Raw genomic sequence first — 50,374 nt, 5'->3', positions numbered from 1 at the left:
TCGACAGCAAAACATCTTCATTCAACCTGCCCTCTGCTGAAAATTTGCGGATTTTGATTGCCTGTGCATGACTTGGAGTGCAATCTTCCGATTCCATGGTATCGTACAATATCTCCTGTTCTTCTTTCGGCAAATAAGACAGCTCTACCGCCGGACGCATGGCAATTTTCTTGTTATCGACCATTTCAAGGATTTCCGGGATAAGTTCTGTAAGGCGGATATATCTTTGAATCTGACTTCTGCTTTCTCCTACCTGCTCTCCTAGAACTTCTACGGAATATTTTCCTGACTTCTGCCCCAATGGGGTAGAAGTTAAATCCGTTCTCTGTCCTTGTCGCTTCATGGCTTCCAATTTCATTTTATAAGCAAATGCTTTCTCTGACGGTAATATTTCTTCCCTTTGAAGGTTACTGTCAACCATGACAATAACTGCTTCGTCATCACTGAGATTCCTTACTATACAAGGCATATTCTCAAATCCTGCCAGTTCACTCGCCATTTTTCTACGGTGTCCAGAAATCATTTCATACCCGCCTGTTGGCTTCTCTCTGACAAGAGCAGGAACTAATACACCATGTTCTCGAACACTCTCGATAGTTTCCACCATTTTAGCGTCCATTTTTACTTTAAACGGGTGGTCCGGAAAATCACTGATGTCATACACCGAAATATTTTTTACATACTCCTGATTCTTCTGGTCTCTTTCTTCCTGCGTTGTAAAAAGGTCATCGGCTGAGGGAAGATTCATATTTATTTCTCTGCTTTTCGCCACACTGAATCACCTCCCTCGTAAATTCTTCATACGCCTTTGCAACAGTTCCATTCTTGTCATACTCATAAATGCTCTGTCCTGCTGCACTGCTTTCTGCTGCTGTGATAGCCACTGGAATAACAGTTTTGAAAATCCTAATATGCTTTCCATAATTCTCTCTAAGGCTATCCTCCGTTGTCTTTGCAAGTTTTGTCCGCATATCCGCAAGTGTCAGCAATACTCCATCAATCTTCAGGTTGGGATTTAGCTGTCTTTGTACCTTTCCGATTGTTTTCATTAACTGCGTCATGCCCTTTAGTGGAAGATAATGAGCCTGCACCGGAACAATTACGCTGTCTGCGGCAGCCAATGCATTGATGGTCAACATTCCCAAACTAGGCATACAATCAATTAAGATATAATCGTAATCTTTTTTCAAATCTGCCAGATACAGCTTTAGTGTCTGCTCTCTGCTCATGGCATTTACCAGTGATATTTCCATGCCCGATAATTCAATATTAGTTGGAATAATGTCTACCCCTTCTTCATGGTGCAAAATACCTTCATTATACACAAACGGTTCGTCTTGTAATATCTTCTTCATTTGTGTATCCAACGTAATCGGAAGATTATCTGCGTCAGTCCACCCTAATGCGGTTGTTAAATCCCCCTGCGGATCAGCATCGACCAATAATACTTTTCGCCCCTGATGTGCAAGACCAATTCCAAGATTTAATGTCGTTGTGGTCTTGGCTGTTCCTCCCTTCTGATTTGCAAGGGCGATTACTTTACACTTGGTCATATGGTTTCCTCCTTCCTCGAAAAATTTAATAGCCAATCCTTTTTACGGGACTGGCTATGTATAAAAATGGGTACGAAAAACCGATTGACTCTTAATGAACCAATCGGCTATGTAATAACCGACTGATTCTTAATTGAACCAATCGGTTTTTCATTATTTGAAATTTTTTTATAAACTAAATATCTTTTAAAAGTGCAAAAATTTCCTCTATATATTTTTTATGTGTTTCATACGTTTTATTATTTAACAATTTCTTCTTTTCTGTTAATACAGTAACTTTTGCAGAACATTTCATATCTTCTTCAAAATCATTATAATCCATTGTAGCCAAAATAACTTGTGGAAGCATATTCATTTCAAATATCAATTTCAATATTTCTTTACTACTCGTATGACTTGCTTCTTTTGCTCTTGGTGAATCTACTACAAACGGAAATCTTATTGTATTACTATTTAAAGCATCCATTGTTTGGAATAGTCCTGCAACTTGAGCCAAAATAATTTTATTTTCAAGTGTTCCTTGTGCTTTAATTGGATTAAGTAATTTTATTTTTCCATCATATGCCGCATTCCATGCATCTAATTTAATAATATCTAGTCTTACTTCTTCTATATATTTTTCTTCTATTTCTTTTTTGTTAGGAAGTTTTCTCAATTTCTTATCAATTTCCTTAACCTGCTTTTCGCATTGTTTCTGTTGATATACATTATCACCCAATTGTTCATTAAAATGATTTACAGAATCCTTCAGCCCTCTTTGCCTAATATATACTTCATACGAATCCTGTGATTCATCATATATCTTTTCTTGCTTTTCTAATTCTGCCATAGATTTAACGTATTTTTCTTTATATTTCTCCAGTTCTGAGGATATAGAATTAATAATTAACTGGATTTGCTGGCACATATATGTTTCATTATGCACATTATAATTTGAGCGAACAATATCATATATTTCTTCATCAAACATATATCCACATTTAGGACATGTATGTAACATCATTTGTTTATTTTCTATTTCTGTATTAATTTTAATTTTTTTATATTCCTGTATGATTTCCAATTGATGTTCATGTTGTGCCATTGTTGTTTCCAATGTTTGTATTTTATTACGCAAATTTCCAAGTTCTAATACCAATATAGAAATATTTTCTTTTGGAATTTGCAAATTTCTTTCCAATTCATCAAGATTATCTGCCGGTAACAAATTTTGTGTTTCTTCTAACAAAGCTTGTAATGTAATTCGGATTTTTTCTTCTTTTTCTTTAAGTTCCTCCTTTTTTTCTTTTATTCTATCTCTTTGTGCCATCAATTCTATTGTTTCACGATTATATATATTCAAGTGATAATATAATGATTTTATACGATCGTTCTTCTTATATTGATTAAGATTTGAAAAGCTATCATACAATCCACTCCATCCCTTATCTTGATCTATATAATACGGCAAAAAAGTAAATACCGGAGGTGCTAACTCTATTTTCTTAGTTTCTTTATTCGGTAAATAAACCGCAAAAGAAAACAATTCTTCATATTTCTTAGGCAGTTCATACGAAGCACTTTTAGTTAACAATATCAAATTATTTTCTTCAAATAATGCATACCCCTTTTGAAATCTTGCTATTGTATAATTTTTTTCGTTTATACATATATTTACAATATAAACTTTCGTATTTTTATCCCATATATTGTCATAATCAATTTCTGCTCCCATTGCATAATAAAGGGATTTCAGCATCGAAGACTTACCAACATGATTTTCTTGGCTAGTTATTACATTAAATCCCTTTTGAAACTTTTGAAAACGTGCCGTTTTTTCTTTTATGTCAGCTATTAATATGCTTTTAAAATACATCTCATTCATTACCATTTCCTCATTTCATTTATCACAATACATATAATTAATATTCTTATATAAAATTGATTGTAGATAATTTTAACTTTTGGATTTTCTATGTACAATTTATCACATATCTCTCCTGTATATTCCCAAGCAGTCATTCCTGACTCTATTTCATTTTCTTCAACTAATGTACGAACTTTTAGAAAAATACTTTTAAATGATTCTGATCTTCCTTGTGAATCAGTCATAATTCTAGTATATTCGTATGATGCCTTATATTTTTCCTCATCATTTAATCCTACTATCTGCTGCACTTCATCAAACGGTGGAATAGAAATAATCATTGCTTCATCAATTACTCTTGCAAAATCATTTTTAGAAATTCCTTTTTTACATCGTACATCATTATATTCAGCTTGTTCAGGCAACAACTCGTATTGTTGTCTTCTAGTTAAAAGATCTATCATGGTATTAAATATCGTTTTCACAGAATCCATTGTAATTTTAGGATATTTCTTATGTAAAAAAGTTCCCATTTCTTGTTCAACGATTTCTTTATGGCTAGGTATAGATAAAATTGTTCTCATATGAACAAACTTCGATAAATCTATATCTTCTTTCCTAATTCCCTTTTTATTCGCAATATCTTTTTTTATTTCTTCTATTGTAATCGGATTAAATTGATTAAAAGCTGTTTTTTCTGCTGTATATGATTTTGTCTCTCTCTTGTTTTTTCCATTTTCTCCTTTCATTGAGACCGATACTTTTAATGGACAATTTGTGATCAATCCCAATTCCTTTACAATCCATTCCGGTCTCTCCAATTGTGCATACAATTTTGTCAGCCAATCCTCTCTAATTGCCGTACTGATACTAATGGATTCTTCATTCGTTTTCATTTGATAATAACTTACTATTTCAGGATTACTTTCGTTCTCAAACAATGTTATATCATCATAATAATCCAAAACTAAAAGGTAATCTAAATTATCAAAAAACTCAATTGCCATATGAAGTGTCTGACTTACTTGCATTTCAAGGCGATTATAGGACATGCTTCCTGAACCGGTATCTACTGTAATATCATTTTTTATCAGAGCTGTGTTATTTGTAGGTTTTTTCTGACTATCTTTTCCATTTTTCATATGTTTCACTCCTACAATTATATATGTTTTATATTTTTATCTTATCATATATACTACTCATTTTCCATGAATTCAACGAATTTATTACATACCAGCATAGACTTACAAAAAGTTGAGAGTTCTCACGCTCCCACACGCCAAAAGTTGGGGAGTTACACTACTCCCCAACAAAATAAAACATGCAATCTTCGCTCACTTATTTCAGAAGAATGAGGCGAAGTTTCACACGCCAGTTGGGGAATTGAAATTCCCCAACTCACTCCCCAACTTTTACCCAATTCCATGCATAAATAGCGATAATTTACGATAAGTCAAAATTTATTCCCCAACACGCAAAAAAACCTTGAATCATCCCATTTTCATAGGAAATTCAAGGTTTTTCGTTGATTTACATGATAATAATACGGTTCAAATTCTTATGCGAACTGTAAGATTATGCGTTCATCTGAGCTGCAACTTCTGCTGCAAAGTCCTCATTCTTTTTCTCAAGACCTTCACCAGTCTCGAAACGAACGAATCTCTTAAGCTCTACAGGTGTTCCAACTTCTTTGGATACCATCTCAAGATACTTAGCAACTGTCTCTTTGTTCTCAGCTTTTACATACTCCTGCTCTAACAGGCAGATCTCTTTGAGCTCTTTTGCAAGACGTCCAGTAATCATCTTCTCGATGATGTTCTCTGGCTTGTTAGCATTCTTAGGATCATTCTTAGCCTGAGCGATAAGAATCTCTTTCTCGTGCTCTTTGTACTCTTCCGGTACATCATCAGTAGATACATACTTCGGATTCAGAGCTGCTACCTGCATAGCAACGTTCTTAAGAGCCTCTTTAACTCTCTCGTCATTGTTCTCTGTCTTAGCTTCTACTAAAACACCAATCTTTCCTGCTGCGTGGATGTAAGATACAACGATTCCATCCTCAGATACGATTTTCTCAAATCTTCTGATGTTCATGTTCTCACCAATCTTAGCGATCATAGCTGCAAGTTTCTCATCTACTGTCATAGATGTATCAAGTGCCCATTTCTCAGCCTTGAATGCATCGATATCAGCTGCATCTGTGTCTGCTGCCTGCTCAACAACTTCTTTAACAAATGTCTGGAATACTTCATTCTTTGCTACGAAGTCTGTCTCAGCATTAACTTCTACGATTGCTGCAACTTTATCACCATCTTTAATAGTTGTTGCTACAAGTCCTTCAGCGGCAATTCTTCCTGCTTTCTTCTCAGCAGTAGCAAGTCCCTTCTCACGAAGGAATTCAATAGCTTTGTCAAAATCACCATCTGTTGCAGAAAGTGCCTTTTTGCAGTCCATCATTCCTGCTCCGGTCATCTCTCTTAATTCTTTTACCATACTAGCTGTAACTGCCATCTTTTTTGTCCTCCAATTAATTAATGTAATTAATCAATATTATCTGGTTCTTACTCTTCTGTTGCCTCTGCTACTTCTTCAGCTGCTTCAGCTTCCTCGTATACGTCAGCACCAGCCTCGCCCTGATTAGCTTCGATAACAGCATCTGCCATCTTAGAAACGATCAGTTTTACTGCACGGATTGCATCGTCATTTCCTGGGATAACATAGTCAAGCTCTTCTGGATCACAGTTTGTATCAGCGATACCGATAAGTGGAATTCCAAGTGTGTGAGCCTCCTGAACACAGATTCTCTCTTTCTTAGGATCTACTACGAAGATAGCATCCGGGATTTTCTTCATCTCTTTGATTCCGCCAAGGTTCTTCTCAAGTTTCTCCCACTCTTTTTTGATCTGGATAACTTCTTTCTTAGGCAGTACATCAAATGTTCCATCCTCAGACATTCTCTCAATCTCTTTGAGACGGGCAATTCTGCTCTTGATTGTCTTGAAGTTTGTAAGCATTCCTCCAAGCCATCTCTCATTTACATAATACATTCCGCAGCGCTCTGCTTCTACTTTGATTGCATCCTGAGCCTGTTTCTTTGTTCCTACGAAAAGGATTGTTCCGCCCTGTGCTGCAATATCAGATACTGCATAGTAAGCCTCATCAACTTTTCCTACAGATTTCTGTAAGTCGATGATATAGATACCATTTCTCTCTGTGTAGATGTAAGGAGCCATCTTAGGGTTCCATCTTCTTGTCTGATGTCCAAAGTGAACACCTGCTTCTAAAAGCTGCTTCATTGAAATAACGCTCATGTTTCTTTCCTCCAATTGGTTTTTTTACTTCCGCACCGGTATACGTCCTTGAAACCAGTCTTTTTCTTTTGACTGGCACCGTCTCAGACAGCCATGTGCGTGCTTTTTTGCGACCTTAAAATGATATCATAAAACCCTTGCGAATGCAAGGGTTTTTCAAAAACATCATATCGGATTTTTGCATGTTTTATATTTTATATTTTTATATTTTTACATTTTTACAATATCCGTAATTTTTACTACCAGTAACGTCTTACAGCAACAATCGTTCTGTAATATGCGTTGGACGTTTTTATTCCACCTGCCGGATAAGGTTTACTGTTGGAAGCATGTACAATCTGTCCTCCACCAATATAAATTGCGACATGCCCCTCATAACAGACCACATCTCCCGGCATCATATCTGAAACAGCTACAGCTTTTCCGCCATAACGAAGTGATGTAGAATTTCTCGGTGTCGATATTCCAAATTTTGCATGAATCTGCTGCACAAACCCAGAACAGTCAATTCCATTCGTCAGACTGTTTCCTCCATATACATACGGATTCCCTATGTATTCACAGCCTTTGTTGGCAATCTTCTGTCCAGCAGATGCATTGCCCGGCTTGCTTGTATTAGAAGAGCTTCCTGTTGACGGCTTTGTCGTTGTCCCTGTATTTCCGGTCGTTGGTGTGGCCGTACCTGTATTTCCGGTTGACGGTGTTGTCGTACTTACATTTCCAGTCGATGGCGTCGTTGTATTCCCCGTTGACGGTGTTGTATTTCCTCCGGATGGCTTTGCCGTGCCTGTATTGGCTGCTGACCCCACCTGATTAGCCGATGAAATATTTCCCGTCTGATTTTCACTCTTACTCTGAGCTATTTGCTGCTCTTCCTGCATTCTTGCTACTTTTGCATCTCCCTCTGCCTGCGCACTTGCAAGCTGGCTGTCAAAATCTGCGATTTGGGCACGCATCTGGGTTAAAGTTGATTCCAAATTTGCCTGTTGTGAACTCATCTCCTGCGCCATGACTTCCATATCTGCCTGTTCGCCTTCAAGTTCTGTTTTCAAATTCGCAACTTCTTCTTTTGTCTGCACATATTCCATTAGTTTGTTTCGGTCATAACCATGAACTTTCTCGACATACTCAGACTTATTGACTAAATCCGAATAGGATGTTGCAGTCAGAATAGCCTCTGCAAATGATGCATCACCATTTTCATACATATATTTTATACGAAGCTTCATATCTTCATATTGCTTTTGCTCATTCTCTTGCGCAACTGCAAGGTCTTGTCCAACCTCACCAATTCTCACCTGCTGATTCTCAATGTCTTGTTGCAGCGCCTTATAGCTGACCAACAATGAAACCAACTGGGAATTGATACTATCTGCCTGTGCCTCAACCTCACTTTTCTGATTTTCCAGTGTTTCCACCTGATTCTCCGGTTCCGCAAATACTGGTGTTACAAACGCTGTCGTAACAAATAAAGTGCTCACTGCAGCAGAGGCAATAAGCGCCCGAACAACTCGTACTTTCATTTTCTCACCCTTCCTTATTAATTACCCTTTTACATTCAGGTTTCTCCCCCGCCCGAATGTTATACTCCTCATTTGCCTTATACGTTCAGAATACAATAATTTTACTGAATTATCAATAATGAGATTGTTTTTTTCAGACATTTTCAAATGTGACTCACCTATGGTTCAAATATGACTCAATTCAAGAATGCCTCGGAGTTTTTATATCATGGAAATTGTAATTTTCTAAAGATGTTGGGGGGGCAAAAGCCCCAACTATGATGCCTACGGATTGTTCCGTGCTTTGCACTCCCACTGGCATCATGATATTAAAAATGCCAGGATTCAAAAGAAATCCTGGCAAATAAATTCAATATTCTTTTATTAAGGACGTACGATTCTCATATTAGAAGGGACACTTGCTACTTTTACTACATCACCTGTATGTGGTGCATGGATCATCTGACCATTTCCAATGTAAATTCCACAGTGTCCGGATCTTACACACACATCTCCAGGCTGTGGGTTACTCACTGTCGGAAGGGCATTCAATGACGCTGATGTGCAGGAACGTGAATATCTACCTGTCAGGCAGAAACCTACAAGACCTGAACAGTCAAAGGAATTCGGTCCTGTCGCTCCCCATACATACGGTTTTCCAAGTGCAGAATACGCACGGGACACTGCGTCTCCTGATACATAACTTGGAGCATTGTTGCTTGTTCCTTTATTGGAACTATTTCCCTTATTGCTATTACTTGAGCTATTGCTTGATGAGCTGGGAGAATTATTCCTGTTCGATGCAGCCTGCTGTCTTGCTGCTTCTGCTGCCGCTGCCTGTCTTGCTGCTTCTTCCTGCTGTCTCTTCAGCTCTTCTTCCGCCGCCTTACGCTCAGCTTCTTCGATCTGCTGATCCAGATCAGACACCTCTGCCTGTTTAGATGCGATCAGGTTATCAAGTTTCGACTCCTGTGACTCATACTCTGTCTGCATACTTTCAAGCTGTGACTGTTCTTCTTCCAATTGATCTTTCAGATCAGAAATCTTCTGCTTTGTCTCTACGTACTCCTGTAATTTCTGTCTGTCGTAATTATGTACATTACTTACATATTCCGCTTTGTTGACCATATCAGAGAAATCCTCTGAACCAACTAAGCTTTCTACAGCACTCTGATTGCCAGCTTCGTACATATACTTAATACGAACCTTCATATCTGCATACTGTTTCTGTTCTTCTGCCTCGGCATCTTCCAGATCTGACTGTGCCTGAATAATCTCTTCACCTTTACTGCTAAGTTGAGACTCCAGCTCCGTAATCTTTCCCACTACTGTATTAAGCTGGGTCTGGAGTGAACTTACTTCATTCTGTGCGGACTCTTTGCTCTTTTTCAAATCGTCAACAGATGGATCTGCAAAAACCGGTGTCACAAGTACAGAACTGGCAACTGCCGCCGCCAGAATTCTCTTACCTATTTTGTTCATATTCATCTTCCCTCTTTTAATTATTTTTCTTTCGAAAACGCCCCATCGTTATTATACACATTTTTCATAGTTTACGCAACCCGCTACAAATTTGACGCAATCTTTATCATTTTGTGTTCATTTTTTTACCATTTCATATACAATTCCATCAAAGATGTTTAGATATGCTCTTGTATATGACAAATGCCAGTCCTTTCAAAAAAGAACTGGCATTAAATTATTCATTTTCTTATATACTTTATGGACGAACGTACCACATATTAGATGGTACTGCAGATATTTTCACTACATCTCCTGTGTGTGGTGCATGAATCATCTGACCTCCACCTATATAAACACCTACATGCCCAACTCTTACACAAATATCTCCTGGCTGTGGATTACTTACCTTAGTCAAACCAACGAAATCACTGGAGCTATATGTATGTGAATATCTTCCTGTCAGACAGAAACTTACAAGTCCGGAACAATCGAAGGAATTCGGTCCTGCCGCTCCCCATACATACGGTTTTCCAAGCGCAGAATATGCACGGGATACTGTACTTCCGGATACGTAACTACCAGAACTGCTGCTTGATGATGAACTGCTGTTTCCTTTGTTACTGGAACTGCTTGAATTCGAGCTGCTGTTGCCTTTATTACTATTGGAGCTGCTTGAACTATTGGAGCTGCCTGAATTACTATTCGTTGTTGTACTATTCTGAGATGCTGCCTGAAGTTGTTTCTGTCTTTCCTCTTCTGCTTTCTTCTGACGCTCTTCCTCTTCTTTCGCTGCCTTCTCTGCCGCTTCCTGAATCTGTGAATCAAGATCTGCTACTTCTGCCTGTTTTGAATCAATCAGAGTTGTCAGATTAGACTCTTCTGTCTCATATTCTGTCTGCATGCTCTCAAGCTGTGACTGCTCTGTCTCAAGCTGATCCTTCAGATCAGCAATCTTCTGCTTAGTTGCAACATATTCTTCCAGCTTGTCGCGATCATATCCATGTACACTTTGAACATACTCAGCTTTACTTAACAGATCCGAAAAATCTTCTGAGCTTACCAGTGATTCAAGCGCTGTTGCATCACCAGCCTCATACATATACTTGATACGAAGCTTCATAGCCGCATACTGTGTCTTCTCGTCTTCCTGTGCCTGCTCCAGATCTGCCTGCGCCTGAATAATCTCTTCACCCTTTGTTGTAAGATCAGCTTCCAATTGAGTAATCTTACTTACAATACTCTGAAGCTGTGACTGAAGTGAGTTTACTTCACTTTGCGCTGATGCCTTACTCTTCTGAAGATCATCTACTGAAGGTGCTGCCAAAACCGGTGTAACTACTAAACTGCTCGTAATTAATGCTGCCAGTATTCTTCTTCCAAATTTATTCATATAAAAACTTCCTCACTCAAATGTATACAATTTTATATAGTTTTGCTACTACATCTAGATGTTATTATACATGAGTCAGTACATATTTGCAATATTTTTTAACATTTTTGTAACATTTGGGCCAGTCAAGCCATGCAGGAAAATAAATATGGGGTGAGAAATCAAGCTTGTTTGAAGTTCTCACCCGATACTTATTTTGTTACTGTACATTCATATTCGTATATCCCATCAGGCTGACATCGATTTCCTGTGCGGCTTCTCTTCCTTCGCGGATTGCCCATACAACCAGTGACTGACCTCTGTGCATATCTCCCGCTGTGAACACCCGCTCCACATTTGTATGATACTCACCTGCCGGTGTTGCCACATTTGTACGCGCATTGACTTCCACGCCAAATGCTTTTGTCACATATTCTTCACTTCCAAGAAATCCTGCTGCGATAAGTACAAGATCTGCCTGTACTGTATACTCAGTTCCCGGTATCTCAGTCATCATCATGCGTCCGGTTTTCTCGTCTTTCTTCGGCTCCAGCTTCACAAGTGTGACCTTGCAGAGATTTCCTTCCTTATCTTTGATGAACTCTTTGACCGTTGTCTGATATACACGCGGATCATGTCCGAAGACTGCCGCTGCTTCTTCCTGACCATAGTCTGTTTTGCAGACTTTTGGCCACTCCGGCCACGGGTTGTTATCTGCACGAGTATCTGGTGCTTTGGGCATCATTTCTACTTGAAGAACAGATTTTGCGCCATGTCTCATAGAAGTTCCGATACAGTCATTTCCCGTATCACCTCCGCCAATAACGATAACGTGTTTTCCCTTTGCAGAAATGTATGTGCCATCCACCAGTTTCATATCATTTGCCCACAATGCTTTTGTCGTGGACTTCAGGAAATCGACTGCGAAATAAATTCCTTTTGCGTCCCGTCCCGGTGCTTTGATATCTCTTGGATGAGAAGCTCCACAGCAGAGAACTACACGGTCAAACTCTTTTAATATAGAAGAAGCTTTTTTATCTTTCCCGATATTGCAATTTGTTACAAATGTAATTCCTTCTTCTTCCATAATATTTACCTTACGGTCAATATACTGTTTTTCCAGTTTCATGTTTGGAATTCCATAGCGAAGAAGTCCTCCGACTTTGTCTTCCCGTTCAAACACTGTCACGCTATGTCCTCTTCGGTTCAGCATATCTGCCACAGCAAGTCCGGACGGTCCTGATCCCACAACAGCTACTTTCTTTCCGGTTCTGACTTTCACCGGTCTTGCCGCAGCGTATCCTTTTTCGTAAGCATTTTCAATAATACTGTACTCATTCGCTTTTGATGATACTGCATTTCCGTTGAGTCCACATGTACATGCTGCCTCACAAAGTGCAGGACATACCCTGGAAGTGAATTCCGGAAAATTATTCGTCTTTTTTAACCTATAATAAGCCTCTTCCCAGTTGCCGTGGTAAATCAGATCATTCCACTCCGGTACCAGGTTATGGAGAGGGCAGCCACTTGCCATCCCCATAATCATCTGTCCTGCCTGGCAGAACGGAACGCCACACGCCATACATCTTGCGCCTTGGCGCTCCTGTTCTTCTTTTGACAAAGGTGTGTGGAATTCGCGGAAATGCTTGATTCGCTCCTTCGGTGACTCTGCCGGCTTATCCTGTCTTTCATATTCCATAAATCCTGTTGGTTTTCCCACGTTGTCCGCCCCCTATCTTCTTCCTTCTTTAATTGCGTAAAATGCTTCAATTCTAGCCTGCTCACTGCTCATGCCCTGTTCTTCCATCTGAACGATAGTAGAAAGCATTTTCTCGTAATCAATCGGAATGATTTTCTTAAATTTCGGCAGATAATCGGTAAAGTGGTCCAGAATTTCTTTTCCGCTCTCAGAATTCGTATAAGCCACATGCTCTTCGATCATTTCTTTCAACTCGTTGATTTCAAACTTCGAAGTTACTCGTTCAATATTTACCATCTGCTTATTAATATTCTTATAAAGATCACTGTTCAGATCCAGTACATAAGCGACACCGCCGCTCATTCCGGCTGCAAAGTTCTTTCCAGTCTTGCCAAGAACAACAACGCATCCGCCGGTCATGTACTCACATCCATGATCACCAACACCTTCTACAACTGCTTTTGCGCCAGAGTTTCGGACTGCAAAACGCTCACCTGCCACACCATTGATAAAAGCTTTACCACTGGTTGCTCCGTAAAGTGCAACATTTCCTATTATAATATTCTCTTCGTGTTTAAATGTAACACCCTTCGGTGGATACACGATCAGTTTTCCGCCTGAGAGACCTTTACCAAAATAATCATTGCCGTCTCCTACAAGTTCCAGTGTCAGACCCTTTGGAATAAATGCACCAAATGATTGACCGCCTGCTCCGGTACATTTGATCACATAACTGTCTTCCTCTACACCTTCCGGATATCTTCTTGTAATTTCTGATCCGAAAATTGTTCCAAATGTACGGTTGGTGTTCGTGACATCGACTTCCAGGCTTCTCTTCTGATGCTTTTCAAGTGCCGGAAGCAGTTCTTTTACAAGGACTCTTTCGTCCAGCGTCTTCTCCAGTTCGAAATCATAAATCTTCTTTGGATTATAAGTCATTGGTGTCTTTGTTCCCTCATAAGGGTTTTGCAGGATCTGGCTTAAATCCAGTGTTGCTGCACGATCAGATGTCGGCACTTCTTTGACTTTCAGAAGGTCAGTCCTTCCAACCAGTTCATCAATCGTACGAACACCTAATTTTGCCATATATTCGCGCAGATTCTGTGCGATGAATCTCATAAAGTTGATGACGTATTCCGGTTTTCCGCGGAAGTTTTTGCGAAGTTCCGGATTCTGTGTTGCCACACCAACCGGACATGTATCCAGATTACATACCCGCATCATAACGCATCCCATAGTTACAAGTGGTGCTGTCGCAAATCCAAATTCCTCTGCTCCAAGGATTGCTGCAATTGCCACGTCACGACCACTCATCAATTTTCCATCTGTCTCAATACGGACACGTTCACGCAGTCCATTTTGGATCAACGTCTGATGTGTTTCCGCAAGTCCAAGCTCCCAAGGAAGTCCTGCATTGTGGATAGAACTCTTAGCCGCCGCTCCGGTTCCTCCATCATATCCAGAGATCAGGATCAGTCCGGCTCCTGCTTTTGCGACTCCGGCTGCGACAGTTCCAACACCTGCTTCAGATACAAGTTTTACGGAAATCCTTGCGTCTTTATTTGCATTTTTACAGTCGTAAATGAGCTGTGCCAGATCCTCGATAGAGTAAATATCGTGATGCGGTGGTGGTGAGATCAGGCTGACACCTGGCGTAGAATGTCTTGTCTTGGCAATCCACGGATAGACCTTTCCTCCTGGAAGATGTCCACCTTCTCCTGGTTTTGCACCCTGTGCCATTTTAATCTGAATCTCTTTTGCGCTGACAAGATATCTGCTTGTTACACCAAATCGTCCGGAAGCGACTTGCTTAATTGCAGAACATTTTTCTGTATCCAGACGCTCGATTTCTTCACCGCCTTCACCGCTGTTGGATTTACCATGCAGACGGTTCATGGCGATTGCAAGCGTCTCATGTGCCTCCTTGGAAATGGATCCGTAGGACATAGCACCTGTCTTGAATCGCTGAACGATTTCATCCACACTCTCTACTTCTTCAATCGGAATACCTTTCTTCGGATAATTAAAATCAAGCTGACCTCGCAGATTAATGTGGGCACCTTCTTCATTTACCATATCTGTGTACTGCTTAAACATTTCATAATTGCCAAGTCTTGTAGACTGTTGAAGCATATGGATCGTACGTGGATTGTACAGATGTTCCTCGCCACAGCTTCTGGATTTGTGTTGTCCGAGACTGTCCAGTGTCAGATCTACTTCCAGTCCAAGTGGATCAAATGCCTGAGAATGTCTTGCAAGATAATCCTGTGCAATCTCCTCAATACCGATGCCGCCAACACGGCTGACTGTATCTGTAAAATATTTGTTAATAAATTCTTCTTTTAATCCAATGGCCTCGAAAATCTTTGCTCCCTGATAAGACTGAATTGTGGAAATACCCATTTTAGAAGCAATTTTTACAATGCCGCTTAAGATTCCGTGATTGTAATCATCAACTGCAGCGTAATAATCTTTCTGCAGCATGCCTGTATCAATAAGCTGACGGATTGTCTCATGTGCAAGATATGGATTGACTGCGCATGCTCCATATCCAAGTAATGTCGCAAAATGATGTACTTCTCTTGGCTCTCCGGTCTCAAGAATGATTGCAACGGAAGTTCTCTTCTTCGTGCGCACCAGATGCTGTTGCAGTCCGGACAATGCCAGAAGTGACGGCATAGCCACATGATACTCGTCAACACCACGGTCAGAAAGGATCAAAATATTCGCTCCGTCACGGATTGCACGATCTACTTCGATAAACAGGTAATCCATTGCTTTTTCCAGACTGGAATTTTTATAATAAATAGTCGGAATCTCTGCAATTTTGAATCCATCCTGTTTCATGTTCTTAATCTTCAGAAGGTCAACATTTGTAAGGATTGGATTATTGACCTTGAGCATCTTGCAGTTTTCTGCTTTTTCTTCCAGAAGATTTCCGTCTGCTCCGATGTATACAGTCGTGGATGTTACCACTTCCTCACGGATTGCGTCAATCGGTGGATTCGTAACTTGTGCAAATAACTGTTTAAAATAATTGAACAGGTTCTGATGCTTATCCGAAAGTACTGCAAGTGGTGTGTCAATACCCATGGCAGCAGTTCCTTCTCCACCGTTGAGTGCCATATTTTTGATAGAAGTTTCTACTTCCTCATAAGAATAACCAAATGCTTTCTGAAGTCTCTTAAGATCCTCTGGTTTGTAGGTCGGTACTAACTGGTTCGGAATTTTCAGATTCTTAAGCTCAATCAGATTGCTGTCCAGCCACTCACCATAAGGCTGTCTGTCCGCATACATTTCTTTCAGCTCTTCGTCTCCGATGACACGTCCCTGAACCGTATCGACCAGAAGCATTTTACCTGGACGAAGTCTTTCTTTTACTATGATTTTCTCTGGTGCAATATCCATAACTCCGACCTCAGATGATAAAATCAACTGATCATCATCTGTAATGTAATATCTGGACGGGCGAAGTCCGTTTCTATCAAGAACTGCTCCCATACAATCTCCATCACTGAACAGAATTGATGCCGGACCATCCCATGGTTCCATCATTGTTGCATAATACTGATAGAAATCTTTCTTCTTCTGGGACATGCTCTTATTATTTGCCCACGGCTCCGGAATAGAAATCATAACTGCCAGTGGAAGTTCCATGCCACTCATGACCATAAATTCAATGGCATTGTCAAGCATAGCGGAGTCAGAACCTGTGGCATTGATTGCCGGAAGGACTTTGTGAAGTTCTCCTTTTAAATCTTCAGATTCCATATTTTCCTCTCTTGCCTGCATCTTATCCCTGTTACCACGGATTGTATTAATCTCGCCGTTGTGTACAATAAAACGGTTCGGATGTGCTCTCTCCCAGCTTGGATTCGTGTTCGTACTGAATCTGGAATGAACCAGTGCAATGGCAGATTCATAATCCTTATCCTGAAGATCTGCAAAAAAGAGACGTAACTGATCTACCAGAAACATTCCCTTATAAGCAATCGTTCTGCTTGACAGTGAAGCTACATAAGTATCATCGCTGCTCTGCTCAAAGACACGTCGTACCACATACAGACGTCTGTCGAAGTCAATTCCTTTTTCAACCTTTTCCGGCCGCTTGATAAATCCCTGCATGATGCATGGCATACACTCTACTGCACGACTTCCAAGCACATCCGGATGTACCGGTACTTCTCGCCAGCCCAGGAATTCCATTCCTTCTTTTTCCACAATCACTTCAAAGATATTCTTTGCCTGATTTCTTTTCAGTTCGTCCTGAGGGAAGAAAAACATACCTACGCCGTAATCTCTCTCAGAACCTAAAAAGATGCCGAAAGGTTTACAGACTTTGGAGAAAAACTTGTGAGAAATCTGTAACAGAATTCCTACTCCATCACCTGTCTTACCTTCGGCATCTTTGCCCGCTCTATGTTCTAATTGTTCTACAATCTTTAATGCATTCGCCACGGTATCGTGACTTTTCTGGCCCTTGATATTGACGATTGCTCCAATACCACAGTTATCGTGTTCAAACGAAGGACGATACAAGCCAGCATTTTTCTGTCGCTGTTGCCCGTTCATAATATCTGAGTCCTTTCTTACATTTTTTATTTTTTCCTACTATACACCCATTTTTCAAATTTGTAAATAAAAACTTCTTTTTAAATTGTCAGATAATTAGATATTTTATGATTGTAAAAGGAGTAGTCTGATAACTACCCCTCGTTTTGGCTATTATTTTTAGTTGTATCTGTGTTCAATCTCTGAATCATAACATAAATACTTGATGCAATAAATGCACATAACACTGTTGAAATTCCGACACGCATCGGATCTTTGAACAACCAGTCGAACCATTGGAACTGCGTTCCAACCACTGACAGGATATTCGCTGTAATATGCGCAAGTATCGGTGCTTTCACAGAACCATATTTTTCATACACATAACAGAACATCATGCCCATGATAAAACCATAAAGTCCCTGGACAAGATTGCCATGGGTAAATGCAAATACGAGTGATGAATACAAAGCCGCTGCCCAAAACGGTGAAGTATAACGTAATCTTTTATAGACAAGTCCTCTGTACACCAGTTCTTCACATGTCGGCATCAAAATTCCAAGCACGAGAATCTGCACTGCAAATCCCTGTCCGTATAAAGTCTGCATTGTATCGGAATAAGTTTCACTCGCTGCTGACAGATTACTTAAAAATATCAGATTATTAAGCCCAAGTGCCATAACTGCAAACATCACTATAATTGCAATATATTTCCAAATTGACGCTTTTTCCGTTACAATCCCAAGCTCTTTTTCTTTTCTGCTGTCTCTGTGAAATAAAAATAACATGACTGGAATCGTAATCAGCGCTGCCACGCCCTCAATATAAACAGCCCAGTTCATTAGCTCATTTGTGATCTGATCATATAATTTTCCGGACTGTGCTGTACTCTGCGCAATCTGCATCATCGCATCTGCATCTCCACCTGTCATCTGCATCAGATGTACGCCTGCAAGAAGTGATACCGCCGCCATATATACAAGATATGCAATTCCCAGTTTGATAAGCACAGATCCCCAGATATACCAGAAGCCTCTCCCGCCTCTTGTTTTCTGTTCCATCTATTTACTTCCTTTCCTTTTGCTGCTGATCCACTTTTCATTGTACCTTCACCGAAAACTCCTCTATTCGGCACGATGTTAATTGTACTTCTTTTCTACAGCAGATGCAATTAAAAAAGTATGAAATCTTCCAACGCTTCCCGGCTGGCACTGTCGTAATCTGCCATACTCTGAGATTTCCGGATCCTTTTCAGCGCCTTCTTCGCTTCCGGAGCGTTCTGTCCCATATATGCCCACAGCTCTTTTAACTTAAATAACGTATTTTTCTCACCCATTCCCACTTCCAGATAATCACATTTAATCTGTTCAAGAAATGCATGGATTTCCTTTTTATATCTGTCTGCACTCTGCATTTTTCGTGACGTTTCTTCTTTTTTCCACTCAGTCACATCTATATCAGTTGTCTTTTTCACATCTGTTTTTTCTCTCATACGGATAAGGTCAAGCAGAGCCGGATTCATTAAAATCCCTCTTCCAAGCATAAAGGTATCTACCTGCGGAAATTCCCGTTTCATCTCTTCATAACTTTCTGGCGTAAAAATATCTCCGTTATAGCAAAGCGGAATCTTACTTTCCTCCACCGCATCATGAAACGCACCAAGATTCGGTTGATTTTTATAAAAATCCTTCTGTACCCGCGGATGAATAATCAGTTCCTCTACCGGATACTGATTGTAAATATCAAGAAGCCGCGCAAATTCTTCCGGATCATCTTTTCCAATTCTTGTCTTAATAGAAATTTTCACATCACATTTTTTAAAAATCTCATCCAAAAACCGATCCAATCCGTCCGGATCTGCAAGAAATCCAGAACCACGCCCTTTAGACACAACTGTCTTTGAAGGGCAGCCCAGGTTCAGATTCACCTCTTCATAACCATAGGCCTTCAGTTTCTCAACCGTATGTAAAAATGACTCCGCCTGATTGCTCATAATCTGTGGCACAAGATTCATGCCCGGACTGTGCTCTGGCATCACATCATTCTTCTCCTTCGTACTGAACCCCTTCTTCGTATGTGGTACCAGAAAGGGCGTAAAATACTTATCCATCGGTGCAAAATGCTGATGATAAGCCCGACGATATATATAAGTTGTAATCCCCTCAAGCGGAGCAAGGTAATACTTCACAAAAAATCCTTCCCATTTTTATTCACAATGCACAAAGGTGACACCACAAATCAATGATGGGGACGTAGTACTTTAACATTTCACTACATCCTTTGTTAAATAATTGCCCATCTCATTTTTGTGCATTTTGCGCGTGGATTTCTTGCGCATTCCTGTGCTGATGGACGAATCACGTCTTTACAGATTTCGCTGTAAATTCCTGCTTTTTTTCCTTCTTTAAAAGCTCGTTTCACAAGTCTGTCTTCCCCGGAATGAAAGGTCAGGATTGCAATTCTTCCACCTGGGTTCATGACTTGTGGCAGTTTATCTAAGAATGCATATAACACTTCAAATTCCTGGTTCACATCGATGCGAAGTGCCTGGAATGTTCTCTGACATGATTTCTTGACCGCCTCTTTTTTCTCTTTCTCCGGAAGAAATGTCAGAGCTTCTTCGATTGCTTCTTTTAATTCTGTTGTAGTTTCCGGAGATTTCCCGTGTTTTCTCCAATTTATCAGCACTTCTGTTATCTCTGCTGCGTATGGTTCATCAGAGTTTTCCACCAGCATTCCTTCTATTTCTTCTGCGTCCATGCTTTTCAAACGCTGTGCCGCACTTTCTCCTTTTTGTGGGTTCATGCGCAAATCCAAAGGTCCGTCAAATTTGTAAGTAAAACCGCGTTCCGGGTTATCGATCTGCATAGAGGATACACCAAGATCTGCCAGTACAAAGTCAAACTTTCCATGTTCTTCTGCCACTTTGTCAATGTCTGCAAAATTGCATAATTTCACAGTCAAAATATCTTCTCCATATCCAAGATCACGCAGTCTCTTTTTTGTCTTCTCGGACTCAATCGGATCCACGTCAAGACCATAAATGTGACCATGTCCTTCCAGCTTTTCCAACATCTTTCTTGTGTGTCCGCCATAGCCAAGTGTTGCATCCAGTCCATGCTGTCCCGGTTTGATGTCCAGAAAATCCAGAATCTCCTGCACACAAATGGAAATATGCATACCTGCCGGAGTGCTGCCCTTTCCTATGACCTTTTCAATCGTATCTCCATATTTTTCAGGATTTAATTCCTTATATTTTTCTTCATACTTTTTCGGATGCGTCCCGGAATAACGCTTTCTTCTCTTATGAGGCTTTTGCCCCTGTTTTCCTGATTCTTGTCCGCTTTTTTGTTCTTCCATATTCACATTCTCCAACAAACTGTTACTTTTCCTAAAATCGATAAACACTACAAAACGGAGGCTTTCAAAAAAGGGTTACCCTCTTTTAAAAACCCCCGTCCAACAAACTCAAAATCTACTTCTTTGCTTTTGGCAGAGTTAAGTTTAACACAATCGCTACAATAGTTGCAAGAACTACCGGTGATTTTCCAAATATAGTCGTTACCCAGTCCGGGAACTGTGCCAGTGATGCACTTGCCTGAGTCACACCCATGCCGACTGCAACTGCAAGTCCAACAACTGTTGTATTGCGGAAATCCATCGGCTCTGTTGTAATCAGCTTCATACCTGTCATTGCAATTGATGCAAATACAGAAATTGTTGCTCCTCCCAGCACGCAATAAGGAATCGTAGTCAGTATTGATGAAAATTTCGGAATCAATCCGGCCGCCATCAGAATTGCAGCAGCAATTCCAAGCACTCTGCGGCTGATAACTTTTGTTGTAGATACAATACCTACATTCTGGCTGTAAGTTGCTGTCGGAAGTCCACCGAAAAATGCGCAAAAAATATTGCTGATTCCATAGCCTACAATACCACCGGATAATTCCGTATCTGTCGGCATACGATCCATAGAACCTGTTGTAGTTGCAGAGAAATCTCCAATTGCCTGCACAGAGTTAATAGCAAACAAAATACCAAGTGCTACGCAAGATGAAGGCTCAAACTTAATTCCAAAATGCATCGGCTTCGGAAGCTGGAAGATTGCCGCTTGTGCAACCGAAGAAAAATCTACCATTCCAAAACAAAGTGCTACAATATATCCACCAATAATTCCAATTAAGATAGATGCCAGTTTCCAGATACCTTTTCCAAAATGATTAAGTGTCGTTACAATAATCAATGTAATAATTGCTACGAGCCAGTTCTTCCATGAACCGTAATTTTCACTGCTGGCTCCTCCGGCCATATAATTGATCGCGGTCGGATACAAAGATAATCCAATAGAAAACACTACCGTACCGGTAATAAGCGGCGGGAAGAACTTGCGGATCCTCTTAATATTTAATCCCACTAAAAGTGCAATGATACCACCAACAATCTGCGCTCCAAGAATCGTTGCAATATCAAAATCCGCGGCAATTGCCTGCATACTTGGCACATATGCGAAACTGATTCCCATCATGACCGGAAGTCCAGCTCCGATAGTGAACCATTTTGTCTTAATAAACGGAAATAACTGAATCAATGTCGTCAATGCAGACATCACAAGTGCTGCCTGAATAAGAATCACAGAGTCTTCCTGTGAAAGACCTGCTACGCCTGCCACGATAATAGAAGGCGTTACGCAGCCGACGATCATAGCCAGTACGTGCTGTATCGCAAGTGGCAGTGATTGTCCAATGGAAGGCTTCCCGTAAAAATCAAACAATGCTTTGTCCATCTGAACAGACTGTTTTGCTTCTTTTGTATCCATTCTTTTCCTCCTGAATCATTTTTTCAACTCATACATTATATAATGCAACGCTTCTATTTGGACACCCTCTGGCTCATTACTTTTTTTAATGTTATTTTTTAGTCATACTTATTTTTCAATTACATTATCTGTCATACGCCTTTACATAGACAAAATTATCATTGGTACGCTCCATACTATATTCCGGATTCAGAATTGCCTCGACAAAATCTCCTCCACCAGATTCTATTGGAATAAGCCGCATTCCGAGCTTCTGTTCCACGTCTTCCACAGTCCAGTCATCCAAAAATACTCTTTCTCCGGTACGAAGCATGTTACATGGAATAATGAGATCTTCTCCTAATCCATGCACATTTTTATCAGCACTTCCTATGTTATCCACAAATTTCTTCGCATCAGAGATTTTTTCCACAAAATGTTTCCTACTATTCTCCTGGTACTCTTTTATCTGAGCAGTCAGATCCTGTCCGGTAATCAGTCCGGATACGGTAATTGTCTCACCAAAGAAATCATTCCTTATGGCAAATACATGGATCTGAAGTCCCGGAAATGCCTCCATCATACGCTCTGCAAATGAACAAATGGTTGCGTAAGTCAATTTTCCGGTCGCGATTGTGACCGTGCGCTTCACTTCTTCACGCATTTTGAGATATCCAGGATTGCTTTTCACCTGCTCAAGCGCTTCCGTGAATTCTGTAATGAAAAGCCGCATCATACCGACACCATTTTCCAACTGGATATATCCGTCATACCGCTCTTCTTCCGGAAAATCACGTCCAGCGGTAATATACCATTCATCGCTTGCATGCATAAAATGAAGTCCATATTCTTCATAATATTTTTTCTGACGGCTCTCGATCATATCAATAATCTCTCCAGCCTCTTCTTTCGTAAAAAGTTCCAGCGGATAAAGATTGTCTCTGTACTTCGTGATACCCGCAGGCACAACAGAGACACTGCGCATAAACGGAAGATATTTTGACAGATCGTCCATCGTGCGTTCCAGCTCTTTTCCATCATTCACACCTTTACAACACACGATCTGACCATTCATCTCCACATGACCTTCATAAAGCTGATCTAAAAATTTCAACTTTTCTCCTGCAAATCGGTTATTCAGCATTTTACAACGAAGTTCCGGGTTCGTAGTCTGCACGGAAATGTTGATCGGCGCCAGCTGCATCTTGATAATGCGGTCTACGTCCTTTTCTTTCATATTAGTCAGCGTAATATAATTTCCCTGTAAGAAAGAAAGTCTGGAATCATCATCTTTAAAATATAAGGTCTCTCGCATATTCGGCGGCATCTGATCAATAAAACAAAAAATGCATTTATTGCTGCATGATTTGTAATCACTCATCAACTGATTCTCGAATTCGATACCAAGATCGTCATCGTAATCCTTGTCGATTTCCAGAACCCATTCTTCTCCATCCGGTTTGCGAATAAGCACTTCTATATATTCGTCCTTTATCATATAACGATAATCAAACACATCTTCAATTGACTGATCATTGATCGACAGCAGTACATCTCCCGGTTCAATCTCCAATTCTTCTGCGATGGAGCCCGGATAGACTTCCTTAATCAAATGTTCTACCTTCTTCATCTGGATTCCATCCTCCTTTCTTCGTTATTTATCATTTATAATCTGTTATCAACGTTTATCTTTTCATTTTCAGCTTTCGCATTTCTTGCACTTTTTATGTGCTCTGCTTCGTTGATCTGCTTCAGAGCCCTTACATATCCGCCAATCAGCATCAATGTCATAAAAATCCAGATAATCGGCTCTGTATAGATAACTCCAGTGTATCCCAAAACTGGCACGATCCAGATCGTGGATACTATTTTCAACACAAGTTCCAGAATACTGGACGCCACCGGAATGACTTTATGTTCCAGCCCCTGAAGAGAACAGCGCAATACAAACAGTGGTCCAAGTACAAAATAAAATGACGTATTTCTTGTCAGATAACGGTATGCCGTATCCAAAATATAGGTATCATTACTGCTTGTGATCCAATGAATCAATGGGTGTCCAAATATCCAGCAAAATGTGGTAAATATAACTCCCTGCACAAGTACGATCACAAATGCCTGATGGATTCCCTTTTTTATCCGGTCATATTCTCCTGCCCCCAGATTCTGGCTGGCATAAGTCGTCATAGCCATGCCTGTACACAGCATCGGAACATTGGTCAGTTCCTCGATTCTTCTTGCCGCAATATGCGCCGTCACAATCTTCGTACCAAGTCTGTTTACTGCAGTCTGGAAAATCACGGTACCGATACTCACAAAACAGGACATCATACCAAGTGAAATTCCAAATACGGTCATCTCCTGATACTTTCTCCTCTGCATCTGCCATTCCTGCCCCTTTGGTACAAGTTCCCGGAACCTAAAAAGCAAGTATGCCATACACAGAACTCCTGCAATACACTGGGCAATATTGGTCGCATGCGCTGCACCGCGAAGTCCCATGGAAAATGTATGCACAAAAAGAATATCCAGAAAAATGTTCAAAATGACTGCAACTGCAAGGCATAAAAGCGGAATCCGGCTTTCTCCGACCGCTCTCAATATATTGGCACTGTAATTGTAAAGAGAAATGAATGCTGTCCCCATAATAATAATTCGGATATATTGAAGTGCCTCTTCCATAATATCTGCCGGTGTGTCCAATATATGCAAAAGCCCTTCTATCCCAAGAAGCGCACCTACTGTAAGAATCAGCGTCATTGCAACTGTCATAATAAAACTTCCTGCCACATAACGTCGCATATTCTTATAATCTCCTGCTCCAAAACATCTGGATATCGGAATTCCAAATCCCTGGGTCACTCCATTCACAAAACCAATAATCAGATTCGCAATAACTGCTGTTGCACCAACTGCTGCAAATGCCTGTGTCCCTACATAAGTGCTGACAATTTTACCATCTGCCAGATTATATAATTGTTGTAAAAGATTTCCAAAAATAATGGGCAGGGCAAAGGTCATTATAACCTTTGCCGGACTGCCCTTCGTCAATTCCCTCATAGAATAACATTTACTCTTTCTGCTAAAACCAATGTATGAACTATCTCTGAACTCTTGCTCCTGCACCACCCATGATAGCTTCTACTTCTTTCTTGCTAGCCATAGTTGTGTCTCCAGGTGTTGTCATAGCAAGTGCTCCGTGAGCTGCTCCGTAGTTAACCGCAAGCTCTGCATCCTCTGTTGTCATCAGTCCATAGATAAGTCCTGATGCGAAAGAGTCTCCTCCACCTACACGGTCCATGATTTCAAGTCCCTTGTAGTCTTTTGCTTTGTGGATTTCTCCATCTGCCCAGCAGATAGCGCTCCAGTCGTTCACTGTAGCTGTCTTAACCTCACGAAGAGTTGTTGCAACAGCTTTGAAGTTCGGGTATGTCTTAGCTGCTTCATTGATCATCTTCTTGTATCCGTCAAGATTAAGCTGCTTGAGATCTTTGTCGTTACCCTCAATCTCAAATCCGAGGCATGCTGTAAAGTCTTCCTCGTTACCGATCATAACGTCTACATATTTTGCGATCTCTTTGTTCACTTCCTGAGCTTTCTCCTGTCCACCGATTGCACTCCACATAGAAGGACGGTAGTTCAGATCGTAAGATACGATTGTTCCATACTTCTTAGCTGCCTTGATAGCTGCAAGTACAGTCTCACATGACTGCTCGGAAAGAGCCGCATAGATTCCGCCTGTATGTAACCAGCGAACTCCAAGCTCACCAAAGATATAATCAAAATCAAAATCTTCCGGTGTTGCCTGAGCGATTGCTGTATTCGCACGGTCAGAGCATCCTACTGCACCACGGATACCAAATCCACGCTCTGTAAAGTTGATACCATTTCTGCAGATACGTCCGATTCCGTCTGTCTTCTTCCAGTTAATTAAAGATGTATCTACTCCACCCTGAAGAATAAAGTCCTCCATCAGTTTGCCAACTTCGTTATCAGCAAATGCTGTGATAACTGCAGTCTTCATACCGAAACATCTTCTAAGTCCGCGGACAACGTTGTACTCTCCGCCGCCTTCCCATGCACGGAAGTTTCTTGCTGTACGGATTCTTCCCTCACCCGGATCAAGACGAAGCATAACCTCACCTAATGATACTGCGTCAAACTGGCACTCCTCTTTTGGTCTTAAATTCAGATTCATTTTCATTTCCTCCTAGGATTAAATTATTAAAATTATAAGTAATCCATATATCATCATCGGTACTATTATACAATCAACACTCTGGAAAATCCAGCACGAAATACTCGAAAATAGGGAAAACCTGCAAAAACCGTGAATTTCTATAAAAATTAATGCTTTATAGCAAATCTTGACAGCAGTTTCTTCTGCTCTTTGTAATCCGGCATATACTTCTCCACTTCTTTCCAGAATGCTTTCGAATGATTCATAAATCTGCGGTGTGCCAGCTCATGGATCACTACATAATCCACAATCCGGTCCGGCACAAACAACAGTCTGCAATTAAAATTGAGATTTCCTTCACTGCTACAGCTTCCCCATCTGGTCTTCTGATTCCGCATAGTGATCCGTCCGTAACTGACACCCATAACAGATGCGTAATACGACACCTTTTCTTCTATAAATGTCTGTATACGCTCTCTATCGCTTTCTTCTGTCACTTCCGGAAGATACACAATATCCGGGCGGTTGTCTCTTGAAAGAACCAGTTTTCTCTTCTTAAATATCCAATCTGCATGTCCCTCAATAAATTCCTGCACAGCATAATCCATCACCTGCATCGGAACTCTGGCACAGACCGTCCCATCTGCTTTCACCTGAAGTCCCATCGAACGTCTGGATGAGCGGATGATCTGTACCTCTACCGGTTCTTCATTTTTCTGTTCTACCCTATATATTTTCATTTGATCCATAATTCACCACCATATATCAGTTTCACAATCGCACAACACATCTATCGTCTTCCTTTTATTATTAAGATAAGGTTCTCTTTTTCTTCTCATAATCATACCAAATCTGACATTAATTAACAATTGTAGGATAGATTATCTTTTCATATCATGGTATGATTATGATGCCTGATGGGATTGTAAAAATCCATTCAAGAATGCCGAGGCATTCTTGCTGCGAGGTGCGCGTCATGCAATTGCATGACATACTTCTACTGTGCACCTCTGCAATCCTGCCGGAGGCTAGCTAAATACATAATTTTTGAATTATGTATGCTGTATTGATAAAAGAAAGGAGCACTAAGATTTTGAGACCTATAGAAAAACTCATTGAAAAAAGAAAAGAAGAATTCATCCGCAACAATCTGATGTCGGATGAGTTTATTGATTTTATACAGAAGAACAAAAAACCAATGGACAAACTGCTCTCTTACTATGCCTGCGCAATTATGGAAGTAGAGACAAAATTCCGTGTTCTGGATCATCAGTATTCTCTGGAATACGACCGCAACCCGATTGAAGACATCAAATCCCGTGTCAAATCCTGGGAGAGCCTTATAAAAAAAGTCCGCCGGAAAGAAATCCCTCTGACACTCTCTTCTATTGAAGAGAATATTCACGATATTGCCGGAGTACGCGTCGTCTGTTCTTTTCCTGATGACATCTACATGCTTGCCGACTGCCTGTTAAATCAGGATGACATCACACTGATTGAAAAAAAGGATTACATAAAAAACCCAAAACCGGGCGGATATCGAAGTCTTCATCTGATTATCAGCGTGCCAATCTTTCTTCAGGACGAAAAGCGCATGGTTACTGTAGAAGTTCAGCTTCGAACCATAGCCATGGATTTCTGGGCAAGTCTGGATCACAAGATCCGCTATAAAAAAAATATTCCGGAAGACAAAGCTCTCTATCTCCAGAATGAGATGCTGGAATGTGCCGAAATCAGCGCCGACCTCGACCGTCGTATGCAGAATGTCCGTGATGTTATCTCGAAAAATGTACCAAAAGAAGAAAAAATCCCATTTCTCGGAGAGCTGATTTAGACTTGATTTCTCCAAATGATTCCGATTATCTTTATATCATAGTTGGGGCAAAAGCCCCAACTATGATGCCTACGGATTGTTCCGTGCTTTGCACTCCCACAACCCTGGCATCATTTAATTGATCAAATACTATTCATCTATTACTCAATCATAGCTTTTCCCTATATCTAACTATAATATTTATTAATATCGCCGATATGTCATCTAGTATTATTACACAAATCTATTTGATATTTTTTACATTTTCCTGTACAATATGCCTTGCATTAGAAAAACGCGTTTTGATCAAGACTACTTTTTAAACAACAACAAAACAAGGTTATTTTAAAGGAGAATTATAAAATGGAACCAAATCAGAAAAAAGCGAACGGTCTGGCGCTCATTCCTTTCGCAGTATTTGTAGGGGTTTACCTGGCTACAGGAATCACCTTGAATGCGATGGGTGTTGAGATGGCATTCTATCAGCTACCTACTCCAATTGCTTCATTTATCGGTATTATTGTTGCTTTTGCTATGTTCAAGGGAAAATTTGATGACAAGTTATCTGTTTTCCTTCACGGTTGTGGAGAAGAAAATATCATGATCATGTGTATGGTCTTCTTGTTTGCCGGAGCATTTACATCTGTTTCTTCCGCAATGGGCGGTGTTGACTCCGTTGTAAATCTGGGTATGACTTTCATTCCTCCACAGTTCATCGCTGCAGGTGTTTTCGTAATATCAGCATTCATTTCCATCTCAACAGGAACTTCTGTTGGAACGGTTACTGCTGTAACACCAATTGCACTTGGACTTGCACAGGCCGGTGGACTCAATCAGTTCCTCGTGGTAGGTGCTACGATCGGTGGATCTATGTTTGGAGATAACTTATCCATGATTTCCGATACAACCATCGCTGCCACACGAACACAGGATGTAGAGATGAAAGACAAATTCCGTGCCAACTTTAAGATTGCTCTTCCTGCTGCACTTGTAACATTTGTTTTATTACTGATTTTCGGTCGTCCGGAAACTTTACCTGCAGTACAGGAATACTCTTACAATATTATAAAAGTTCTGCCATACATCTTCGTACTGGTTGCATCACTGCTCGGTGTCAATGTATTCGCAGTTCTGACTGGCGGAATCCTGTTCTCCGGTGCTATCGGTCTTGCAACCGGAAGCTTTTCCGCACTGGAACTTGCCAACAATGTTTATAACGGCTTTTCCGGAATGTTCGAAATCTTCCTGTTATCTATGATCACAGGTGGTCTTGCTAAAATGGTAGAAAAAGAAGGCGGCTTAGAATGGCTTCTTCAGAAAATCAGCAAAGTTATCAAGAACCGTCAGACTGCAGAGCTCGGTATCGCTGTCATGACTTCTCTGACTAACATTGCAACAGCCAATAACACAGTTGCAATCCTGATCGACAGTACAATTGCAAAAGATATCAGTAAGGAATACGGTGTGGATCCAAAACGTACCGCTTCCCTTCTCGACATCTTTGCCTGTGCTTTCCAGGGAATCCTGCCATATGGTGCACAGATTTTATTTGCCTGCGCTCTTATGGAGAATCTGAACAGCCCGTTCCAGGTAATCACGCAGTGCTGGTATCAGTTCATCCTGATGGCATTTGCAATCCTGTCCATCTTCTTTGCAAAAGGTGTAGATACGAAAAAAGCAACAAACTAATATGTGAGGTTATAAAAAAATATGATAGAACAGTACTTAAAAGGTCTGAAAGTTCCAAAAGATGAACTGACCGCAATTGAACGTAACAAATTGCTGAATGAAGGAAAAGACGTAGACCGGATTATGTGCTGCATAGATTCAGGGGAGACATTGGCTCCCCTGATTGGCTGTACTCTTCCGGAATATTACTTTTCTGCCGAGAAAATGTGTGAACTCGAGGAATATATCTATAATAAGTTCCACTCTGACGGAGCCGGTCTGTCCACAACCTTGCGCGGCATGGCTGAGGCTATGGGATCAAAAATCAAATATTCTGATTACAACATTGCCCAGCTCGAGACTCCTGCCATTTCAAGTCTGGATGAAGCAGACAAATTAAAACTGATAAATGTAGATGAAGACGGACGCCTTCCTATTATTTTAAAAGGTCTGAAAATGGTCAAAGAAAGACTTGGAGACAAAGTCCCTGTGAGCGGGACTGTCACTGGACCATTTACCGTTGCCTCAATGCTTGTTGGAACAGAAAATCTTCTGAAAGGTATGGTAAAACAACCGGATAAAGTCCTTCAAATGATGGACATCATTACAGAAAATAATAACCGTTACATCCAAAGACTCCTGGACATGGGCGTAGGAGTTGGATTTGCAGATCCGGTAAGCTCCACTTCTCTTCTTCGTGTGAAACAATATGAGAAATTTTCACTTCCATTTTTCCAAAAGAATGTAGACTTTATCAAAAGCCAGGGTGGGGGATGTGGTCTTCATATCTGTGGTACAAGCCGTAAATTATGGGAACTTCTGATTCCGACCGGAATCGGTACATTTGGTCCGGACAATGTCGAGGATATGGCAGAAGCCAAGGAAATCCTCGGACCATATATGTGCATTCAGGGAAATGTCCCTCCTGTAGAAGTCATGCGTCTTGGAACTCCTTACGATGTTCTTCGCGCATCCAGAGAAAGTATCCGGAAAGCTTATGACTCCCCGAAAGGTTTCGTGCTGACATCCGGATGCCAGACTCCGATGTTCACACCAGAAGAAAATATGACTGCACTTATGGATGCAGCCCGTATCTTCGGGCATTATCCGATCGATCAGGATTTATTAAGGATGGAGGATTAATCCTCCATCCTTTTAAAATTCAAAATCTGCATAATCTTCCGGCAGGAATCTGTGATAAATGATATGACAGCCTTCATCTTTAAAGCAATAATAGTATCTGTCCTCACTTCCCTCTGGAAATCTCACATAGAAATCAAACTCTCCGTTATTCATCTCTTCTGTGATTGTGTTTTCACTATACTGACCAAACAATTCCAGAATCTTTTTCTTCGTGCAGCCATGTTCTCTCACCAGTTCAATCAGTTCTTTGATAAATTCATTTTCAGCGGTATGCTCATGCACATACTCACTTCCCTGCTCCGGAATATGGAAGCAGAAACGATCTTTTTTATGTGTTACAGCAATTTCTCCGAGTCTTGCTTTCATATCTTCCGGTAAATGTGTCAGTCTCTCTGCCATCTCCTCCACTGTATCCTCAGTATCAAAGAAATGATTCAGCGTGCTGAGTGGATAATATAATCTTACATCTTCTTTTCTATATCCCAGCTTTGCCTGCTCTTCCTTTACAATATCAATCAGGCTCTGTTCCAAACGTTTATATTCCATCTTACCAATCTCCTTTTTACTGCTTTATTTCTTATCAGACACATAGTTGTTCCTGCCTGCTTTCTTCGTATATAAATGATACTTACGGAACATTTCGCACTTCCACAATCCCGGCTCATTATACTACATCCACCTGTATTGTACCATTCTTTCTATAACATTTCGGAATGAACTGCAATTATTTCCATGAAGTTTGACATGGACCCTGTCTATCCCTTATACTAATTTACAGAAATATTCCCGGTATTCCATGTTGCCAGGACATCCCCATATGATGCCTGTAAACTCATTTATTACATTTGAAAATATGTCGGGAATGATACGAAATTCATACATGACAGGAGGATGATAATTATTATGATTATAAAAAATGGACTCGTCGTTGATCCGGCTTTGGGACTTTCCGAAAAGATGGATCTTGCGATTGAAAATGGAACAATTCTGAAAATAGAAAAAAACATTGATACAGATCAAGTTTCAAATGATACCGAAATCCTGGACGCCACAGGACTTGTCGTTGCCCCGGGACTGATTGATACTCATGTACATTTCCGCGATCCGGGATTTACTTATAAGGAAGATCTTCATACCGGTGCACTTGCTGCTGCAAAAGGCGGATTTACAAGTGTCATCTGCATGGCAAATACTTCACCGGTTGTTGACAGTCTCCCTGTGCTCAAAGATCTGATCGACCGCGAGAAAAATGAAGACATCCGTATCTTCCAGGCAGCTGCCATTTCCTGCTCTCTGAAAGGAAAAGAAGCTGTCGATATGGAGGCTATGAAAAATGCCGGTGCATGTGGCTTCACCGATGACGGAATCCCTCTCCTGGACGCTGATTTCTGTTACCGTGCTATGGAACATGCCGCAAAATTAGATGTACCTGTAAGTCTCCATGAGGAAGATCCTTCTTTTATTCAGAATAATGGAATCAATCACGGTGCTATATCTGAAAAGCTTGGCGTTTATGGTTCCCCTTCCATTGCCGAGGAATCGTTGGTTGCCCGTGACTGTCTTCTGGCACTTCGCTCCGGCGCAGATGTTGTTATCCAGCATATCAGCTCTGGTGTCTCTGTAGAAATGGTCCGCACTTTTAAAGCCCTCGGTGCTAAAATTCACGCAGAAGCAACACCGCATCATTTTACTCTGACTGATGAGGCACTTCTGACTTACGGAACGCTGGCCAAAATGAATCCGCCACTTCGCACCGCAAAGGACCGCCAGCAGATCATCGAAGGTCTTGCAGACGGAACCATTGACCTCATTGCCACCGATCATGCTCCTCATAGCATGGAAGAAAAGAATAAACCTCTTACAGAAGCACCAAGCGGAATCACTGGTCTTGAGACTTCTCTTGCACTTGGCATCACAAGTCTTGTAAGACCTGGGCACCTGACTCTGTTACAGCTTCTGGAAAAAATGACTGTCAATCCGGCAAAGCTTTACCATCTCCCATACGGACGGATCAAAGAAGGTGCTGCTGCCGATCTGGTTATCTTTGATCCGGAAGAATGCTGGAAACCTGGCAATTACGCTTCCAAATCCTGCAATACCCCGTTTACCGGACAGGAACTTTTCGGAAAAGTAAAATATACAATCTGTGGCGGTAAAACTGTTTATTCTGATAAATAATGTAAATAATCACTTCATAAAAGTCAAAAGACAGGAAAAAGAACTTCCATACTTACACAAAAAGTTCTCTATCCTGTCTTTTTAATAATCACTTTGATATTAAATATCTTCTTGAGCAGTTCCATAATGTATAGCTGTCCCAGTATTTCTGTTCAGTGGCATTAATCTTCAATTATTCTCGCTTTTCCATTTTTCAAATCTACTTCGATGGTCAATAACCTATCTGGGAAATTATCTTCATTCACCGTAATTCCTTTACTGGTATCGATTACCGGCGCCGAATTGATTTCTTTATGATATTTATCAAAATCAATTATCATTTTCCCATTCTTTTTTTCCCACATGATTCCGATATAATTCTTATATTTCTCAACATAAGAACGCCCATTCTTCTTCGATGAAGCTGACTGTTTTTATCAACATAGTCTTTCAGTTGCGCCTCTTTACTTTTCAACTTGACCGATGCCTCTTCGAACCCCTCCAGATTTCCTGCCGCGTCTAGCATCATACATTCCCGTTTCTGCTTTCGCACTTTCCTCTCAAGAACTCTCTGCACCTGTGTCTGTTTGTAGAGCTTGTCGTTTGCAACCATATCTTCTGTTGGAAAATGTCTCTGCTCATTTACTCCTGGAATGAATGGGCATTTATGGTGTTTGCAATTAATTCTCAGAATCCCGTCCGTCTATTTTTTTCTTAATTTTATTTTTGTGGGCGGCAAATGGGTGGCAAATTCACTGAATCGCACTGAACACAGTCGAGAAACCGCCTATTTACGCGATAGTGAGCAAACAGTTTCTACGTGATCGCAGAACGGGAACATATCAACCGGCTGAATCTTTTCCACCTTATAATGATGCTTTGTCAGATATTTCAAATCTCTTGCCAACGTCTCCGGATTGCAGGAAATGTAGATGACTTTCTTCGGTGATAACTTTACAACAGAAGATAAGAATCTTTCATCACTTCCGGCTCTCGGCGGATCCATAAATACCACATCGGCTTTTTCACCTTTTGCTGCCATCTCGACCATAAATCTTCCGGCATCTCCCTGATAAAATGCAGCATTCGTGATCTTATTCTCTTTCGCATTGATTCTGGCGTCTTTTACTGCATCTTTGTTTAGCTCCACGCCAATCACCTTACCGGCTTTCTTCGCAGCAATCAGCCCAATTGTTCCAATTCCGCAATACGCATCAATCACCGTCTCTTTTCCTGTCAGGCCGGCATAATCGATGGCAGTCTGATATAAAATCTCTGTCTGCACCGGATTGACCTGATAAAAGGACTTCGGTGAAATACGAAACATACAGCCACATAATCTGTCTTTAATAAACCCCGGACCGAAAATCGGCTTTTCCCGGTCTCCCAGAACCATGCTTGTCTGTCTGTCATTTACATTTAACACAACGGTCGTAATCTCCGGATGCGCTTTTCTAAGCGCTTTTACAAAATTATTTTTCGACGGAAAAATCGGCGAACCTGTGACAAGGACGACCATAATCTCTCCGGTAGAGAATCCACGTCGAATCAGCACATGACGCAGAAGTCCATAACCTGTGTCCTCATCATATGTCCGGATTTTAAATGATTTCAACATTCCACGAATCGTCCGGATAATCTCCTGACTCTTCTCATCTTCAATCAGGCAATTCTCCACCGGAACTACTCTATGCGTTCCTTCTTCGTAAATACCGGAAATAATATTTCCTTTCCGGTCACGGTCAAATACCGCATGCACTTTATTCCTGTAATAATATGGATTCTCCATTCCGATGATTGGACAGACCTTCCCGTATGCTCCAAGAAGACTCTGTTCTTTTTTCTGCTTTTTCTTAAGCTGCTCTTTATAAGGAATACCCTGAAACTGGCAGCCACCACATTTCTTCGATATATTACATTTCATAATTTCCAACTCACCTGTTACCGTTCATACACTTTTCAGACGGTAACACTCCTCTTTCATCTATAACTGTTCAGAACCCCACCACACAAATTCGCAAAACCGCACGATACTCGTGCTTTCCCACTGCTACGCAGCTAATTTTGCTCATATGTGGGGTGGTAACTCTATTCGAGTCACCTTGAAATAAGAAAAACCGCTACTTACATGCAAGCATGACGCATCAATTTTTCTTATTTCAAGGGGTTCGGAATAGTTATCTTCTATTATAAATTGTAGACATTTTCCCTGCAACCTTTTATAATCAAATCATGTTGTTATTTAAAGGAGATATCAAATGAATACTAATCAACACAATCGCGAATCTTTTGGCAGTCGTTGGGGCTTTATCCTCGCCTGCATCGGCTCCGCCGTCGGCATGGGAAATATCTGGATGTTTCCAACCAGAGTGTCCCTTTACGGAGGCGGCTCTTTCCTGATTCCTTATATATTTTTTGTTGCCCTCATCGGCTTCACCGGAGTCATTGCAGAAATGAGCTTTGGCCGTGCTACCAGATCTGGTCCGGTCGACGCATTTGGCTGCGCCTGCGAGGCAAACGGCAAACGAAAACTCGGAGAAGCCCTTGGCATGATTCCAGTTCTCGGTTCCCTTGCAATGGCAATCGGATACACCGTCGTTATGGGCTGGATTTTAAAATATGCAATCGGTACCCTGACCGGTTCGACTCTTGCCCCAGATAATGTAGAAGAATATGGAAATGCTTTTGGCAGTATGGCTTCTGCATTTGGAAATAATGGATGGCAGATTGGCGCTTTGATTATCTGCATGTTAATCCTCATGCTCGGTGTCGGGGGCGGAATCGAACGTGCCGGTAAAATCATGATGCCACTTTTCTTCTGCCTGTTTATTATTCTGGCAGTTTACGTTGCATTCCAGCCGGGAGCCATTAATGGATACCGCTACATTTTCCGGGTGGATCCGGAAATGCTGGCATCCCCGTCTACATGGATTTTTGCTCTTGGGCAGGCATTTTTCTCCCTGTCTGTTGCGGGAAATGGAACTCTGATTTATGGTTCCTACCTGTCAGATAAGGAAAATATACCCGCTTCTGCCGCAAAAGTAGCACTTTTTGACACCATCGCCGCAGTCCTTGCAGCCCTGGTCATCATTCCAGCTATGGCAACCACCGGAGCACAGTTAAATCAGGGAGGACCGGGACTATTATTCATCTTCCTGCCGAATCTGATTCGTTCCATGCCGGGAGGCCGGATCATTGCAATCATTTTCTTTGCAGCCGTATTCCTTGCAGGGATGACATCACTAATCAACTTATACGAAGCACCAATTGCAACGGTACAGGAAAAACTACATTTATCCCGCGTACCTGCATGCGGTGTCATTGCAGTAATCGGAATCATCGTTTCACTTCTGATTCAAGGCATCGTCTCCACATGGATGGATATTCTTTCTATATACATTTGTCCACTGGGCGCGGGGCTCGCCGGAATCATGTTCTTTTGGGTATGTAAGAAAAGCTACGTCGAAGAACAAGTCAATAAAGGCCGGGAACGGAAATTCACCAAATACTTCATTCCTGTCTGCAAATACATCTATGTACCAATCTGCTTTATCGTACTGATTCTTGGAATCGCACTTGGCGGGATTGGCTAACAAAAAAATCGGGATACTCTACATGATAGGATATCCCGATTCTTTTTTTACATATCAAACTCTATGATGCGCTTTCTGCTTTATCTCCAACTCGAAATCTTGCCATGCAGATCAAAGTCGCCACTGCCACAATCACTCCACCTGCAAATCCAATATCCTTCAGTGAAATCTTTGTATACACTGTTCCGCCAAACCAGGTTCCGCAGCCAATTCCCAGATTGAAAATTCCTGAGAAGATCGCCATAGCAACAGATGATGCAGCCGCAGAGACACAACCAATCAACTCTGCCTGAAAGCTTACCTGAAATGCCATAATCGCCAGTCCCCATCCAGCACATACCAAAATCACGGTATACATATTGACTGAAGCTGGATATAAGAGCAGCAGAGCTGCCACAACACCAATCATAACGGTCTGAACAAAAGCATACCGATGATCATCATAATATCTTGAGAACAAATAACTTCCTCCAAGCCCGGCTACTCCGAATAACATCAATGCCATAGTTACCCAGTTACTCGGAAGCCCTGCTACCTTCTGCAAAAACGGCTCGATATAACTGTAGCTTGTATAATATCCGGTCGCCACAAGAAATGTAATTACATAAATGCTCATCAATCTTGCATTTTTGAAAAGCTCCGGAAGCTGTCCCACGGAAAATGATTCTGTTCCTTCCAGCTTGGGAAATACAAATGCCAGATAGCCAAGTACCAGAAATGAAACTATCGCCACACATAAAAATGTCATTCGCCAGCCGATCTGAAGTCCGATCATTCGGCCAAGCGGCATTCCAATTACCATGGCAATTGACGTTCCGGTAATAATTGCACTAAGAGCCTTTGACTGATGCTCTTTCGCCACAACCCGAACTGCAACCGGTGATGCGATCGCCCAAAAAATGGAATGTGCACACGCCACACCAATACGTGACAATACAAGAAAGGTAAAGCCACTTGAAATTACCGACAACACCTGACATACCGCAAACACACTTAACGTTCCAAGCAGCAATTTCTTCGGCTGTATCCTGCACACTAACAACATCAGCGGCAGCGACAATAACGTCACAGTCCAGGAATAGGCTGTAATCATCACGCCCGCCTGAGCCTCCGTCATATGAAACTCATTAGAAATATCCGTCAAAAGCCCAATCGGCATAAATTCCGAAGTATTTACCAAAAACGCTGAAATCGTCATACCGATCAACGGGAGCCACTCCCGTAAAGTCATCTTCGTCTTCATCTATAATGTCCTCGCTATTCTTTAAAATCATTATTTTGTCCGCGGACAATTATAGTATAATAGCTAAGTAGTGTCAATAAAATCAAATAATTATACACACCCGGAAATCTCCTAAAATGAATAACGAAACAGTTGAAAAGCCACACATTTCATGATAATCTATAACCGCTTTAAGAGAAGCAATCTGCAACTCTTTCAAAGTTCTAAGTCGTAAGACATCTCATTTCGGTGTTTCATGTTCGAAACTGCTATCCGATATGAAGAGAAATGTAACTGTAGGCATAGATATTCTATTGCAAAGATGAATCGAAAACTTTATAATGAAAAGAGCAATGGGATATTCTTCAATAATATTTATGGAATAAAATATATGCAAAGAAAGGACTATTTCAATCTATGAATACTGCAGCATTTATACAATTTTTGTTAGAACGCTTCAAAATCGAACATTCAAAACGTGACCGCTCTGGCGTTTATGGATTTACTCAGCGTTTGATGGCATATAACTCCAACAAAATCGAAGGAAGCACCCTGACCGAGGAACAAACCGCCTCTCTCTTTGATACCGGAGTCCTCCCAAAATCTGAAGACTATTACCGTGCAAAAGATGTAGAAGAAATGAATGGTCATTTCCTAATGTTCAATAAAATGCTTAATACTCTGGACCTCGAACTCGCAGAAGAACTAATTAAAGCTTTTCACTATGAGCTAAAAAGCTGGGTATTCGAAGATCGCGCAAATGGCTACGCAATCGGCGATTATAAAAAGCGTCCTAACATGATAGGCATATATGAAACAGTATTTCCAAGCCAGGTATCCGATGAAATGTCACAATTATTAGCCTGGTACAATAATCAGGATATTTCCCTAGAAACACTTGCCGAATTCTATGCCTGCTATGAAAGTATTCACCCATTTCAGGATGGAAATGGACGAACCGGGCGTATGATTCTCTTCCGCGAATGCCTGTATCACGGCATTGCTCCATTTATCATCGAAGACGCTAATCGCCCAGAATATCTCGATGCCCTGAAATCATACCGTCAAGGAAAAGACGTGACAGCATTGACTTCATTATTTCAAAAAGAACAGGAATACTACTGGAATCGTTGTCAGTACTTTCTGGCAGAATAAATGTATATGCGAAAGAGGTCCGGCTGGACCTCTTTACTTTACTTCAAATGCCCGATTCATCTCTTTTCTTCCATAGTACATCAACATCTCTTTGTATACTTCGTTCATTTACTCCATATTCATTGGCTTCGGCTGCTTTATTTACAATGTACCCGTTCAGTAGTTTTGTATAAATTCCAAGTACACGCTCGATTTTGCCATTCTTGTATTCTTCCATATTGCTCCTCCGTATCGGCTCATTTCTTATGCCATTATACGTTTTGCAAATGTCAGAAACTGTCTCTCTGCAAAAGTTTTTCTATAAAATTGCTATTTTCTTCCACCTTAATCAATCAAATCGTTCTGAAATCTGGACAAATGTTCATATGGCAGAATGAGGCGCCCACGATACAGTCCGCAGCCGTCGTTAATCAGGCTGTTATTCATTGCTGCGAACATATTAACATCAAGGTCTTTTAAATCTAAATTAAAAAGTTTCATTCCGCGCTCGTATGCCTCATCGAAGTAAATGCATTCCCCTTTTGGAACTGCATCTCTTCTTGCTCGTTCATGCTCCTGACGCTTCTCATACCCCAAGTGATTCGCCGGTCCGATTTCCGCGATGTCGTCCATTTTCTTTGTTCGAAGCTGCACTTCCATATAGCTTCTGGACGTATTATCATAAAATGTGATATGTAAAGACTGATAACCGTACATGGTCGGGTTGGATATGAAATCTCTGTAATATGGCTTTACTTCGCCGTCCAACAAGTCTGATTTACTCTCCCGGACTCCTTTTGCCGGCTCGGCTGTAAAGCCGCGTTCTTCCAGAAATCCCGGCAGCGCATTGGCTATCTGATAAAGATATTTCATCTCTTCCTCTTCGAGATTCTGTCCCGGCTTCAGATGACATTTCGGCAATGCAATTACAATCCGATATGCGATAATATCCCGAAAACAGCTCAGTTTTTCTTTTAAATCTGCCACGGCCGGATATGTTCCATGTTCCTCATAATAATTATAAATGTATTCCACAATGTAGCCGTTGAATTTTTCTTCTGTACGTATCAAAGATTTGATTCTTCCACGAAATGTAAAGGCGAGAAATGGAAATTCTTTTGCCATGTACTTGTAAAATTCCCGGATTTTCTGTGACTGGGAAGTCAGGAAATCGTTGTGCTCCAGCATTTCCTGTACTTGAAGGAGACAATTGCTATGCACAAGGTCGATTTCATTATGTGTCCGCTTTGCTTCTTTTCTCAAATCTGTCATATAATTTTGTATAATTTTAAAGATCGTATCCCCGGAATATAAATAATCGTTTAATGTAACCATCTGTCAGTCTCCTTTACTCGTCTGGATTCAATGGATAAATGCTGTATCTACTGCATTTCTCATCATCAACCGAATCTCTTCATCGGTAATTCTATAATGCTCCTGAATAAATTGCAATTCTTTTGTCATGGTTGTGTTGCTGACGGTCCGGTTATCTGTGTTGATCGTCACCTTGATCCCGTTGTCCAGGAACTCCCGAAGCGGATATTGACTTTCGCTTTCTACAGCTTTCGTCTGAAGATTGCTGATCGGGCACATCTCGACACCGATTCCTTTTTCCCGGATCATTTTCTGGACTTCTGAATTACCTCGCATGGCGATTCCATGTCCAATTCGAAGTGCTCCTGCCTCTACGGAATCCAGAATGTTCTGCACGTTTCCACACTCCCCGGCATGAATGGTAAATGGCATTCCAAGCTTTTTTGCTTGTCCAAATAACTCCATGAATTCTGACATCGGATAGATGGCCTCAGCTCCTGCAAGGTCTGCCGCGCACACACCATTTCCAAGGTATTCTCTTGCTGTCCGGATCATACGGAGATTCTCCTCATAGCTGTGATGGCGCATGGCACAGGTAATAATGCCATAATCCACACCGAACTCATTTTTTCCACGATTCATCCCCCGAATGACTGCCTCTATCACCTGACCGCAGCTTAAGTTTTCATTTTCTGATAAAAGCGGGGCAAACCGCACTTCCGCGTACCGGACATTTTCCTGACTCATACTTTTTAATACGTCATACCCTGCCAGCTCCAGTCCTTCCTCGTCCTGCAGACACTGTCCTGGAAGATCGAATTTCTCCAGATATTCCTGAAGGCTCTGGCAGTCATCAGATACATGAATTTCAGAAGGCTCTACTTTTCTTCCAAGACGGCTTTCCAGAAATTCCCGACTCAGTGAACCGTCCAGGTGACAGTGCAGTTCTATTTTCGGCAATGCTTTCAATTCTTCCAATGTCATAGCTTATCCCACTTTCTTTTATCATCTAACATAGGCTCATTATAAAACAAAGGCTATCACTTTTCAGCAATAACCTTCATTTTTTCGACAATTACTTCTACTGTATATGCCGCTTTTATTTTTCTTCTAATACAGAAGTACAGTATGGACAACGGGTTGCCTTGATACTGATTTCACTCTGACAGAACGGACATGTCTTTGTTGTCGGCTCTGCCGGTGCTTCTTCTTTTTTATTAAAAGAAAGTAATTTGTTAATTCCTTTCATCAGACAGAACAAGATCAGTGCCATGATAAGGAAATTTACAACTGCTGATACAAAACTAGATGCAAATCCTGCAACGTCTGTCATAGTGTAAGTTGCACCGCCTGTCAAAAGATTTAAGATCGGATTGATAAAGTTGTCGGTCAGAGATGTTACAATTCCGGAGAATGCGCCTCCGATAATCACACCGACTGCCATGTCCATAACATTACCGCGTAAGGCAAATGCTTTGAATTCTTCCATAAATTTTTTCATGATGAATCTTCTCCTTTGTATTTTACTCTGTATACTATCATACCATATTCTGGTCGAAGATTCCACGGCCTTCTTTTTGGCACTTTGTATTTTCTGTCTCACACTAAAGTGATGATTCAAGAATGCCTCGGCATTCTTGTTGCGAGGTGGGAGTCATCTCCCAGCTGATATTATTTGTCAACCATTGTGTTACACATGGTTGACATTTGTTTTTTTGCATGTTAAAGTATGTCTTGTATAAAATTTCAGAAAAATGAATTACTCAAGGAAAGAGAGGTCTTCTAATGATTTCAAATCAAAATACATCTACGGATCCACAGCTTTCACGCGAAGAAGCAATTGAAATACTCAACACGCCGGATGAAAATCTGGATGAGCTGATTGCCCGGGCTGAAAAACTGCGTCGAAAATACAAAGGAAATCATGTAAGTATCCACATTCTTACTAATGCCAGAAGTGGAAACTGTTCTCAGGATTGCGCTTACTGTGCTCAGTCCTGCCGTTCAAAAGCTGACATTGATAAGTACAAATGGGTCGCAGATGAGAAATTATATGCAGACAATGATTTTGTCAATGAGCATCATTTGTCACGCCACTGTATCGGACTTAGTGGAATGAAATTTACCGATGCAGAGATTGAAGAATTGGCTGAAAAAATTCGAAAAATGAAAGAACAGGGAACACACCTGTGTTGTTCTATCGGTTTTCTGACAGAAAAGCAGGCATTGATGTTAAAGGAAGCCGGACTTGACCGCATCAACCATAACTTGAACAGCAGCCGTGCTTATTATCACAACATCTGTTCCACTCACACATTTGAACAACGCGTTGCTAATATAAAAATGCTTCAAGGGCTTGGTTTTGAAATCTGCAGCGGCGGCATTATTGGTATGGGCGAAAGCAAAGAAGACGTGGTAGATATGTTACTGGAGCTTCGCGAGATCCGACCGGAGGCACTTCCAATCAACTTCCTTCTTCCAATTCCGGGAACACCTTTAGAGCACGCCGATATGTCCGCTCTCACAACTGCTTACTGTATGAAAGTCCTCTGTCTTGCAAGACTTTTAGTTCCGCAGTCCGATATCCGCTGTGCCGCAGGACGTGAGATTTATTTTAAAGGAGAAGAAAAAAATCTGCTCCGCGTCGTTGATTCCATATTTGCCTCAGGATATCTTACCGCTGGCGGACAGGGAATCAAAGATACGATCCAGGCAATTGAAGACGCCGGATTCACTTATGAGATTGAGTCCGCTTAATAAATTTAACGTCTTTGTACATCATTAAATAATAAGGAGAGTTTTACTATGACACATGACAATACAAATACACAGACATTTCGAAAAACAAGTACTTACGCTATGGTCGTAACCGCACTTATGGCAGCTGTGACCTGCATTCTCGCACCATTATCTGTTCCAATTGGTCCGGTGCCAATTTCACTTACTAACTTTGCGATCTACCTGTCTCTCTATCTGTTAGACTGGAAAAAGGGAACTTTGAGTTACCTGATTTACCTGTTGCTCGGATTGGTAGGGCTTCCGGTATTCTCCGGATTCACAGGTGGACTGGCAAAACTGGCAGGTCCGACCGGCGGATACATCATCGGATTTATTCCAATGGCAATCATCGCAGGTATTGTCATCGACAAATTCACCAACCGTGGAATCCAGATCCTTGGAATGATCGTTGGAACTGCAATCTGCTACGCATTTGGAACAGCATGGTTCTGCCTCCAGGCCGGATATACGGTAGGCGCAGCACTTGCAGTCTGTGTCATTCCTTTCATTCCTGCGGATCTGTGCAAAATGGTCATTGCAATGATTATCGGACCGATGGTTCGCAAAAGACTTGGAACTGTAGCACAGCAATAATTACACCAGATGATTTTATAAAAGCATACAGATAAAGATATAAAAAGAGATTAGAGCATCTACCAGAAATGGCAGGTGCTTTCCTTATGCTCATTTTATGGAAAGGAAGAGCGCATGGCAGGGCTTATTTTATGGGGGATGAACATGATATATCAAGAAAGATACGTTTACCATATCAAAGATGAATACTTTGAAAAAGTACAGGATTTCAACTTCATGCAGAACAAAGAGGGCGGTACACATCGTCCTATATCATTGTCATCAGAAATGTTCCCAATGTAAACAGCACAATTCCTGCAACAGATTTCGGTGTCAGTTTTTCTTGAAAAATGATCCGCGAAAATGCAATTGTTATCAAAATGCTTAATTTATCAATTGGCACAACTATGCTCGCTGGTCCCTCCTGCAATGCTCTGTAATAACATAGCCAAGAAGCTCCTGTTGCAAATCCGGACAGCGTAATGAACAGTAATTCCTTTTTTTCAATTTTACAGACTTCATCTGTTTTTCTTTTCAAAAGCACCATAAGCCATGCCATAGCCAGCACGACTGATGTACGAATTGCTGTTCCGAGATTTGAGTCAATACCAGAAATACCAATTTTCCCCAATATCGCAGTTAAGCTGGCAAATATCGCAGATAATACAGCATAAATAAACCAACTTCCAATGTGTTGTTCTCTATCCTCTGTTACTTCTTTTCTGGTAATCATCAATGCAGTTCCAATTCCAATCAGACATACACAGCCTGCTTTTTCCAACGTCAATCCTTCATGAAGAAAAATAAGTGCGAGAAGAATCGTCAAAATTGTACTGGATTTATCAATCGGCACAACTTTGTTAATATCTCCTTTCTGAAGTGCATGAAAATAACACAGCCAAGAGGCTCCTGTTGCCAATCCTGACAGCACAAGAAATAATAATGTTTGTCCGCTTATATTTTTCAATTCGGGCAATGTCCCAGTTAAAAGTACCATTATCCAAGAGAACAAAAGTACCACAATAGTTCTTAGTGCCGTTGCCACATCTGAATCTGTTTTTTGAATCCCACATTTTGCAAGAATTGCTGTAATTCCCGCAAAAAAAGACGATCCTATTGCATATAAAATCCACATATGCACTCTCCTCTGTATTATACCTGAAGTGTATTCATTTGTATTATATTCTTTGCTGGAAACAATTTCAATTTCCACACTTGCAACTCTTCAGATTTTTTACAAATTGATAATCTAAATACCCAGAAACTATTCTGTCTGCGATGACAGAGGAATTTTATTCATAATCGAGTAGGAGGGCGTGTGAAAAAACGAGAGTTTTTTCATGCGCCCAAAAAACCTTGTACCAGTTCGCTTCATCCTCCGAATCTTCATCATCCTTCAGTCCGTAGACCACTGGATAGAATGTAGGATCAACACGCCTGCCTTCCAGAATATCCAGTGCCTTCGTATGAAGCTCGAACGCTATGGAATGTCTGTCCGTACCAGCTGTCGTGATAATGAAGTGCAACGGATTCTGTCGGGCATCTGATGAACCCTTTATCATAACATCGTATCAGGAGATTCAGGAGCTATATTCACAAGTTGGTTCCTTCTCTTTATATTTTCATTCCTACTGTTCTTCGATATGTTCCAGTCCTTGGGCAATCACAGAACGCACATGTTCATCAGCAATCATATAAAATATAGTTTTTCCTTCACGTCGTTTTTTTACCAGTCCACTTATTTTCAATACATGCAGCTGATGAGATACGGCAGAATCTGTAATCTGCATTTTTTCTGCCAGTTCTCCAACACAATTTTCTGATTGGAACAGGCGAAACAGAATTTTTACCCGTGTAGGATCACCTAAAACTTTAAAAAAGTCTGTCAGACGATTCAATTCCGGTTCATCTGGAATATCATAACTACTCATTTTCACTTTCCCATGCAATCACATCCTCCTCCCTTGCTAATCATCTGGCTCTTTACAATTACAGTTTCTTTACAAACAATGCCCGAATCGCATTTAATACAGCCAGAATCATTACACCTACATCTGCAAAAATTGCAAGCCACATATTGGCAATTCCTACTGCTCCAAGAATCAGACAAATCAGTTTTACGCCAATGGCTACTGAAATATTTTGATATACAATCTTCAGACACTTTCTGGAAATCTTAATGGCAGTTGCTATCTTCATAGGATCATCATCCATAAGCACTACATCGGCGGCTTCTATGGCTGCATCAGAACCCATTGCTCCCATTGCAATACCAATGTCTGCTCTTGATAATACCGGAGCATCGTTAATTCCATCCCCTACAAATTCTTTAGGCTACAATCAATAGCGGTGTAAACGAAAAAGCAGTCTTAAACTATAGAAAAACTGCCCTTTCGTTTGCACTGCGTTTGATTTTGCCAAAGTGAACAAAGTCGCGTCCCTGTAGCCGATATGTATGGATTTTCAATTCTTGCTTTTTTTATGAATACAAGTGAGATACAAGAATTCTCTGCATTGTTACATGGTGCTTTTGAAAAATCTTGGCACGACAAATAAACCTCATTGCTGAGGCTTTTTGAAATTATTTAGTTAGTCGATTCTAAATGCGCAAAGGTATTCTCTGCTGTGGTTTTCCAAGATGACCACCACAGCATTTGCAAACAGTAACCTTGATACCATAAAGAGTTTCAAGTATCTGAGGTGTTTCCATATCTTTCAGTCGTGATAGATACTGCTTACAACCAAGAAGATTCCGACATAATGCCAGATGCTTGGTCTTGCTTCGAGTACATAGTAATCCGTAGTGTCTGATTCTAACAAATCGTTTCGGCGGTACATGCATAAGGAATCTACGGATGAATTCAACTCCGGAAATGGTGAATTCTTTCCACTTACCTTTTTCACGATAATCTTTCACATAGTATGTAACAGTATTTTCGTCCATACGGATGATGCGGTGATTACTGATAGCGATTCTATGTGTGTACTTACCAAGATAGTTAATAACAGACTGGGCACCATTGAAGGTTTTCTTGCAGTGAGGGATCCAGTCTTTTTCATAGCAGGTGTTAAGAAGCTCTTTGAAGGCATAGTGGTTGCGATATTTTACACTGCTACCATGAAACTGAAGTTTATTTTCTTCCCATAAGATTTTAAGTTCATTCAGATATTTACCCCGGAACAACTTTGATAAAACTTTTACGGGAAGAAAGAATTCTTTACCTTTATCACGCCACTGATTTTTAGCAGTCAGGCCACCGCCAAGTAGAATGACCTGTATGTGAGGATGGAAGTTCATTTCAGAGCCCCAGGTATGCAATACACAGATATATCCAACCTTTGCACCCAGATGCTTCGTGTCTGCTGTTAACTCATTGATTGTAGCTGACACAGAATGATACAGTGTATCGTATAGAAGCTGTTGGTTGCTGTAGATTAGTGGATTTAATTCTTGAGGTACTGTGAATACTATATGAAAATAAGGTGCATCCAATACATCTTCACGGCGTTTATCCATCCACATTTCTTTTGGTAAAGCCTGACACATGGGACAACATCTGTTACGACAGGAATTATAATGAATCTGGGTATGACCACAATCTTCACATATACTGATGTTAGCTCCATAGGCACCGGTCTTACAGTTGATGATACAGTGTGCGACCTTAGACTGCACCGGAGAAGGTGAGTATTTTTCAAGATATCCGGGATAGAATCTCAAAAAGATATCCTGTACCGTTGGTTTATCCAAAAGCTCCACCTTCTTCCTTGTCAAAAGGACTGACGATGCCAAGAACTGTTTTATTGCTCAAGTGCAGATAAATTTCAGTAGATTTAGGTGAACGATGTCCAAGTAATGATTGAATATATCGAATATCAACGCCATCCTCTAAGAGATGTGTTGCAAAACTATGCCTTAGACAATGGGAATGTACATCTTTGGATAAACCTGCTTTTTTTACGGATTTACGCATTTCCAAACCAGTAGCTGAAGGAGTAAGATATTCACCTGTCCACTGATTCGGAAATAGAATTCCTTTCGGCTTGCCACATTTAAACCAGTACTCAGTAAGAATGTCGAGAGCTCTTTTGGATAAAATAGCATAACGAGAGGAATGTGTTTTTGAATTGCGGATATAAATCTGCATATTTGTACGGGAAATGTCCTCATAGTTAAGGTGAATTACCTCCGATACACGTAATCCGGAAGAATACATAAGTGCAAACATTGCTTTATATTTTAAGTTAGGAGTAGCATCAAGCAGCCTTTCAACCTCTTCGCGTGTCAGTACACGTGGGATAGCATAGTCATTGATGGCTCTGGGAACAAGGTTATCATCCCAAAGTTTTCCTAAAACACGCTTATAGAAAAATACCAATGATCCATTTTTATTATTAAGGGTAGATGATTTATCGCCTTTGTCCTTTAAATATAAAAGGAAATCTCTTGCGTCTTCACAAGTGAGATCTTCAGGGTGTTTGTTGATAAATTTCAGAAAATCTCTCTGACATTATTTTTATAAGTTCGAATGGTGCCGGGTTTCAGATTTCTAAGCTTGCCAACATCTTCGATTTTATTAATATATGATTCGTACATAAAATAACCTCCATGAAATAAATGTGGTAATAACAATAGTAACTACCCATCATGGAGGTGCATTTGCAAAATAAAACTGCTTGTGTAAGCAGCCTAAAGATGATATTCTTTTCATAGGCAGTTGTTGGGACTAAGCCCGTGTTTGAAGTTTGTTATTGGTGGTACTTTAACAATACTATCTTGGGACAATCCTGTCACTGCCTTTTTTTGAAAAAGTAAAAAACTGCGCCACAGCCTTGGCAGGCCATCGCGCAGCGATTTTGTTCAATTGTGAATTTCTGATACGCATTAAGTTATCCCAGACATCAGCTTTTCCAAGTAGATTCATCCCGCCATGCCATACTATTTCATCATCAATAACGGCAAAACATTCTTCTACTTCTGTTCTTGTTATCACATTTATTCCTACCAATTGCATTGCTCTGATTAATTCATAACATACATCTGACTTTCCGTAAGTAATATCTTCCGGATCTGTTGTAATAACTGTGACCTTTACCCCTACTTCCTGTCTCTTCTTTATTAAAAATAAAAATCTGTCAATTTTATCCTGTCTGATATCCGGACTGGAAATTACCACCATTTTTTCTGACTCTACAATGTCTTGCTCAAATTTTTCGGTATAATTTGCAGAATCAAATATTGCATTTATTATTTGTTTAGGTTGCAACTCTTGCGTCCAGATTGAAAATCCCATTTTTCTGTATGTTCTCAACCTTTTTGCATACATTTTATCAAAATAACGCACATGTGAATCGATATAATCATACACATAAACGGCTTCTTTTCCGACATAATCTCTGTTCAATCTGCCTACATACTGTTCCAGGCGTCCTTCAAAAGATACAGGTGCTGCAAGCATTAATACATCCAGTCTTGGGAAATCAAATCCTTCTCCTATTTTCTGACCAGTTGCCACTAAAATAAGCGATTCATTTTCAGGTATCTGCTTTAATTTTACTCTTATTTCAGCATTTTCCTTATCCGAATTATCCCCATACAGAAGGAATACATGATCTGCTTTTTCCTTTAAGGCATCATGTAAAAATTTTGCATGTTCCTTAAATCTTGTCAAAATTACAGGAGTTTGTTTTCTTGCAACACAAGTTATAACATCATCTATGATCATTTCATTGCGCACCTTACTGGTACTAATCAAATTATATGCTTTATTAATATTATCCTTGCTTTCTGCAGTATCAACTACTCTTGTGTATCTTGGGACAAAATAATGTCCAATCCCCTGTTCTTTAGCCCTCTCTAGCGCAGTAAATCTATGTCTCAAAGGTCCCAGCAGCATATAGATAATCCGATCAAGACTGTCGCCACGTTTAGGCGTAGCAGAAACACCATACACGTATTTTGCATTTATTTTCTGCAATAATTCCATAGATGTATTAGAAGCTGCGTGATGACATTCATCCATAATTACCATTCCGTAAGAATTAATTCGTTCATTAAATTTTCCTCTGCTGTACATCGAACCAACCATTGCAACATCTATGATCCCCGTCAATGTATTTTTATTTCCGTGCAAAACGCCTATCACACTATTCCTTTTTTTCTTTCTTCCTGTTTTTGTTTCATATTCCGGTGGTTCTTCTCTTATCTCTAAGAAATGATTCAATTCATCAACCCACTGATTAAGCAAATCTTTACTTTGCAGCAAAATGAGCGTATTTACTTTTCGCTCTGCAATAAGATAACTACATACTACAGTTTTTCCAAATGCAGTTGCCGCACTCAGAACCCCATCTGAATGTGATAATAATTTTTCTGCTGCTAATTCCTGTTGCATTCACAAATCACCTTTAAAAGATACTCTGATAGGTTGTCCTGTTTCTCTTTGATCTGAAACATCAACTGAAATGCCTGCTTTTTCACATTCCTGTATAATATTTTCCCGCAGTCCTCTCGGAATCCGTATATATCCATCTATATCCTTACCTAAATATACAGCACTAAAATTATAATAATTAGAATATCCCAGCCTTTTATTTTTGTAAAATTCCGGATTATCAAATGCCGCCAAACTACGAATCTGATTTTGTATTCTTGGCATAAGATTCAGAGTATCAATATAAACTCCATTGCCTAATACCATGTGCAGCT

The 50,374-nt window shown here is 40.6% G+C and carries 41 protein-coding genes and 3 pseudogenes (1 of these 44 running past the window's edge); 8 read left to right on the top strand and 36 right to left on the bottom strand.

The window, feature by feature from the left end; translation table 11 throughout:
- The 19 genes from LI149_RS05025 to LI149_RS04935 form a co-directional block, all read right to left on the bottom strand.
- Positions 1-772, bottom strand: a 772-nt coding sequence (locus LI149_RS05025; protein ID WP_227143039.1) for a ParB/RepB/Spo0J family partition protein, incomplete at its 3' end; no start/stop codon positions are given.
- Complete coding sequence (locus LI149_RS05020; RefSeq protein WP_227143038.1) at positions 726-1,553, bottom strand: ParA family protein; 828 nt, start codon at positions 1,551-1,553, stop codon at positions 726-728. The genes LI149_RS05025 and LI149_RS05020, both read right to left, overlap by 47 nt.
- Positions 1,554-1,728: 175 nt before the next feature.
- On the bottom strand, positions 1,729-3,417 hold the full coding sequence (locus LI149_RS05015; RefSeq protein WP_227143037.1) for a hypothetical protein: 1,689 nt from the start codon (positions 3,415-3,417) through the stop codon (positions 1,729-1,731).
- The gene (locus LI149_RS05010; protein ID WP_227143036.1) at positions 3,417-4,541 is read right to left on the bottom strand and encodes a dsDNA nuclease domain-containing protein; all 1,125 of its coding nucleotides are present in this window, start codon (positions 4,539-4,541) and stop codon (positions 3,417-3,419) included. The genes LI149_RS05015 and LI149_RS05010 overlap by 1 nt, the downstream gene beginning before the upstream one ends.
- A gap of 433 nt (positions 4,542-4,974) precedes the next feature.
- Positions 4,975-5,910 carry a translation elongation factor Ts gene (gene tsf, locus LI149_RS05005; protein ID WP_117495728.1) on the bottom strand — a complete coding sequence of 312 codons (936 nt, stop codon included), beginning with the start codon at positions 5,908-5,910 and terminating at the stop codon, positions 4,975-4,977.
- Positions 5,911-5,960: 50 nt separating this feature from the next.
- Positions 5,961-6,710 carry a 30S ribosomal protein S2 gene (rpsB, locus tag LI149_RS05000; RefSeq protein ID WP_022278765.1) on the bottom strand — a complete coding sequence of 250 codons (750 nt, stop codon included), beginning with the start codon at positions 6,708-6,710 and terminating at the stop codon, positions 5,961-5,963.
- Between the two features lie 239 nt (positions 6,711-6,949).
- Entirely contained in the window at positions 6,950-8,233 is a 1,284-nt protein-coding gene (locus LI149_RS04995) for an NlpC/P60 family protein (RefSeq protein WP_227143035.1), read from the bottom strand.
- A gap of 363 nt (positions 8,234-8,596) precedes the next feature.
- A complete protein-coding gene (locus LI149_RS04990) occupies positions 8,597-9,694 on the bottom strand; it encodes a C40 family peptidase (protein WP_227143034.1) in 1,098 nt (365 codons plus the stop codon).
- A 238-nt stretch (positions 9,695-9,932) separates the two neighbouring features.
- The gene (locus LI149_RS04985; protein WP_119196377.1) at positions 9,933-11,066 is read right to left on the bottom strand and encodes a C40 family peptidase; all 1,134 of its coding nucleotides are present in this window, start codon (positions 11,064-11,066) and stop codon (positions 9,933-9,935) included.
- A 199-nt stretch (positions 11,067-11,265) separates the two neighbouring features.
- Entirely contained in the window at positions 11,266-12,765 is a 1,500-nt protein-coding gene (locus LI149_RS04980; RefSeq protein WP_005340097.1) for a glutamate synthase subunit beta, read from the bottom strand.
- A 12-nt stretch (positions 12,766-12,777) separates the two neighbouring features.
- Positions 12,778-17,316: a glutamate synthase large subunit gene (gene gltB / locus LI149_RS04975; RefSeq protein WP_227143033.1), complete on the bottom strand. Its 4,539-nt coding sequence runs from the start codon at positions 17,314-17,316 to the stop codon at positions 12,778-12,780.
- A 134-nt stretch (positions 17,317-17,450) separates the two neighbouring features.
- Positions 17,451-18,356 carry a CPBP family intramembrane glutamic endopeptidase gene (locus LI149_RS04970; RefSeq protein WP_117980585.1) on the bottom strand — a complete coding sequence of 302 codons (906 nt, stop codon included), beginning with the start codon at positions 18,354-18,356 and terminating at the stop codon, positions 17,451-17,453.
- 110 nt (positions 18,357-18,466) lie between these two features.
- On the bottom strand, positions 18,467-19,483 hold the full coding sequence (locus LI149_RS04965; RefSeq protein WP_227143032.1) for a tRNA-dihydrouridine synthase: 1,017 nt from the start codon (positions 19,481-19,483) through the stop codon (positions 18,467-18,469).
- Positions 19,484-19,578: 95 nt separating this feature from the next.
- Complete coding sequence (gene rsmH, locus LI149_RS04960) at positions 19,579-20,655, bottom strand: 16S rRNA (cytosine(1402)-N(4))-methyltransferase RsmH (RefSeq protein WP_173785809.1); 1,077 nt, start codon at positions 20,653-20,655, stop codon at positions 19,579-19,581.
- A gap of 115 nt (positions 20,656-20,770) precedes the next feature.
- Complete coding sequence (locus LI149_RS04955; protein ID WP_168934088.1) at positions 20,771-22,111, bottom strand: uracil-xanthine permease family protein; 1,341 nt, start codon at positions 22,109-22,111, stop codon at positions 20,771-20,773.
- Positions 22,112-22,235: 124 nt separating this feature from the next.
- Positions 22,236-23,720, bottom strand: a complete 1,485-nt coding sequence (locus tag LI149_RS04950; RefSeq protein WP_117495722.1) for a DUF512 domain-containing protein — start codon at positions 23,718-23,720, stop codon at positions 22,236-22,238.
- 35 nt (positions 23,721-23,755) lie between these two features.
- Positions 23,756-25,150 carry an MATE family efflux transporter gene (locus LI149_RS04945; protein WP_227143031.1) on the bottom strand — a complete coding sequence of 465 codons (1,395 nt, stop codon included), beginning with the start codon at positions 25,148-25,150 and terminating at the stop codon, positions 23,756-23,758.
- Between the two features lie 40 nt (positions 25,151-25,190).
- The gene (locus tag LI149_RS04940) at positions 25,191-26,288 is read right to left on the bottom strand and encodes a sugar kinase (RefSeq protein WP_040015662.1); all 1,098 of its coding nucleotides are present in this window, start codon (positions 26,286-26,288) and stop codon (positions 25,191-25,193) included.
- Between the two features lie 149 nt (positions 26,289-26,437).
- Positions 26,438-27,019 carry a M48 family metallopeptidase gene (locus LI149_RS04935; RefSeq protein ID WP_117495719.1) on the bottom strand — a complete coding sequence of 194 codons (582 nt, stop codon included), beginning with the start codon at positions 27,017-27,019 and terminating at the stop codon, positions 26,438-26,440.
- A 344-nt stretch (positions 27,020-27,363) separates the two neighbouring features.
- On the opposite strand from LI149_RS04935, the gene LI149_RS04930 reads away from it, so the two are divergent.
- The 3 genes from LI149_RS04930 (at position 27,364) to LI149_RS04920 (ending at position 30,894) form a co-directional block, all read left to right on the top strand.
- Positions 27,364-28,104 (top strand): GTP pyrophosphokinase family protein, encoded by a 741-nt coding sequence (locus tag LI149_RS04930; protein WP_331464034.1) that lies wholly within the window; start codon positions 27,364-27,366, stop codon positions 28,102-28,104.
- A gap of 342 nt (positions 28,105-28,446) precedes the next feature.
- On the top strand, positions 28,447-29,772 hold the full coding sequence (locus tag LI149_RS04925; RefSeq protein WP_117495717.1) for a Na+/H+ antiporter NhaC family protein: 1,326 nt from the start codon (positions 28,447-28,449) through the stop codon (positions 29,770-29,772).
- 21 nt (positions 29,773-29,793) lie between these two features.
- Entirely contained in the window at positions 29,794-30,894 is a 1,101-nt protein-coding gene (locus tag LI149_RS04920) for a uroporphyrinogen decarboxylase family protein (protein ID WP_227143029.1), read from the top strand.
- A 12-nt stretch (positions 30,895-30,906) separates the two neighbouring features.
- On the opposite strand, the gene LI149_RS04915 is transcribed toward LI149_RS04920, so the two are convergent.
- Complete coding sequence (locus tag LI149_RS04915) at positions 30,907-31,440, bottom strand: DUF3877 family protein (RefSeq protein ID WP_005340132.1); 534 nt, start codon at positions 31,438-31,440, stop codon at positions 30,907-30,909.
- A 357-nt stretch (positions 31,441-31,797) separates the two neighbouring features.
- On the opposite strand from LI149_RS04915, the gene LI149_RS04910 reads away from it, so the two are divergent.
- Positions 31,798-33,072: a dihydroorotase gene (locus LI149_RS04910; protein ID WP_227143028.1), complete on the top strand. Its 1,275-nt coding sequence runs from the start codon at positions 31,798-31,800 to the stop codon at positions 33,070-33,072.
- 161 nt (positions 33,073-33,233) lie between these two features.
- Here LI149_RS04910 and LI149_RS04905 read toward each other — a convergent pair whose 3' ends face one another.
- The 3 genes from LI149_RS04905 to rlmD form a co-directional block, all read right to left on the bottom strand.
- Complete coding sequence (locus LI149_RS04905; protein ID WP_227143027.1) at positions 33,234-33,416, bottom strand: hypothetical protein; 183 nt, start codon at positions 33,414-33,416, stop codon at positions 33,234-33,236.
- Positions 33,389-33,742: a phage minor capsid protein gene (locus LI149_RS04900; protein WP_255647448.1), complete on the bottom strand. Its 354-nt coding sequence runs from the start codon at positions 33,740-33,742 to the stop codon at positions 33,389-33,391. Before LI149_RS04900 ends, LI149_RS04905 begins: the two co-directional genes overlap by 28 nt.
- Positions 33,743-33,838: 96 nt before the next feature.
- Positions 33,839-34,975, bottom strand: coding sequence for a 23S rRNA (uracil(1939)-C(5))-methyltransferase RlmD (rlmD, locus tag LI149_RS04895; RefSeq protein ID WP_227143026.1), 1,137 nt, complete (start codon positions 34,973-34,975; stop codon positions 33,839-33,841).
- A gap of 334 nt (positions 34,976-35,309) precedes the next feature.
- On the opposite strand from rlmD, the gene LI149_RS04890 reads away from it, so the two are divergent.
- Positions 35,310-36,644 (top strand): sodium-dependent transporter, encoded by a 1,335-nt coding sequence (locus LI149_RS04890; protein ID WP_227143025.1) that lies wholly within the window; start codon positions 35,310-35,312, stop codon positions 36,642-36,644.
- A 61-nt stretch (positions 36,645-36,705) separates the two neighbouring features.
- Here the strand turns inward: LI149_RS04890 and LI149_RS04885 are convergent, their stop codons facing one another.
- A complete protein-coding gene (locus LI149_RS04885; RefSeq protein WP_117605941.1) occupies positions 36,706-37,887 on the bottom strand; it encodes a sugar transporter in 1,182 nt (393 codons plus the stop codon).
- Between the two features lie 396 nt (positions 37,888-38,283).
- On the opposite strand from LI149_RS04885, the gene LI149_RS04880 reads away from it, so the two are divergent.
- Positions 38,284-39,021: a Fic family protein gene (locus tag LI149_RS04880; protein WP_173785816.1), complete on the top strand. Its 738-nt coding sequence runs from the start codon at positions 38,284-38,286 to the stop codon at positions 39,019-39,021.
- Positions 39,022-39,064: 43 nt separating this feature from the next.
- Here the strand turns inward: LI149_RS04880 and LI149_RS04875 are convergent, their stop codons facing one another.
- The 4 genes from LI149_RS04875 to mscL all read right to left on the bottom strand — a co-directional run bounded on the left by LI149_RS04875 (position 39,065) and on the right by mscL (position 41,815).
- Positions 39,065-39,238, bottom strand: coding sequence for a hypothetical protein (locus LI149_RS04875; RefSeq protein ID WP_173794256.1), 174 nt, complete (start codon positions 39,236-39,238; stop codon positions 39,065-39,067).
- A 107-nt stretch (positions 39,239-39,345) separates the two neighbouring features.
- On the bottom strand, positions 39,346-40,335 hold the full coding sequence (locus LI149_RS04870; RefSeq protein ID WP_215650713.1) for a guanosine polyphosphate pyrophosphohydrolase: 990 nt from the start codon (positions 40,333-40,335) through the stop codon (positions 39,346-39,348).
- A 27-nt stretch (positions 40,336-40,362) separates the two neighbouring features.
- Positions 40,363-41,298, bottom strand: coding sequence for an adenosine deaminase (gene add / locus LI149_RS04865; RefSeq protein ID WP_118447251.1), 936 nt, complete (start codon positions 41,296-41,298; stop codon positions 40,363-40,365).
- Positions 41,299-41,413: 115 nt separating this feature from the next.
- The gene (mscL, locus tag LI149_RS04860; RefSeq protein WP_173785819.1) at positions 41,414-41,815 is read right to left on the bottom strand and encodes a large conductance mechanosensitive channel protein MscL; all 402 of its coding nucleotides are present in this window, start codon (positions 41,813-41,815) and stop codon (positions 41,414-41,416) included.
- Between the two features lie 284 nt (positions 41,816-42,099).
- Here mscL and bioB point away from each other — a divergent pair, with 284 nt between their 5' ends.
- Entirely contained in the window at positions 42,100-43,071 is a 972-nt protein-coding gene (bioB, locus tag LI149_RS04855) for a biotin synthase BioB (protein ID WP_022278750.1), read from the top strand.
- Between the two features lie 48 nt (positions 43,072-43,119).
- Positions 43,120-43,686, top strand: coding sequence for a biotin transporter BioY (locus tag LI149_RS04850; protein ID WP_117495678.1), 567 nt, complete (start codon positions 43,120-43,122; stop codon positions 43,684-43,686).
- Between the two features lie 247 nt (positions 43,687-43,933).
- Here the strand turns inward: LI149_RS04850 and LI149_RS04845 are convergent, their stop codons facing one another.
- From LI149_RS04845 to LI149_RS15545, 8 genes and pseudogenes are all read right to left on the bottom strand, one after another.
- Positions 43,934-44,800 carry an EamA family transporter gene (locus LI149_RS04845; RefSeq protein WP_168934013.1) on the bottom strand — a complete coding sequence of 289 codons (867 nt, stop codon included), beginning with the start codon at positions 44,798-44,800 and terminating at the stop codon, positions 43,934-43,936.
- Positions 44,801-45,047: 247 nt separating this feature from the next.
- Positions 45,048-45,236: pseudogene (locus LI149_RS04840) on the bottom strand (terminase large subunit); the annotation flags it as partial.
- 57 nt (positions 45,237-45,293) lie between these two features.
- On the bottom strand, positions 45,294-45,596 hold the full coding sequence (locus LI149_RS04835) for a helix-turn-helix transcriptional regulator (RefSeq protein WP_168934012.1): 303 nt from the start codon (positions 45,594-45,596) through the stop codon (positions 45,294-45,296).
- A gap of 58 nt (positions 45,597-45,654) precedes the next feature.
- A pseudogene (locus LI149_RS04830) lies at positions 45,655-45,990 on the bottom strand (heavy metal translocating P-type ATPase); the annotation flags it as partial.
- A gap of 274 nt (positions 45,991-46,264) precedes the next feature.
- Positions 46,265-47,416, bottom strand: coding sequence for an IS91 family transposase (locus LI149_RS04825; protein ID WP_173785623.1), 1,152 nt, complete (start codon positions 47,414-47,416; stop codon positions 46,265-46,267).
- Positions 47,409-48,262 (bottom strand): annotated as a pseudogene (locus LI149_RS04820) (tyrosine-type recombinase/integrase). Before LI149_RS04820 ends, LI149_RS04825 begins: the two are co-directional and overlap by 8 nt.
- A 175-nt stretch (positions 48,263-48,437) precedes the next feature.
- Positions 48,438-50,060: a DEAD/DEAH box helicase family protein gene (locus LI149_RS15550; protein ID WP_331464032.1), complete on the bottom strand. Its 1,623-nt coding sequence runs from the start codon at positions 50,058-50,060 to the stop codon at positions 48,438-48,440.
- On the bottom strand, positions 50,061-50,374 hold the final stretch of the coding sequence (locus LI149_RS15545; RefSeq protein WP_331464031.1) for a hypothetical protein. Its footprint extends 1,066 nt past the window's final position; only the last 314 of its 1,380 coding nucleotides appear in the window; its start codon lies off the right edge, out of view — the gene reads right to left on this strand; the stop codon is at positions 50,061-50,063.

Source organism: Dorea sp. 210702-DFI.3.17 (assembly GCF_020560825.1).
Classification (GTDB): Bacteria; Bacillota; Clostridia; order Lachnospirales; family Lachnospiraceae; genus Dorea; species Dorea formicigenerans.
This window is presented reverse-complemented; position numbering and strand designations above follow the sequence as displayed.

Bases quoted from the DNA above. Each gene is read 5' to 3' on its own strand.
- LI149_RS05020 (WP_227143038.1), bottom strand. From the start codon at position 1,553: ATGACCAAGTGTAAAGTAATCGCCCTTGCAAATCAGAAGGGAGGAACA.
- LI149_RS04935 (WP_117495719.1), bottom strand. From the start codon at position 27,019: ATGGATCAAATGAAAATATATAGGGTAGAACAGAAAAATGAAGAACCG.
- LI149_RS04890 (WP_227143025.1), top strand. From the start codon at position 35,310: ATGAATACTAATCAACACAATCGCGAATCTTTTGGCAGTCGTTGGGGC.
- LI149_RS04875 (WP_173794256.1), bottom strand. From the start codon at position 39,238: ATGGAAGAATACAAGAATGGCAAAATCGAGCGTGTACTTGGAATTTAT.
- LI149_RS04940 (WP_040015662.1), bottom strand. From the start codon at position 26,288: ATGAATCTGAATTTAAGACCAAAAGAGGAGTGCCAGTTTGACGCAGTA.
- LI149_RS04850 (WP_117495678.1), top strand. From the start codon at position 43,120: ATGACACATGACAATACAAATACACAGACATTTCGAAAAACAAGTACT.
- LI149_RS04970 (WP_117980585.1), bottom strand. From the start codon at position 18,356: ATGGAACAGAAAACAAGAGGCGGGAGAGGCTTCTGGTATATCTGGGGA.
- bioB (WP_022278750.1), top strand. From the start codon at position 42,100: ATGATTTCAAATCAAAATACATCTACGGATCCACAGCTTTCACGCGAA.
- mscL (WP_173785819.1), bottom strand. From the start codon at position 41,815: ATGAAAAAATTTATGGAAGAATTCAAAGCATTTGCCTTACGCGGTAAT.
- gltB (WP_227143033.1), bottom strand. From the start codon at position 17,316: ATGAACGGGCAACAGCGACAGAAAAATGCTGGCTTGTATCGTCCTTCG.
- LI149_RS04915 (WP_005340132.1), bottom strand. From the start codon at position 31,440: ATGGAATATAAACGTTTGGAACAGAGCCTGATTGATATTGTAAAGGAA.
- LI149_RS04845 (WP_168934013.1), bottom strand. From the start codon at position 44,800: ATGTGGATTTTATATGCAATAGGATCGTCTTTTTTTGCGGGAATTACA.
- LI149_RS04905 (WP_227143027.1), bottom strand. From the start codon at position 33,416: ATGTGGGAAAAAAAGAATGGGAAAATGATAATTGATTTTGATAAATAT.
- LI149_RS04995 (WP_227143035.1), bottom strand. From the start codon at position 8,233: ATGAAAGTACGAGTTGTTCGGGCGCTTATTGCCTCTGCTGCAGTGAGC.
- LI149_RS05010 (WP_227143036.1), bottom strand. From the start codon at position 4,541: ATGAAAAATGGAAAAGATAGTCAGAAAAAACCTACAAATAACACAGCT.
- LI149_RS04870 (WP_215650713.1), bottom strand. From the start codon at position 40,335: ATGGTTACATTAAACGATTATTTATATTCCGGGGATACGATCTTTAAA.
- LI149_RS04835 (WP_168934012.1), bottom strand. From the start codon at position 45,596: ATGAGTAGTTATGATATTCCAGATGAACCGGAATTGAATCGTCTGACA.
- LI149_RS04925 (WP_117495717.1), top strand. From the start codon at position 28,447: ATGGAACCAAATCAGAAAAAAGCGAACGGTCTGGCGCTCATTCCTTTC.
- rlmD (WP_227143026.1), bottom strand. From the start codon at position 34,975: ATGAAATGTAATATATCGAAGAAATGTGGTGGCTGCCAGTTTCAGGGT.
- LI149_RS15550 (WP_331464032.1), bottom strand. From the start codon at position 50,060: ATGCAACAGGAATTAGCAGCAGAAAAATTATTATCACATTCAGATGGG.
- LI149_RS05015 (WP_227143037.1), bottom strand. From the start codon at position 3,417: ATGAATGAGATGTATTTTAAAAGCATATTAATAGCTGACATAAAAGAA.
- LI149_RS04985 (WP_119196377.1), bottom strand. From the start codon at position 11,066: ATGAATAAATTTGGAAGAAGAATACTGGCAGCATTAATTACGAGCAGT.
- rpsB (WP_022278765.1), bottom strand. From the start codon at position 6,710: ATGAGCGTTATTTCAATGAAGCAGCTTTTAGAAGCAGGTGTTCACTTT.
- LI149_RS04920 (WP_227143029.1), top strand. From the start codon at position 29,794: ATGATAGAACAGTACTTAAAAGGTCTGAAAGTTCCAAAAGATGAACTG.
- rsmH (WP_173785809.1), bottom strand. From the start codon at position 20,655: ATGGAAGAACAAAAAAGCGGACAAGAATCAGGAAAACAGGGGCAAAAG.
- LI149_RS04880 (WP_173785816.1), top strand. From the start codon at position 38,284: ATGAATACTGCAGCATTTATACAATTTTTGTTAGAACGCTTCAAAATC.
- add (WP_118447251.1), bottom strand. From the start codon at position 41,298: ATGACATTGGAAGAATTGAAAGCATTGCCGAAAATAGAACTGCACTGT.
- LI149_RS04955 (WP_168934088.1), bottom strand. From the start codon at position 22,111: ATGGATACAAAAGAAGCAAAACAGTCTGTTCAGATGGACAAAGCATTG.
- LI149_RS04950 (WP_117495722.1), bottom strand. From the start codon at position 23,720: ATGAAGAAGGTAGAACATTTGATTAAGGAAGTCTATCCGGGCTCCATC.
- LI149_RS04990 (WP_227143034.1), bottom strand. From the start codon at position 9,694: ATGAACAAAATAGGTAAGAGAATTCTGGCGGCGGCAGTTGCCAGTTCT.
- tsf (WP_117495728.1), bottom strand. From the start codon at position 5,910: ATGGCAGTTACAGCTAGTATGGTAAAAGAATTAAGAGAGATGACCGGA.
- LI149_RS04910 (WP_227143028.1), top strand. From the start codon at position 31,798: ATGATTATAAAAAATGGACTCGTCGTTGATCCGGCTTTGGGACTTTCC.
- LI149_RS04945 (WP_227143031.1), bottom strand. From the start codon at position 25,150: ATGAGGGAATTGACGAAGGGCAGTCCGGCAAAGGTTATAATGACCTTT.
- LI149_RS04885 (WP_117605941.1), bottom strand. From the start codon at position 37,887: ATGAAGACGAAGATGACTTTACGGGAGTGGCTCCCGTTGATCGGTATG.